49 protein-coding genes, 1 tRNA gene, 1 other RNA gene, 1 pseudogene and 1 riboswitch (2 of these 53 cut by a window edge) are annotated in these 57,671 nt (G+C 52.2%); of the genes and pseudogenes, 18 read left to right on the forward strand and 34 right to left on the reverse strand.

The genetic code is table 11. From position 1 onward, the window contains the following. The 3 genes and pseudogenes from dnaX to C812_RS20780 form a co-directional block, all read right to left on the reverse strand. Nucleotides 1-1,413 carry the 5' portion of a DNA polymerase III subunit gamma/tau gene (gene dnaX / locus C812_RS20775; RefSeq protein ID WP_016314605.1) on the reverse strand. It extends 357 nt beyond the left edge of the window, so 1,413 of the gene's 1,770 nt are visible here — the first part of the coding sequence; it begins with the start codon at nt 1,411-1,413; its stop codon lies beyond the left edge, outside the window. 126 nt (nt 1,414-1,539) lie between these two features. Further along, nucleotides 1,540-1,806: signal recognition particle sRNA large type (ffs, locus tag C812_RS22065), an RNA gene on the reverse strand. Nucleotides 1,807-1,989: 183 nt separating this feature from the next. Beyond that, nucleotides 1,990-3,334: pseudogene (locus C812_RS20780) on the reverse strand (ISLre2 family transposase). Nucleotides 3,335-3,590: 256 nt separating this feature from the next. Between C812_RS20780 and C812_RS20785 the strand changes: the two are divergent. Then, nucleotides 3,591-4,847, forward strand: a complete 1,257-nt coding sequence (locus C812_RS20785; RefSeq protein ID WP_016314608.1) for a stalk domain-containing protein — start codon at nt 3,591-3,593, stop codon at nt 4,845-4,847. 134 nt (nt 4,848-4,981) lie between these two features. On the opposite strand, the gene C812_RS20790 is transcribed toward C812_RS20785, so the two are convergent. The 8 genes from C812_RS20790 to C812_RS22445 form a co-directional block, all read right to left on the reverse strand. Further along, entirely contained in the window at nt 4,982-5,272 is a 291-nt protein-coding gene (locus C812_RS20790) for a hypothetical protein (RefSeq protein WP_157274763.1), read from the reverse strand. A 6-nt stretch (nt 5,273-5,278) separates the two neighbouring features. Continuing rightward, entirely contained in the window at nt 5,279-5,953 is a 675-nt protein-coding gene (locus C812_RS20795; RefSeq protein ID WP_016314609.1) for a PDDEXK family nuclease, read from the reverse strand. 115 nt (nt 5,954-6,068) lie between these two features. Continuing rightward, the gene (gene rpmE / locus C812_RS20800) at nt 6,069-6,266 is read right to left on the reverse strand and encodes a 50S ribosomal protein L31 (RefSeq protein ID WP_016314610.1); all 198 of its coding nucleotides are present in this window, start codon (nt 6,264-6,266) and stop codon (nt 6,069-6,071) included. A gap of 101 nt (nt 6,267-6,367) precedes the next feature. Continuing rightward, nucleotides 6,368-7,636, reverse strand: coding sequence for a radical SAM family protein (locus C812_RS20805; protein WP_036626306.1), 1,269 nt, complete (start codon nt 7,634-7,636; stop codon nt 6,368-6,370). Between the two features lie 59 nt (nt 7,637-7,695). Then, nucleotides 7,696-9,057: a transcription termination factor Rho gene (gene rho, locus C812_RS20810; RefSeq protein ID WP_016314612.1), complete on the reverse strand. Its 1,362-nt coding sequence runs from the start codon at nt 9,055-9,057 to the stop codon at nt 7,696-7,698. 112 nt (nt 9,058-9,169) lie between these two features. Beyond that, nucleotides 9,170-10,426: a UDP-N-acetylglucosamine 1-carboxyvinyltransferase gene (locus tag C812_RS20815; protein ID WP_028539102.1), complete on the reverse strand. Its 1,257-nt coding sequence runs from the start codon at nt 10,424-10,426 to the stop codon at nt 9,170-9,172. Nucleotides 10,427-10,625: 199 nt separating this feature from the next. After that, complete coding sequence (gene fba / locus C812_RS20820; protein ID WP_009226822.1) at nt 10,626-11,480, reverse strand: class II fructose-1,6-bisphosphate aldolase; 855 nt, start codon at nt 11,478-11,480, stop codon at nt 10,626-10,628. Nucleotides 11,481-11,717: 237 nt separating this feature from the next. Beyond that, a complete protein-coding gene (locus C812_RS22445) occupies nt 11,718-16,166 on the reverse strand; it encodes an RCC1 domain-containing protein (RefSeq protein WP_167669351.1) in 4,449 nt (1,482 codons plus the stop codon). Nucleotides 16,167-16,450: 284 nt separating this feature from the next. Here C812_RS22445 and C812_RS20830 point away from each other — a divergent pair, with 284 nt between their 5' ends. Next, nucleotides 16,451-17,077 (forward strand): TetR/AcrR family transcriptional regulator, encoded by a 627-nt coding sequence (locus tag C812_RS20830; protein WP_016314615.1) that lies wholly within the window; start codon nt 16,451-16,453, stop codon nt 17,075-17,077. 105 nt (nt 17,078-17,182) lie between these two features. On the opposite strand, the gene C812_RS20835 is transcribed toward C812_RS20830, so the two are convergent. The 3 genes from C812_RS20835 to rpoE all read right to left on the reverse strand — a co-directional run bounded on the left by C812_RS20835 (nt 17,183) and on the right by rpoE (nt 20,231). Continuing rightward, entirely contained in the window at nt 17,183-17,560 is a 378-nt protein-coding gene (locus tag C812_RS20835) for a response regulator (RefSeq protein WP_028539100.1), read from the reverse strand. Nucleotides 17,561-17,718: 158 nt separating this feature from the next. Beyond that, complete coding sequence (locus C812_RS20840) at nt 17,719-19,320, reverse strand: CTP synthase (RefSeq protein WP_016314616.1); 1,602 nt, start codon at nt 19,318-19,320, stop codon at nt 17,719-17,721. A gap of 341 nt (nt 19,321-19,661) precedes the next feature. Beyond that, nucleotides 19,662-20,231 (reverse strand): DNA-directed RNA polymerase subunit delta, encoded by a 570-nt coding sequence (gene rpoE, locus C812_RS20845; protein WP_016314617.1) that lies wholly within the window; start codon nt 20,229-20,231, stop codon nt 19,662-19,664. A gap of 426 nt (nt 20,232-20,657) precedes the next feature. Between rpoE and C812_RS20850 the strand changes: the two genes are divergently transcribed. Further along, nucleotides 20,658-21,809 (forward strand): S8 family peptidase, encoded by a 1,152-nt coding sequence (locus C812_RS20850; RefSeq protein ID WP_016314618.1) that lies wholly within the window; start codon nt 20,658-20,660, stop codon nt 21,807-21,809. Between the two features lie 400 nt (nt 21,810-22,209). On the opposite strand, the gene argS is transcribed toward C812_RS20850, so the two are convergent. From argS to speE, 4 genes are all read right to left on the reverse strand, one after another. Next, nucleotides 22,210-23,889, reverse strand: coding sequence for an arginine--tRNA ligase (gene argS / locus C812_RS20855; protein WP_016314619.1), 1,680 nt, complete (start codon nt 23,887-23,889; stop codon nt 22,210-22,212). Next, nucleotides 23,890-24,309, reverse strand: coding sequence for a YwiB family protein (locus tag C812_RS20860; protein WP_016314620.1), 420 nt, complete (start codon nt 24,307-24,309; stop codon nt 23,890-23,892). 154 nt (nt 24,310-24,463) lie between these two features. Further along, nucleotides 24,464-25,408 carry a hypothetical protein gene (locus tag C812_RS20865; RefSeq protein ID WP_244268380.1) on the reverse strand — a complete coding sequence of 315 codons (945 nt, stop codon included), beginning with the start codon at nt 25,406-25,408 and terminating at the stop codon, nt 24,464-24,466. A 134-nt stretch (nt 25,409-25,542) separates the two neighbouring features. After that, a complete protein-coding gene (gene speE, locus C812_RS20870; RefSeq protein WP_016314622.1) occupies nt 25,543-26,370 on the reverse strand; it encodes a polyamine aminopropyltransferase in 828 nt (275 codons plus the stop codon). Between the two features lie 216 nt (nt 26,371-26,586). On the opposite strand from speE, the gene C812_RS20875 reads away from it, so the two are divergent. The 4 genes from C812_RS20875 to C812_RS20890 all read left to right on the forward strand — a co-directional run bounded on the left by C812_RS20875 (nt 26,587) and on the right by C812_RS20890 (nt 32,655). Further along, nucleotides 26,587-28,662 carry a transglycosylase domain-containing protein gene (locus C812_RS20875; protein WP_016314623.1) on the forward strand — a complete coding sequence of 692 codons (2,076 nt, stop codon included), beginning with the start codon at nt 26,587-26,589 and terminating at the stop codon, nt 28,660-28,662. A gap of 117 nt (nt 28,663-28,779) precedes the next feature. After that, nucleotides 28,780-29,478, forward strand: coding sequence for a DNA-3-methyladenine glycosylase (locus tag C812_RS20880; protein ID WP_016314624.1), 699 nt, complete (start codon nt 28,780-28,782; stop codon nt 29,476-29,478). A gap of 472 nt (nt 29,479-29,950) precedes the next feature. Then, a complete protein-coding gene (locus C812_RS20885) occupies nt 29,951-30,325 on the forward strand; it encodes an ArsR/SmtB family transcription factor (RefSeq protein WP_016314625.1) in 375 nt (124 codons plus the stop codon). After that, complete coding sequence (locus tag C812_RS20890) at nt 30,322-32,655, forward strand: heavy metal translocating P-type ATPase (protein WP_016314626.1); 2,334 nt, start codon at nt 30,322-30,324, stop codon at nt 32,653-32,655. The genes C812_RS20885 and C812_RS20890 overlap by 4 nt, the downstream gene beginning before the upstream one ends. A gap of 78 nt (nt 32,656-32,733) precedes the next feature. Here C812_RS20890 and C812_RS20895 read toward each other — a convergent pair whose 3' ends face one another. After that, on the reverse strand, nt 32,734-33,246 hold the full coding sequence (locus C812_RS20895; RefSeq protein WP_036626285.1) for a YwhD family protein: 513 nt from the start codon (nt 33,244-33,246) through the stop codon (nt 32,734-32,736). A 187-nt stretch (nt 33,247-33,433) separates the two neighbouring features. Here C812_RS20895 and C812_RS20900 point away from each other — a divergent pair, with 187 nt between their 5' ends. From C812_RS20900 to C812_RS20925, 6 genes are all read left to right on the forward strand, one after another. Beyond that, the gene (locus tag C812_RS20900; RefSeq protein WP_016314628.1) at nt 33,434-35,434 is read left to right on the forward strand and encodes a M1 family metallopeptidase; all 2,001 of its coding nucleotides are present in this window, start codon (nt 33,434-33,436) and stop codon (nt 35,432-35,434) included. A gap of 34 nt (nt 35,435-35,468) precedes the next feature. Further along, nucleotides 35,469-36,299, forward strand: a complete 831-nt coding sequence (locus C812_RS20905; protein ID WP_016314629.1) for a hypothetical protein — start codon at nt 35,469-35,471, stop codon at nt 36,297-36,299. A 220-nt stretch (nt 36,300-36,519) separates the two neighbouring features. After that, a riboswitch (cyclic di-AMP (ydaO/yuaA leader) is annotated at nt 36,520-36,656 on the forward strand. Nucleotides 36,657-36,660: 4 nt separating this feature from the next. Then, entirely contained in the window at nt 36,661-37,152 is a 492-nt protein-coding gene (locus tag C812_RS20910) for a C40 family peptidase (RefSeq protein ID WP_016314630.1), read from the forward strand. 653 nt (nt 37,153-37,805) lie between these two features. Beyond that, nucleotides 37,806-38,297: a C40 family peptidase gene (locus tag C812_RS20915; protein WP_016314632.1), complete on the forward strand. Its 492-nt coding sequence runs from the start codon at nt 37,806-37,808 to the stop codon at nt 38,295-38,297. A gap of 279 nt (nt 38,298-38,576) precedes the next feature. Continuing rightward, a complete protein-coding gene (locus C812_RS20920; protein WP_016314633.1) occupies nt 38,577-39,074 on the forward strand; it encodes a GNAT family N-acetyltransferase in 498 nt (165 codons plus the stop codon). 164 nt (nt 39,075-39,238) lie between these two features. Beyond that, on the forward strand, nt 39,239-39,598 hold the full coding sequence (locus C812_RS20925; RefSeq protein WP_016314634.1) for a c-type cytochrome: 360 nt from the start codon (nt 39,239-39,241) through the stop codon (nt 39,596-39,598). An 86-nt stretch (nt 39,599-39,684) separates the two neighbouring features. Here C812_RS20925 and C812_RS20930 read toward each other — a convergent pair whose 3' ends face one another. Then, complete coding sequence (locus C812_RS20930) at nt 39,685-39,984, reverse strand: 4a-hydroxytetrahydrobiopterin dehydratase (protein WP_016314635.1); 300 nt, start codon at nt 39,982-39,984, stop codon at nt 39,685-39,687. 169 nt (nt 39,985-40,153) lie between these two features. Continuing rightward, complete coding sequence (locus C812_RS20935; RefSeq protein WP_016314636.1) at nt 40,154-40,447, reverse strand: hypothetical protein; 294 nt, start codon at nt 40,445-40,447, stop codon at nt 40,154-40,156. A 187-nt stretch (nt 40,448-40,634) separates the two neighbouring features. Between C812_RS20935 and motA the strand changes: the two genes are divergently transcribed. Together motA and motB are read left to right on the forward strand one after the other, a co-directional pair. Then, nucleotides 40,635-41,438: a flagellar motor stator protein MotA gene (gene motA, locus C812_RS20940; protein WP_016314637.1), complete on the forward strand. Its 804-nt coding sequence runs from the start codon at nt 40,635-40,637 to the stop codon at nt 41,436-41,438. Continuing rightward, nucleotides 41,419-42,231, forward strand: coding sequence for a flagellar motor protein MotB (gene motB, locus C812_RS20945; protein WP_016314638.1), 813 nt, complete (start codon nt 41,419-41,421; stop codon nt 42,229-42,231). Before motA ends, motB begins: the two co-directional genes overlap by 20 nt. A gap of 64 nt (nt 42,232-42,295) precedes the next feature. Here motB and rluF read toward each other — a convergent pair whose 3' ends face one another. Both rluF and C812_RS20955 read right to left on the reverse strand, forming a co-directional pair. After that, nucleotides 42,296-43,000, reverse strand: coding sequence for a 23S rRNA pseudouridine(2604) synthase RluF (rluF, locus tag C812_RS20950; RefSeq protein ID WP_016314639.1), 705 nt, complete (start codon nt 42,998-43,000; stop codon nt 42,296-42,298). 39 nt (nt 43,001-43,039) lie between these two features. Next, a complete protein-coding gene (locus tag C812_RS20955) occupies nt 43,040-44,938 on the reverse strand; it encodes an ATP-binding protein (RefSeq protein WP_016314640.1) in 1,899 nt (632 codons plus the stop codon). 350 nt (nt 44,939-45,288) lie between these two features. Between C812_RS20955 and tadA the strand changes: the two genes are divergently transcribed. Then, a complete protein-coding gene (gene tadA, locus C812_RS20960) occupies nt 45,289-45,786 on the forward strand; it encodes a tRNA adenosine(34) deaminase TadA (protein ID WP_016314641.1) in 498 nt (165 codons plus the stop codon). 97 nt (nt 45,787-45,883) lie between these two features. Here tadA and C812_RS20965 read toward each other — a convergent pair whose 3' ends face one another. From C812_RS20965 to C812_RS21710, 11 genes are all read right to left on the reverse strand, one after another. After that, nucleotides 45,884-46,960 carry a hypothetical protein gene (locus C812_RS20965; protein ID WP_016314642.1) on the reverse strand — a complete coding sequence of 359 codons (1,077 nt, stop codon included), beginning with the start codon at nt 46,958-46,960 and terminating at the stop codon, nt 45,884-45,886. Nucleotides 46,961-47,069: 109 nt separating this feature from the next. Continuing rightward, nucleotides 47,070-47,885 carry a YitT family protein gene (locus C812_RS20970; protein ID WP_232228338.1) on the reverse strand — a complete coding sequence of 272 codons (816 nt, stop codon included), beginning with the start codon at nt 47,883-47,885 and terminating at the stop codon, nt 47,070-47,072. Nucleotides 47,886-48,195: 310 nt separating this feature from the next. Then, nucleotides 48,196-48,351, reverse strand: coding sequence for a hypothetical protein (locus C812_RS22450; protein ID WP_016314644.1), 156 nt, complete (start codon nt 48,349-48,351; stop codon nt 48,196-48,198). 110 nt (nt 48,352-48,461) lie between these two features. Then, nucleotides 48,462-48,550, reverse strand: a tRNA-Ser gene (locus C812_RS20975). A 61-nt stretch (nt 48,551-48,611) separates the two neighbouring features. Then, complete coding sequence (gene serS, locus C812_RS20980; protein WP_016314645.1) at nt 48,612-49,898, reverse strand: serine--tRNA ligase; 1,287 nt, start codon at nt 49,896-49,898, stop codon at nt 48,612-48,614. 142 nt (nt 49,899-50,040) lie between these two features. Then, nucleotides 50,041-50,619 carry a pyridoxal 5'-phosphate synthase glutaminase subunit PdxT gene (pdxT, locus tag C812_RS20985; protein ID WP_016314646.1) on the reverse strand — a complete coding sequence of 193 codons (579 nt, stop codon included), beginning with the start codon at nt 50,617-50,619 and terminating at the stop codon, nt 50,041-50,043. Nucleotides 50,620-50,755: 136 nt separating this feature from the next. Beyond that, nucleotides 50,756-51,637, reverse strand: a complete 882-nt coding sequence (pdxS, locus tag C812_RS20990; RefSeq protein WP_009226788.1) for a pyridoxal 5'-phosphate synthase lyase subunit PdxS — start codon at nt 51,635-51,637, stop codon at nt 50,756-50,758. Between the two features lie 87 nt (nt 51,638-51,724). Continuing rightward, the gene (locus tag C812_RS20995) at nt 51,725-53,137 is read right to left on the reverse strand and encodes a D-alanyl-D-alanine carboxypeptidase family protein (protein WP_016314647.1); all 1,413 of its coding nucleotides are present in this window, start codon (nt 53,135-53,137) and stop codon (nt 51,725-51,727) included. Nucleotides 53,138-53,283: 146 nt separating this feature from the next. Then, nucleotides 53,284-54,744, reverse strand: coding sequence for an IMP dehydrogenase (guaB, locus tag C812_RS21000; protein WP_016314648.1), 1,461 nt, complete (start codon nt 54,742-54,744; stop codon nt 53,284-53,286). 488 nt (nt 54,745-55,232) lie between these two features. Beyond that, the gene (gene clpP / locus C812_RS21005; RefSeq protein ID WP_016314649.1) at nt 55,233-55,829 is read right to left on the reverse strand and encodes an ATP-dependent Clp endopeptidase proteolytic subunit ClpP; all 597 of its coding nucleotides are present in this window, start codon (nt 55,827-55,829) and stop codon (nt 55,233-55,235) included. A 19-nt stretch (nt 55,830-55,848) separates the two neighbouring features. Further along, nucleotides 55,849-56,589, reverse strand: a complete 741-nt coding sequence (locus tag C812_RS21710) for an RNA polymerase sigma factor (RefSeq protein WP_167669352.1) — start codon at nt 56,587-56,589, stop codon at nt 55,849-55,851. Between the two features lie 442 nt (nt 56,590-57,031). Here C812_RS21710 and C812_RS21015 point away from each other — a divergent pair, with 442 nt between their 5' ends. Beyond that, entirely contained in the window at nt 57,032-57,349 is a 318-nt protein-coding gene (locus tag C812_RS21015) for a transposase (protein WP_016310860.1), read from the forward strand. 50 nt (nt 57,350-57,399) lie between these two features. Continuing rightward, the coding region annotated (locus C812_RS22455) for a helix-turn-helix domain-containing protein (protein ID WP_208855775.1) crosses the window boundary (this coding region is incomplete at its 3' end): on the forward strand, nt 57,400-57,671 show 272 of its 311 nt. 39 nt of the annotated region lie beyond the right edge of the window.

The following is a 57,671-nucleotide window of genomic DNA, read 5'->3' on the forward strand; positions in this document are numbered from 1 at the left end:
CTTGACAGCCTGGAGTACTTGATTCCATTTTTGCTGGATGTCCAAGAACTCCGGACTATTGCGGTTGGCTAGATAATGATCCATCCCTGCGGGGATTTTGGCTTTCGAGGCGACGCGCGGCGCAGGGCTTCGCGATGGACGATGGCCTCCAGCCCCCGCTCCCGAGGCGGAACCACCGGCGGCAAGCCCGCCTTGCAACGCTCGCTCCAGCTTCGCCTCCAAGTCTGCAAGCTGGCGCCGCAGTTGTTGGACCTCAGCAGCATCAGCGGATGCTCCGCCTCCCGTTCCAGCACTGCGAGCCCCTGCTGGGTGCTCTTCGGCGCCGTCTTTGCCAAACGTACAGATCTTCAACAGAGCAACCTCAAACAAGGTTTGGGGCTGCACGGCATATTTCATTTCGGTCTGATAGTGGTTCAGCGTATCGATGATTCGGAACAACTGCGATTTGGAGAAGCCCTCGGCAATCTCCGCAAAATCCTGTGGATCCAGCACACGTTCCGTCAACTTGTCCGCTTGCGGCACCATTTTGACCATCAGCAAGTCACGGAAATAGTAAAGCAGGTTCTCCATGCACTTGTCTGCGCTTTTGCCTTCCTGCATGAAGCCGTCAATCATCTGCAGCATCCCGCCGATATCGCCGTCAAGCAGCGTTTTGGCCAGCTCTGCAAACTGCCGGGAGGCGATGCCGCCGGTCATGTCCAGCACCTGCTGATAAGAGACCTTTCGCCCCGAGAAGGAAGCAATTTGATCCAAGATGCTTAACGCATCCCGCATCCCGCCGTCAGACAATCGGGCGATATACTCGATGGCTTCCTTCTCCGCTTCGATGCCTTCTTGCTCACAGATCATCTGCAGCCGTTCGCTTTGCTCTTCCAACGATACCCGGCGGAAGTCAAAACGCTGACAACGCGATATCACCGTAGCCGGCAAACGATGCGGTTCAGTGGTTGCCAGAATAAACATGACGTGTGGAGGCGGCTCCTCCAAAGTCTTCAGCAACGCGTTAAACGCTTCCGTCGTTAACATATGGACTTCATCGATAATATAAACTTTCTGCCGCACTTCCGTAGGGGCATATTTCACTTTCTCGCGCAAATCGCGGATTTCTTCAACCCCCCGGTTGGAAGCGGCGTCAATCTCAAGTACATCCATGACAGCACCGGCCGTGATTCTCCGGCATGCATCACACTCGTTGCAGGGTTCTGCTGCGGGTCCTTTTTCACAGTTGACCGCCTTGGCCAAAATTTTGGCCGCACTGGTCTTCCCGGTTCCACGCGGACCGCTGAACAAATAAGCGTGCGACAGCCGCTGTTCACGGATCGCATTCTGCAATGTGCGAATGATATGCTGCTGCCCCACCATGTCTTGAAACGACTGCGGCCGCCAAGCCCGGTACAGCGCAATATGCTCCATTCTGCGGCACCTCTTTCTTTCCTTAAACGACGGTTGTCGTTCCCTTATTATACTATAGCCTTTTGGTCTATGTACAAAAAAAACACCCCTGTCCGCAGACAAAGATGTATTCTGATCCAATATGTACCGTGCACCTGTTATCGATCATTGCGATCCGAGCGGCACCTTTACGGCAAGACTCGGGACAGGCTGCCCTCCGGCACAGGAGTAGGACTGCTTATGGCTGCTTCCTTCCGGACCTGACCAGGTTCACAGGTACTCCTTGCGGAGGACCCGTCCGTCAACGTCTGCCGTAAAGACCGGCCTCACATCGGCAAGACCTCTAACAGGACTTCAACCTCGCTATAGCGGATTGCGAGTTACAGGGCACCGCTACCTCCCCATCTAGCACGGTGAAACTAAGTATAGCTCATGCCTGTCTAAAATGCAACCGGAGGGAAGAAGTTGTCAGTGTCAAGCTAGCGTGGGCAGTCATTTAAGATGCCTGGAACGCGAACCCCGAAGGAACCTCTTCCTTGTAAGCGCTTTGCTTTGTTCTTTCATCAAACACAAGTGATTTGTCAGAATTTTTTGCCGTTATCCGCGAAGTGCTTTGAGTGCCATACCCGTTGTGCTGCTTTGCTTCGGTCCTTGCAGCATGCGAATCATTCCAGCGATACAACCCTTGACCGGTTGCGTCACGTTCTTGAGCAATTGCCGCATGTTTATCGACTGCTGCGGCGTTGCCTGCTTACTCGCTTGTCCTTCAACCGTTCTTACCACCGTGCCCGCTTCTTGAATCCTCATCATCGTCCTCAGCATCGCCCTGACGCCTCGCTCACTCCAACTGTACCCGCCACGCTTCGTCCGCTTGGCGAATATACGCATCTGCGATTCCGCGCTTCCCATCGGGCGCATGCCGCTTGTGTCGATCCCCTTCGCCTGGAGTGTTTTTCGGTAGTCGTCCAAATGCTTCTCATGCCGCTTTAGAACTTTTATACGGCTTCCAATCCTTCCGGTTCTCTTCCGCTATCTCTTGCTCCGACACGCCTTCCAGGACCGCCATAAGCGCGGCTGCATCCTGTTTGGCCAAAGACCGTCTCACGGTCTCCCACACCTGCGGCAAATGACCAACAAAGCGTTTCAAATCACGCGCCACATGAAAGCGGTCCAGCATGTACAGACATTGGTGAAAGTAGGATGTACATTCCCCGATCCACGCCGCGCTGTCTCCGTTCACCACAAGCCACGTGTTCTCGTCGATTTCGTAACGCTCCACCAGAAAGTCCCCGAACCCTTCCCAGAAGTTGCCGCCGCTCGTATGCAGGTAATGCTGTTTGTTCTTCAGCTGTACCCGCTTGCCGTTCTTCTCCCAGCCTTCGTGTACGACTGCAATTGCGTTCTCCATCCCGCGCTTTTTGCTCCGCTGCAGCTTCGTGTACAGCCCATCCACTTCCACGAACAGCACGCGGGCAGCGCGCCGTTTCACCGCTGGCATCGGCTGTTGCGCACGCTCCATCAGTTTTTCCCTGATCGCTTGGTGGCTCAGCACATTGTAGCCCAAAAGCTGCTCCAGCCGCTTTGCGCTGTCCCGGTACGACGGTCCTTGGCTTGCGAATGCGATTGCTGTCTCTTCCAAATGCGGACTGACTTTCCCGCGCCCTTCGAATTGCAACAGCTGATCCAGCAGATACACGTGTTTGCCGCTTCTACGGTCACAGTACAATCTCCGCTTAAAGCGCACATTCCCGAACACTGTGTTGACGCTTGTTTCACGCTCGTCCTTTACTCGATAACGCTCTCGGTCCCGTTGCTCCAGGATCTGCTGATCCAGCGCCTCCAGTACCTGCTTCATCGCACGAGCGAATTCCTCCTGCATTTTCCGGAAAATCCATTGCTCAATCTCTTTCATCGTCGGCATTGTTGTGGTAAAGTGGCTCACAGGAGCTTCCTCCTTCTTGGTGTGTTGTGCGCAAACATCACTTTACCAAGGGAGAAGCTCTTTTTCTATATCCGCTTTTTCCAATTCCTACACCCACAGAGATTTTACACTATCGAAGAAGTTGGCGGATTTGCCTTGCTTATGCCTCGACTATCACTGAGTTGTGCGCGCTCTCTCATGCAACTCTAGTTATATTTTGCTATATTAATAGAATAAGGAAATGGGAAAATTGAAGTGAGTGAGAGAGGGGAAACAAATGAAAATAATTGGGAAGCTCTTGCTGAGCATCGCCCTGCTAGCTGGCGGCTTGGTCGGCTTGCAATCATCCCGGGTTGAAGCGGCATCCCCGGTTCGAATTTTGCTGGACGGATACCCGCTGGATTTTGCAGGTGAACCCATGATTGTAAACGGCACGACGCTGGTTCCATTCCGCTCCATATCCGAAGCGCTTGGCATCAACGTCACTTGGAACCAAGCTTCCAAAACGATCACTGCGATTAAAGGCACAGGCGCTGAAGTTATTCATGTTCAGTTAACGCTGAACAACAAAACGGCCAAAGTGAACAGCACCTCCGTGCCACTGGCAGTTGCGCCCCGGTCCGTTGGAGGCAATACCCTGATTCCGCTTAGCTTCTTCAGTCAGCAGTTTGGGGCCCAGGTCGGGTGGGACCAAGCTTCTCGGACCGTATCCATCGCCTCCCCGCAAAAACGGATGTATACGCTGGGGTTCTATGCTATTTCCTCCTTCTCAGATGTTGGAATGATTCCGAGTCTGGACGCTGTTGCTTTCGGCTGGAGCCGGATCAACGAGAAAGGAGAGTTTACGCAAACGGGGGATGTGTTTAGACTTCCGCAACCCGCGGGCAACGTGACAGCGGATAGCCTCGTAAATGAAGCGGCATCGGCACGTACCTTGCCTTATCTGATGGTCTTCGCCAGCGATGGGAAAGGTGAACTGACCCGGATCTTGGAGGATCCAGCCCTACAGCAGCAGGCGATTACCGATATGGTGAATGCTGCTACTGCGAAGTCATTTCAAGGGATTATGCTCGATTTCGAGGGGCTTGGCTTAACGACAGAGAAGACGGCAACGCGGCAAGCTTTTAACAACTTCGTCAAAGAATTGTCAAAACAAACCCGGGCGGCTGGCCTCAAGTTGTCCTTGGCGCTTCACCCGCTGAACTCATCCTATCAAGGTTATGACTACAAAACGCTGGGAGCGCTGACGGACGAAATCGTGATCATGGCTTACGATTATCTCCAAGGAAACAATAGCGGCCGGCCGCAACCCGCAGACAAAGTGGACGAAGCGATCCGCCTGGCTCTGAAAGAGACAAGCGCCAGCAAGCTGCTCCTGGGGTTAAATATGGACAGCGAGGACCAGAACACCGTCAAAACGCTGATCGGACTGGCGAAACGCCATGATCTGAAGGGCATCGCCCTATGGCGCCTCGGCATCATCAAGAGCGAAGAATGGAATGGTTTGAAAGAAACTGTGGAGTTTAAGAAGTAAGTTATTCCTCATAGGCAGGTTGGAGATGAAGAGCGGACCGTTGTCGGCAATCGTCTCCGACCTTTTTTTAGTTTGTACGCACGTCGCCACCCTCGGTCACAATCGCCAACCGGCTGATTATACGCCACCTTCCGTCATCCGATCTCTATCGCAACAGTGAACCAGCCGAAAGGTACACCGCGCCGCCCCTGACCTCCGCCCCCAGATCGCACATTGCCCCGCTTAAATGCAAAAGTACAGTTCATTTCGCCAATTTCACACCATGTTGCCGTTTTAACTGCAAAAGTGCAGTCCATTTCCGCCTTCTGCGGCCAAATCGCCGCTATGCCGCCTTTTTGAACTGCACTTTTACATTCCATCATGCCAATTCCCTCATTCTCGCGCTTGCTCAACTGCACTTTTGCATTTAGCAACAGCGGATCCACTCCCACTCACCAATCGAACGCATCCCAATCCCGCCGAATCACCTCGTACATCCGAACCCGACCTGATTCACCGCTGGAACGTGCCTGCAGCCAACCCAGCTCACACAACTGCTGTAAATATCTCACCGCCGTTCGATGATTTACACCAAGTTGCGCCTCAACATCCTTCGGACGAATGGGTCTGCCTAACTGAACGGCCTGCAATAATGTTGATTTCAGCGCCAGCTTGGGAAGATCCGCCTGTTGCCCAGACACCTCAAATCGGCTCAAAAGCATGCGAAGCAGCATGATGCAAATTTCCGGCTGCTGTTCCACATCGTCATAGGCCAGGGAAACCACCCGGTACCCCATAGCTTGCAGAAAAACCTCCCTGTTCAGCTCCCGGCTATACATTGTACGATCCATATCGCGAACATGCGGTCCAAAGCCTTTCACCTCGATAATGAGCTTCACAGCCTCTGTTAACCAAGCGAAATCCGCAAAATACGGGCGCCCCCGCCAATCCGCAATCTCATACTCCGGATGAAGATGATCCAAATTCCCCCGCAAAGGCCACCATACATTACGCAAAAACAACTGCTCGCCATGCCCATGCCCTCGTTCTAAGCGGTCTTTTCGCTCACCCGAACGGCGTTTACGATGCGTGTCCAACCACAAGTGATGCGCTTGATCAAAGTCCACTGCCGTCCCCTCCCACTCTTGAAAACTTAACTTTGAAAAAAATAAAAAACGCCTCCGCCCATCATCAGATCGGCAGAGACGTTCTTCGTCATTTCGCTTGTTGTGCAAGGGTATCTTAGATACCGTATTTCTTTTTGAATCTATCCACACGTCCACCAGCATCCAGGAATTTCTGCTTCCCGGTGAAGAATGGATGGCAGTTGGAGCAAATTTCAACGCGCAGGTCTTGTTTCACGGAACCCGTCTCAAACGTGTTACCGCAAGCGCAAGTTACAGTAGTCACGTAATATTTCGGTTGAACTGCTTCTTTCATCTTCTTTCACCTCTTTCCGCCCTGAGCCTCAGTCGTGCCCAGAGTTATATGACACACAAACGCATTATAGCACGGGGCAACCTTTCGCGCAATTGCCTGTTTTATCCTCGCACCTTGACGCGGGCCAATTCCGCCGGCGGCACATGTGTATACGATCCGATGACCACGTCCGGCAGCTCCTCCTGAAAAATCTCAATCGCCTGCTTCATTCCAAGAATCTCCCCTTTGGCCTTCGGAATCAATTCCAGATAGCTTTCCGGATCGATATTCAGGTTACGCAGTTGAATCAGCTTCAGATTGGTGCGGCGGGCGAATTCGATCATCGCTTCAATTTCTTCCTCCCGGTCCGTAACACCAGGGAAAATCAAATAGTTGATCGAGGTATATACCCCTTGGTCTGCCGCATACTTCAACGATTTCTCCACATTCGCGAGTGAATAACGACGCGGTCTGTAGTAGGCATTGTAGTGATCGTCCAGTGCGCTAATTGTGCTGACCCGCATTAGATCCAAGCCGGCATCAACGATCCCGCGGATATGATCAGTGAGCCCCGCGTTGGTGTTGATATTAATGTACCCCATATCCGTCTGGCGCCGCACTTCGCGAATCGCCTCAATGATCAGCTTGGCCTGCGTGGACGGTTCCCCTTCACAACCCTGGCCGAAGCTGATAATCGACTCTGGCGTCTTCAGATGCTCCAGCATCACTTCCACCAGTTCTTCGACACGCGGGCGGAAGTTCATCCGCGTCTGCGGGGAGACAAATCCGCTGTCATCCGGTTGTTCGGAAATGCAGCCGAAGCAGCCCGCATTACAAGAATAGGAAACGGGAACGGCCCCTTCCCAGCGATTCAGAAACGTATTGGATGCGGTCAGGCACTCATAACCTAACGCACAGTTCGATAAATGTTCGTACAGCCGATTCTCCGGATAACGGGAGGTGTAGGCTTTCACCTGATTTTTCAGTTCAAGAGGATCACAATTCAGCGGATTCCACTTCTCGGGATCATCCGACAGGCGTGCGGTCACGTAAAACTGACCGTCCTTCCAAACCACCGCAGAATACCCGAACAAAGGCAGCTTATAATCTTTGTCCGTCTTCACATACCCCGGCAAACAAAGACGGGTATAGCCTTGCGGGAGCAGAGCGCCGACCGCCTGAACATTCCCAGGGAGCGGCTTCATTTCGCCCGTTTCCGGGTCCATTCCGATTGGCCGGGTGGACGGCAAGCCCACCAACGTCGCCCCTTCAGGAAGCGGAATCAGCTCATCCTCCATAATCTCTACGATCATATCCGCACTGCGAGCTAAGCCGTACAGCGACGGATGATCATAGACCTGTCCTTGTTCATCTGCATACACTAAGTACATGTTGTTCTCCTCTTTGTATTCATCGCGGGAAGCCAAGCAAGCCCTCCCGAGAGATCTCTTTAAACCGTAGTATTTTGCGTACTGCCAGCGCCCGTAGAAGCCGAACTCGACCGCGAGGAAGTAGAGCCCGACCGCACCGGACGACGTGCCCCGCCATTACTGCTGCCCGAATTGTTCCCGGAAACATCAAAAGAAGCCAGGAATTCGGCATTCGTCTTGCATTCGCGCAGCTTTTTGAGGAAGCCTTCCACAAAGTCGTAAGAGTCGTTCATGTTCTTCCGGATCGACCAGATCGTATCCAGCTCTTCTTTGCTCAGGAGCACTTCCTCACGCCGTGTACCGGAGCGGCGAATATCGATTGCCGGGAAGATCCGGCGTTCCGCCAATTTCCGGTCCAGGTGCAGCTCCATGTTCCCCGTACCTTTAAATTCTTCATAAATAATATCGTCCATCCGCGAACCGGTATCCACCAAAGCCGTTGCCAAAATCGTTAAGCTGCCGCCCTCTTCCACATTCCGGGCCGAGCCAAAGAACCGCTTCGGACGATGGAACGCAGCCGGATCAATCCCCCCGCTGAGCGTACGCCCTGACGGCGGAACCACCAAGTTATAGGCACGTGCAAGACGCGTAATGCTATCAAGCAAAATCACAACGTCCTTCTTGTGCTCCACCAGCCGTAAAGCGCGCTGCAGCACAAGCTCCGCCACCTTGATATGGTTCTCCGGCAGCTCGTCAAACGTAGAAGCGATCACTTCGCCTTTGACCGAACGCTGCATATCGGTAACCTCTTCCGGACGTTCGTCGATCAACAGTACGAATAACTCAATGTCGGGATTGTTGGTGGAGATGCTGTTGGCAATTTCCTTCAGCAGTAAAGTCTTCCCTGCTTTAGGCGGTGCCACGATCAAACCGCGTTGGCCGAGTCCGACCGGGGCAAGCAAATCCATAATGCGGGTGGATAAATGATTTGGGGAAGTTTCAAGCACCAATTTGGTCTGCGGATAGAGTGGAGTCAGCGCTGGAAAATGCAGACGTTCCGCCGCAATGGCCGGGTTCTCACCGTTGACGGCGTTGACTTGCAGGAGGCCGAAATATCTCTCATTTTCCTTCGGTGTACGGCACTTCCCGGAGACCAGGTCCCCGGTGCGCAGATCAAACTTGCGGATTTGCGATGCAGAAATGTAAATATCCTCCGTGCTGGGCAGATAATTGATCGGTCTGAGGAAACCGTACCCTTCCGGCAAAATCTCGAGCACGCCTTCCATAAACATCAGACCGCTTTGTTCAGCCTGTGCCCTCAAAATAGCAAAAATCAATTCTTTCTTCTTTAATTGGCCGTAATAAGGGATCTGATATTGCTTCGCCAGCTTGTACAGCTCGGTAAGCTTCATCCCTTCCAAATCGGCGATTTGAAGATCCATATTAAAATAACCACCTATTCAATTTTATTGAAAACTATGAAGTATGGCGTAATGATAGACTTACTCGCCTATTATGCCCTATCCTTGGCAACTTATGCGCAAAAACGGAAAGTTATTCTTCCATCTCCCGCCATACATCTGCACCCAATGCCCGTAAGTTGGGCACCAGATGGTCATATCCTCGGTCAATTAACTCCACGCCAAAGACTTCTGTCGTACCTTCCGGCACCGTAAGTCCAGCTACAACCAGCGCGGCCCCGGCGCGCAAATCCGCCGCCTTCACTTTCGCCGCATTCAGCGGTCCGCCTTCGATGATAGCAGAACGGCCTTCGACGCGGATTTTGGCGCCCATCCGTACCAGCTCCGGCACGTGCTTAAATCGATTGCTGTAGACAAAATCGCTCAGCACGCTGACCCCTTTCGCCTGCGTCAACAAACTGGTCATCGGCGATTGAATATCCGTCGGAAACCCCGGGTAGACTAATGCCTTGACATCAACATGTTGGTATTCTGGTTGTCCAATCACTCGAATGCTTTCATCGAGCTCTTCCACATGAGCACCCATTTCCAGCAGCTTGGCCGTCAACGCCTCCAAATGTTTCGGAATCACGCCGTCGATCAAGACATCGCCCCGGGTTGCTGCGGCAGCAATCATGTAAGTTCCAGCTTGGATCCGGTCAGGAATGATAGAGTGACGGCAGCCTTTCAGCTCCGTAACGCCTTCGATTCGGATCGTCTCCGTACCGGCCCCTTTAATTACCGCTCCCATGGAGTTTAACAAAGTGGCCACATCTATAATTTCAGGCTCTTTCGCCGCATTTTCAATAATTGTAGCGCCTTTGGCTCTCGTAGCCGCCAGCATAATGTTAATCGTTGCTCCAACGCTGCTGACATCCAGGTATACCTTCGCCCCGCGCAGCTCTTTCGCATGCAAATGAATCGCGCCGTGTTCATTCGTCACGGTCGCCCCTAAAGCTTCAAATCCTTTGATATGTTGATCAATTGGACGAGGTTCAAAGTTGCACCCCCCCGGCAAACCGATGGTCGCTTCTTTGAAGCGTCCTAGCAAAGCCCCCATCATATAATAGGAAGCTCGCAGCTTCTTTACCGGCCCGTTGGGCATCGGAATGGAACGAATATGGGTGGGATCGATACGCATCTGATTGCCATCCCACAGGACGCGGGCACCCAGCTCCTCCAAAATCTCCGAGTATACCGCCACGTCACTTAATATCGGCAAGTTATCCAGAACCACCTCGGATTCTGCCAAGATCGCAGCTGGAATCAACGCTATCGCGCTGTTTTTGGCGCCGCTGATCGAAACGCTTCCGCGCAGCGGACGTCCGCCACGAATCATTAATTTCTCCATAAGTCCAGGATCCCCCTACGTTTTTGCGTCGGTACACAAGCCCATGATTTTTAGCGGCAGAAATGGAAAGACACCGTCTAGGCGGTGTGCTCTCCAAGTCACCTTATTCAGCTGAACGGTCCAATCCCTTGTCCGTCCTAAAGTTTGCGCCGCAACCCGCCTAAGACAGGAGTACGGCGCACACGCTTGATGTTAATCCTTAAGCTTTGTTGTTGGAGCCGAATTCACGGATTTTCCCAACAACCGTAGCTTTGATCGCGTCACGGCCAGGAACGATGTATTTACGAGGATCGTATACATCTGGTTTCGCAGCCAGTACTTCGCGAACAGCCTTCGTAAACGCGATTTGGTTCTCCGTGTTCACATTGATTTTGGAAGTACCGAGCGAGATCGCTTTAGCGATATCATGCGTTGGGATGCCTGTCCCACCGTGAAGAACGAGCGGGATTTTAACAGCATCGCGGATTTCTTCCATTTCTTTAAAGCCCAGGTTAGGTTCACCTTTGTAAGGACCATGAACGGAACCCAACGCAGGAGCCAGCGTATCGATGCCAGTTTCGTTAACGATACGGACGCACTCGTCCAGTTTAGCGTATTGAATACCGCCAACAACGTCATCTTCTTGACCGCCGACAGTACCTACTTCAGCTTCAACCGAAACGCCTTTGGCATGTGCGTATTCAACCACTTTCTTCGTCATGGCAATGTTCTCATCAATTGGATGATGGGAGCCGTCGATCATAACGGAAGTAAAGCCAGCGTCAATCGCCTCTTTACATTTATCAAAGCTCGAACCGTGGTCGAGGTGAATCGCAACAGGTACAGTGATTTTCATGTCATGCAGCAAGCCTTCCACCATTTTAACAACGGTGTAGAAACCGCCCATGTGACGGGCAGCACCTTCGGAAACGCCCAGAATGACTGGGGATTTCTCTTCTTCTGCTGCAGCAAGAATGGCTTGGGTCCATTCCAGGTTATTGATGTTGTACTGGCCTACGGCATATTTGCCGGCAAGGGCTTTGTTCAACATATCTGTCATCGATACTAATGGCATGGGTTTCAATCCTCCTAAGGATGTGGGATATTATCTTTTTAGCCGACATTCACACACTTTTTTATTATACCACAACCTTGCAAAAATACTATTCATGCTTTCCTTTCATTTGTGAACGCCTTGTGTTGTACTGACGAAAACCCCGTTTTTGCAAAATTCCCATATAAAGAAAAAAGAGCTTCTCCCCTGGCTAACCCAGTTGGAGAAGCTCCTGTAATCCTGAATCATCGTACGATCTTACGGATTGATGAATTGCATCGCCTGCAACATCCGCTTCAGCAGGGCAGCGCTTTGTGCGCGGGTCGCATGTTCCCGGGGACCAAACGTCGTCTCACTCAAACCGTGGATGATGGAGGCTCCCGTCAGTCCATCCACCGCTGCGTCCGCCCATGGCGCGATGTCTGCTGCGTCGTCGAACGTTTTCGACGTCCCGTTGGCAGTAGGCGCAGATCCCGCGTACTCCATCGCCCTGACGAGCATGACCGCCATCTGTTCACGGGTTATGAGTTGCGCCGGACGGAACGTCCCGTCCTCGAAGCCGTCAATCAGCTGCGCCTCATTTGCCGCCCGGACAGCTCCTTCATACCATGTACCCGGCGTCACGTCCCGGAAAGGCGTCGCTCCGTTCGGTTCATCGTCCAGCCCTAGGGCCCGCACGAGCATGGCGGCAAATTCAGCACGGCTGATGTTATCGTCCGGTACAAACCGGTCCCGACCTCTTCCTTCAACCAGCAGCTTGTTCGCCATCAGGACGATATCCTCTTTCGCCCAATGCCCATTCACATCCGCAAACGATTGATCCGATGCGATCACCGTATACGCACCGTCGTAAGGCGAACGGATCGTCACTAGACCGTCGTTGCTGAAAACGGAAGGGGCGAACCGAAGGTGCCTGTGATTGTCGATGCGTACAGCCGTCGCTTGATCCGGATTGGCAGGTTCGGGCAGAACGGCCGTCAAGGTTGCGTATGTTCGGCCCCAATCCACACTGCTGCCGTCATGGTCCTCCAGCGAATAAACGACCGGTTGAGGGAGCAGCTGCTCCCCACCGACACTAGCAATTGCTCCGTTCGCGGTATCACTGAGGGAACCGACTGCCGCAGCGATCCCAAAGGTTACGGTTGCCTCCTTTGGAACGCCCTGCAGGACGTGGAGCGGAAGGCGCAGCCTATTTCCATCGACGCTCCATTCCAACCAAGCGTCCTGTTGAAGCTCTACCGCATGCAGCAGCGGGGCGGCCGGAAGGTCCATTTTGACCGCCTCTCCAATGTCTTGTGCTTCGATCCGAATATAGTCCTGCTGAACTGTCAACGCTTCGGACAATTGCCCCGCCGTCGGGAAAATCCGAGTTATACGTTGCCCGTCGGACGATTCGTACGATGCGTCGACCCGTTTGACCTCGCCGTTGATTTTGATGATCACCTGATGGAACGCCGCAGACCCGCCTCCCGTTCCCGAGTACCCCGAATTTCCGGAACCCCCAGAGCCACTAGAGCCGCCGGATCCAGCAGGAGCGGAGACCGTCACCGTGCGTGTCACTTCCGAGGCGGCGTTGCCGGACGGATCCGCCACATTGTAACGGAGCGTATACTCGCCCGCCCTGTTTGTATCTACGGCTCCGCTTACGACAATAAGATGGGTGACGTCGCCGTAATAGGCATCGGTCGCTTGTGCTCCGGGATCGGTAAACGCTGCACCAAACGGTACGCTCATCACGGGATCGCCGACCAATGTGAGAACTGGAGGCTGCGTATCCTTCACATAAACCGTACGCGTCACAGTCACAGCCGCATTGCCTTCGGTATCGGAAACGTCATAGGCAAGCGTATAAGTGCCAAGGGTCGAGGTATCCACTGTTCCCGTTACCACGATCGATGCGGTGAGGTCACCGTCCTGCAGATCCTGCGCCGTTGCTCCGGGATCGATAAACAGGCTGTTCGCTTCCACCGTCATCGGATTCGGTCCGTTCAAATAAATCGTCGGCTCACCTCCGTCGTACACGTACACATCGCGAGTGACCGTCGCGGTATTCCCTGCATGGTCCGTGACCGTATATTGGACCGGATAATGACCGAGTTGCGACGTGTCCACGACGCCTGTAATCACGATTTCGGAAATCTCGCCATCGATCGCATCGGTTGCCACCGCCCCCGGTTCCACATACGACTCGCCTTGCGGGATGTTCATCGGATTGCTGCCGTTCAGCGTAAGTATCGGCGCCGTGTTGTCCAGTCGAAACACGTTCGATACGGCGTCAGCGACATTCCCAGCTAGATCTTGCGCGCGGACATGCAAGTACCAGTCGCCGTCTCCGCTTGTCTTCTGCAACATATCGCCGCTCGCAAAAGCAGTCCAGCCGCTCGCGGGAACAGCCGTGCTTTGCGTCCAGGCGTATTGCAGGGAGTCGGCGTCAACACCACTCCCCGAATCATTCACGGTCACGATGCTTTCCGCCGTTTTCGCAGGCTCCAGATTGCCGTTCTCGACGAACTGAACGTCGGGAGGCACAGCATCCCTCTGCACGGTGATCGTATATGTCCGAGGCGGTTTCAAATACGGTTCCACCCGAACAGGGATGACCGTTGTCGCTCCCGAGAGGCTTACGGTCGCCGTGCTGCCGCTCGCTATTGGCTGGTTGTCGACATATAGCTGGGCGTAAGTCGAGTCGGCGAGCGTTGCCTTGATATGCACGCTCGATACCAACAGGTCGTCGAAGGTATAATCAGTGACCGAAGGAGAGAACGCGGGGTCGATATCGCCTTCCTGCACCGTCAGGTCGCTCAGAAGGTCATTGCCCGGCACGTCCGTTTGACCATAATCTTTGTCATCTCCCGAGTCGATCCCCCAGGCGATGACGGTGCCGTCTGACTTCAGCGCCAACGAAACGGTTCCGCCCGCCGAGATTGCCACCACATCAGAGAGTCCGGCCGGCACGTTCGTTTGATTATAAATATCACTTCCCCAGGCAACGACAGTGCCGTCTGACTTCAACGCCAGCGAATGCATTGCGCCTGCGGAGATCGCCACCACATCAGAGAGCCCCGGCGGCACGTCCGATTGACCGAAAGAATTATCCCCCCAGGCTTTGACGGTACCGTCTGACTTCAGCGCCAGCGAATGCAAGGATCCCGCCGAGATCGCCACCACGGACCCCGGCGCCTTAAGATCGTCCGGCACCTCTCTTTGACCAGTTCCATTACTTCCCCAGGCAACGACAGTGCCGTCAGATTTCAGCGCCAGCGAATGCATTGCGCCTGCGGAGATCGCCACGACCCCGGTCAGCCCAGGCGGCACCTCCGTTTGATCATCACTTCCATCACTTAACCAATCTCCCCAGGTAACGACAGTGCCGTCTGACTTCAGCGCCAGCGAGTGAAGATCTCCCCCTGCGATCGCTACCACCTCGGTCAGTCCGGCAGGTACGGTCGATTGGCCGGTGTCTTTTCTTCCCCAGGCAACCACGGTGCCATCCGATTTCAGCGCCAGCGAATGATGCAATCCCGCGGCAATTGCCTTCACTCCGGTAAGCCCGTCAGGCGGGGTCAATTCACCAAGATCCGGGTCGTCGTCCTCAAAGAAATCTCCCGGGTTGCCTCCCCAGGCAACCACGGTGCCGTCTGACTTCAGCGCCAGCGAGTGAACCACCCCCGCCGCGATCTCGATTCCCTTGACAGGCATCGCAGTCCCTGCAGGCACGTTCGTCTGACCATAGTTATTATATCCCCAAGCGACGATGGATCCATCTGACTTTACAGCCAATGAATACCGATATCCCGCGGCGATTGCCGCCACCCCGTCAAGTCCGGCCGGCACGTTCGATTGACCATACTCATTCTCTCCCCAGGCAACGACGGTTCCGTCCGACTTCAAAGCCAGCGAATGATACCCGCCCGCCGCGATTGCCACTACCCCGTTAAGCCCGGCCGGCACGCTTGTTTTACCTTGACCATTATCTCCCCAGGCTTCGACAGTGCCATCCGATTTCAGCGCCAGCGAATGATTCATTCCGGCCGCGATTGCCACAACCCCATCAAGATCGCTCGGCACGTTCGTCTGACCAAAGTTATCGAGTCCCCAGGCTTCGACGGTGCCGTCCGACTTTAAAGCTAGCGAATGATACCCGCCCGCCGCGATTGCCACTACCCCGTCAAGCCCAGCCGGCACGTTCGTCTGACCTTTGCCATTCAGACCCCAGGCGACGACGGTGCCGTCCGCTCTAAGCGCCAGCGAATGATCTATCCCAGCCGAGATGGCTACAACCCCGTCAAGCCCAGCCGGCACGTTCGTCTGACCATAGTTATTGCGCCCCCAGGCGACGACGGTGCCGTCCGCTCTAAGCGCCAGCGAATGATCTATCCCAGCCGAGATGGCTACAACCCCGTCAAGCCCAGCCGGCACGTTCGTCTGACCATAGTTATTGCGCCCCCAAGCGACGATGGATCCATCCGACTTTAAAGCCAGTGAATGATATCCACCCGCCGCGATTGCCACAACCCTGTCAAGCCCGGCCGGCACATTCAATTGACCAAGGGCATTCGATCCCCAGACGACGACAGTGCCATTCGCTCTAAGCGCCAGCGAATGATCCACTCCTCCCGAGACTTTCACATACCGGCTTCCCTTGCCCGCTTGCGCCGCATGCGCCGACCCGGCACCGTATGGAACCGCCACAATCAGCAACAACACGAAAGTCAGAGTAATAGAAATGAGCTTTCGACTTTTAATAAATAACATAATAGATATACCCCGCATTCTGTATTCCGGTTAGCTTGTATCGTACTTCCGGATTTTTCTGGTCCATCGCCTGCTACAACAGAATTAAAAATCATACTGTACTGTACAGTTTGATAAAAATATAAAATGGCTCTCGACATCTGTCAAGGTGAAGCTTTTGCGCTCATTGACCCGTCTTGTACGATATGAAATAATTTGAACAAGTAATACAGAGCATGGAGGAGCGATCTGGACCTATGATAAACCTGTCGCCGCGGGAAGCGGCAAAGCGCAAGCAAATTTTGACGGCTGCCCGCAGCCTCTTCCTAACCCGGGGGTACGCTGGAACGAGCATGGATCTCGTCACCTCGGAAGCCGGCATATCCAAGCAGACGCTGTATCGCTATTACTCGACTAAGGAAGCGCTGTTCTCCGACCTGCTGTGCCAAGTGATCCACGAGCTTACGGAGGAGAAGCAGCCGTCACTAGCGAGCATGCCCCTGCCCGAAAACCGGGAACAGCTCTACGAAACTATGCTGATGATGGCCCGAGTCATCGCCGTAAAGCTAAGTGACCCGCTTTATCTATCCATTCTTCGCATCGTTTTTGCGGAATCAGTCCGCTTTCCTGAGCTCGGGGAGCTGCTTCTCGAATCCTTTCCTAAAAGCACCGAAGTATTGACGGATCTGCTGAAGAAGTGCAGGGAAACGGGGTTGGTGAAGCTGGAGGACGGCGATGAGGAAATGTCAATGAGAATGTTCATCGGGCCGCTGATTGGCCAAGCCTTTCTCGACGGTCTGATCTGTGGCGCTTCCACGCCGGAGCCCATGCCCGAGAAAGAACTGAAGCGACTGTGCCGGATTTATGTAGAATCGATTACTTAATGGTGCAGAATGCCAATAAAATAATAAAAAAAGGACCTCCCAAGGATCCGCGTGGAAAACACGCCATCATCCTCAGGAGGTTTATTATTTAGAACATCTCTTGCTTTAAAGTACATTTCCACTTTTAAGCTGTAAATTAACTGCTGCGCGCATTTCATCAATGTCAAAGGGTTTCGTAAAATGCATCAGCGCCCCAAGGTCCGTCGCTTCCTTGATCATGTCAAGCTCACCGTAAGCGGTCATCATGATTACCTTGATCTCTGGATTGACCTCCTTGATATGCTTAAGGATTTCCAAACCGTCCATGCCCGGGATTTTCATGTCGAGAAGCACTAAATCCGGCGAGTCGCTGCGGACGATTTCCAAAGCCATCTTACCGTTGGCTGCCTGAAACGTTTTATACCCTTCGCTGCTAAACACTTCCATCAATAAAATGCGGATACCGTTCTGATCATCGACAATTAATACTTTCTTCTCTTCCACCGAAAAGCCCTCCCACAAGTCCACCATGTAATCCTGGTCATAAGTAAATACTTCGCTCCCGATTTGCAAAACCCTTCTCCACTGGAAAAAAGAGCCTTAAAAAATCAGTTGCCCCAAAATTACAGGTGCTTTGAGATTGGAATTTTCGATAAATCCGTTTAGGACAGGTGAGCGATCGAAGCTTTCACGAACTCGCGGAACAACGGCTGCGGACGGTTCGGACGGGAGGTGAATTCCGGATGGAACTGCACCGCCAGGAACCAAGGATGATCCGGAAGCTCGACGATTTCCACCAATCGGCCGTCCGGCGAAGTCCCGGAAATGCGCAGGCCCACGCGCTCCAATGTCTCACGGTATGCATTGTTGAACTCATACCGGTGGCGATGGCGCTCGTAAATCAGTTCATCGTTATAACATTGCATCGCAAGCGATCCCGGTACCAGCTTACAAGGGTATAACCCAAGTCGCATCGTACCGCCCAGATCTTCGATATCCTTCTGCTCCGGCAACAGATCGATTACCGGATACTCCGTGGAAGGGTTGATCTCCGAGCTGTTCGCGCCTTGAAGTCCGGCCAGCGAACGAGCATATTCGATCACCGCAACCTGCATCCCCAAGCAAATGCCGAAGAACGGAATCCGCTTCTCGCGAGCATATTTGATCGTTGTAATTTTGCCTTCAATACCGCGATCGCCGAAGCCGCCTGGAACCAAAATCCCGCCAACGCCTTGCAGCAGCTCATCCACGTTCTCGTCTGTAACTTCCTCTGCGTTCACCCAGCGGATCTTCACATCGGCATTCGCATCAAAGCCGGCGTGGGATAACGATTCTACTACACTGAGGTAAGCGTCATGCAGCGCCACATATTTCCCGACGATGGCGATTTCCACCGTCTTCTCCAGCTTGTTAATGCGATCCACGAGGCCTTCCCATTCACGCATATCCGGAGCCGGCGTCGTCAGCTTCAGATGGTTGACAACGATCTCGTCCAGCCCTTCATCGCGCAGGTTCAGCGGCACTTCGTACAGCGTATTGGCATCCCGGCACTCCACAACCGCGCTTGGATCCACATCGCAGAACTGTGCAATTTTCGCTTTGATATCGTCCGACAGCTCATGCTCGGTACGGCAGACGATCACGTTCGGTTGAATCCCGATGCTGCGCAGTTCTTTGACGCTGTGCTGAGTCGGCTTGGTTTTCACTTCGCCAGCCGCTTTAATATATGGAATGAGCGTGACGTGAATATACATCACATTCTCCCGTCCGATGTCGCTCTTGATTTGACGAATCGCTTCCAGGAACGGCAAGCTCTCAATGTCACCGACGGTTCCCCCGATCTCGGTGATGACCACGTCAGACCCTGCTTCACGCCCAGCGCGGAAGACACGCTCTTTAATTTCGTTGGTAATATGCGGAATGACCTGAACCGTGCCGCCCAGATACTCGCCGCGACGTTCTTTGCCAATAACGGAGGAATAGATTTTCCCAGTCGTCACATTGCTGTTCTTAGAAAGATTGATATCGATAAAACGTTCATAATGGCCCAGATCCAAGTCAGTCTCAGCGCCATCGTCCGTGACGAACACTTCCCCGTGCTGATACGGGCTCATCGTACCCGGATCGACGTTAATATAAGGATCGAATTTCTGGATCGTTACCTTTAATCCCCTGTTCTTCAACAGCCTTCCCAGCGAAGCCGCCGTAATCCCTTTCCCCAGTGAGGATACGACCCCGCCTGTCACGAAAATGTATTTTGCCACAGCCAAAAACCTCCTAAAGTAGTACGTGTTCACAATCCCATCGGATCCCAGAAATTCAGGTAACTTAGATCATTAGCGTAACCTATTATCCGGTAAAACATAGCCAAAAAGGCATAAAAAAATAAAAAGTGACACCCGAAATGGTCGGGGCACTTTTTAATAAAATTCACATGTTATATAGGTTTGAATCATAAGCCCATGCAATAGTTTACCCGTTACCCTAGTTCGTGTCAAGTCAAGTCAGAGCGCATCTTATGAACAAAATAAGGAATGAAAAAGGACGGCCATCGCCGTCCTTCATAAGCCCTTCAGATATCGCGAGGCCCCTGCCTCAAAGCTAATTAATCCTCGTCGCTATCGTCGAAATCCTCATCGGTGTCCAGATCGTCGTCCTCTTCGCTAAGGTCTTCCTCGTCTTCAAGTTCCTCATCTGGAAGCAACTCTTCGTCATCCACATCTTCCACGTCGTCATCGTCATCATCTGGGAACAACTCGTCTTCGGAATCCTCGTCGAGTACATCGTAATCCTCTTCGTCATCGGATACGTATGTATCGTCCTCTTCCACAAAATCGTCATCTTCCAGATCGTCGTCGTCATCGTTAATGATGCGCGGACGCTTGGAGTTGCCAACCGGATCCTCCGACCGCTCGATCGGATACCAGCGTTTCAGGCCCCACAGGTTGGTGCCAACGCAGGCAAACCGGCCGTCGATGTTGATTTCGGTATAAAGCTGCGCAATCGCCTCGTTAATTTGCTCCTCGTTCATGCCGCGAAGCTTAGCGACCTCATTCATCAAGTCACGGTAGTAATATGGCGTGTTTGCCGCCTTCAAAATCATAAAGGCCAAATCGACCATGGGAATTTCTTGGACTTTCTCCGGGTCGATTTTCAAATTCAGCGGGGTACTCACGTTACGGACACTTCCTCTCACGCAAAAGTTCACTATAAAGCAATGATGAAACCTTATCGTTAGAGCCGGTTTCTTTCACTAACATATCCATATCACACAATAGTAAAACCTATTTGGCACCAAATTGCAAGTTTTAAAAACACACCAAAGCCCTGCCGCCAAAAGGGAAGGAGCGGAGAACCCCCTAGTCCCCCGCTCCTTGACTGTATCCTTCCCCAAAAGAAGGCCCTGCCCTCTCTTGGGTTGGCGAAAGCCGCAAGGCCTTCCCTTCATCCTATGTCCAGATTTGCACTTTGACACGCCGGATTCGCGCGAAATCCAGCAATCCGGGCCCATTTCCATTAAAACAGGGCCGCTTCCCCATTCAATGAAAAAAGGAACGTCATACTATACTGCAACACGCTTCGTAGGAGGGGCTACTCATACATGGACTACTCCGGATTCCTCAGGTTTTTGAACGATCATGTCGACGCCTCCGGAAAAAGCGGTCGAATCATTATCCGCTTTGCACACCCGGCAGAATTTGCCGAATGCGTCCGCCAATTGCTTAAGCACAAGCGCCAGCATCCCGCACTGCGGCACATCCGCACATCCTCGCTGCTGCAGGCGCTGATCTGTCCCCTCGGTTTACGTGGGGAAGTGGCCCGCTCCCGTTTCGGCCTGTGGGTCGAAGACGACAGCCTTGTCAGCGTCCATAGCCCGGCCCCGACAGGCAAGGGGCAAGCTCCATCCATCCCTTGGGGGGTGCGGCGAATCGGCGCCCCGGAAACCTGGTCCGTGTCCACAGGCTACAGGGTCCGTATCGGCGTGATTGATACGGGAGCCGATTTCAACCATCCGGATCTTCGCCATTCCTTGGCTCGCGGGATTAATCTCTTGAATCGACTCAGCTTACCATACGACGATAACGGACACGGCACGCATATCGCCGGAACCATCGCGGCCTCCGGCGGATCTCAAGGGATGATGGGCGTAGCCCCGCGTTCTTTGATATTTCCGGTGAAGGCGTTTGATCATAATGGCTCCGCCTTCGTTTCTGACATCATTTTGGGCATCGACTGGTGCGTACGCAACCGGATGCACATCGTAAATATGAGCTTTGGTATGAAGAGCAACAGCGCCTCTTTGCAAAATATTATTCGCAAAGCCTATAACGCAGGCATCGTTGTGGTCGCGTCCTCGGGGAACGACAAAAAGGGACGCGGCTGCGATTACCCGGCCCGTTACCCGCAAACGATCTCTGTAGGTGCAACCGGCAAGGACGGCAAAATCGCCTCCTTCAGCAACTACGGTCCGAATATCGATATTTACGCCCCCGGTGAAAAAATCAGCTCCGCCTGGCTGGGCGGAGGTTACCGCGAAATGAGCGGCACCTCCATGGCAACTTCCCATGTGAGCGGTGCCGTAGCCTTGCTGCTGGCCATGAAGCCGGACATGAAGCCAAGCGAGGTCAAGCGCCGGCTGCGTCGTACCGCTAAGCCGCTAGCCAGCACAGCGGCCAGAGCCAAAGGCGGAGGCGCTGGCGAGCTGAGTGCGGTGCGCCTGCTGCGCACCAAATTGGGGCGTAGCAGAAGCTAAAGCCCGCCGCCTGCTGCTTCCCTTTGCGGACTGATCTAATCGCAATGTGCCTGCTCCGTGCTTTGCTGGGATACAGCAGTTCAACACGAAGCAGGCACACTGAATCTTGTATAGGTAGTATAGATCTCTTTCCTGGCTCTTTTTGCACGATTATCCCTTTTGGTAAGTCGTCGTCTAAGGTGGATATTCAAATCAAGCCTTCATCTGATCCATCGAAATACCTCAGTAATCAAGCACAAGCACAACCTCCTCTGATCAAACGGGATACAGCCTGATCAAAGGCATAAGCGCTCTAATTTAACGGGATAGCCCCCAAATTGAACGCACAGCGTCTGATTAAGCGGGATAATCATGCAAAGAGACACTCAACTAAATTTACTCGCGTAACCGCTTCTGCGAATTACATTTTTTCTGGCGCAGATACGCCGATCAGACGAAGCACGTTGGCAAGTACCGTGCGCACCCCGCCGAGCAGCACCAGCCGTGCCGCCGTTTGTTCCGCGTCTTCAGTAATGACGCGCTCCGCCCGGTAATAGCTATGGAACAGCGCCGCCAGTTCATAGACATAGCGAACCAGTCGGTGCGGTGCGTAGTTCTCAGCAGCTACGTTAATTTCCTCCGGCAGCTCGCCGAGCTTCCGCAACAGATCGTATTCATGCTCAGCGGTCAGCTTGCTGAGATTCACATTCTCTGCCGCCGGAATCTTGATACCTTGTTCTTCCGCCTGTCGGAAGATGCTGCAAATCCGGGCATGGGCATATTGCACGTAGTACACCGGGTTTTCATTGGAGGTGGAAATTGCCAGATCCATATCGAAATCCAGATGCGAATCCATGCTGCGCATTGTAAAGAAGTAACGGATCGGGTCTACCCCAACCTCATCCATCAAATCCACCATAGTGACCGCTTTACCGGTCCGTTTGGACATTTTCACCTTCTCGCCGTCCTGGAACAGGCTGACCATTTGCGCAATCAATACGGTCAGTTTCTCCGGATCTTTCCCGATCGCCTGCATTGCGGCCTTCACCCGAGGAATATAACCGTGGTGGTCAGCGCCCCAGATATTGATGATCCGGTCAAAACCGCGATCATACTTATTGCGGTGATATGCGATGTCCGGCGTCAAATAGGTGTAGGTCCCGTCATTTTTCACCAATACGCGGTCCTTGTCATCCCCGTAAGCCGTCGTTTTCAACCAGGTCGCTCCGTCTTGTTCATACGTCTGCCCCTTGTCACGCAGCTCGGACAGCGATGCTTCAACTTGGCCATCCTGATACAGGGACGTTTCGCTAAACCAGACGTCAAAGCGAACCCGGAAGCGTTCCAGGTCGCGCTGGATTTTGGACAGCTCTTTCTCCAGTCCGAATTTACGCAGGAACGCTGTCCGTTCTTCTTCCGGCATTCCCAGCAGCTTGTCCCCCTGTTCGGCAACAAGCTCTTTGGCGAATCCCTTGATGTCTTCACCATGGTATCCGTCTTCCGGCATCTCAACGTCTTGTCCAAGCTCTTGGCGGTAGCGAGCTTCAATGGATTTGATCAGATTGACGATCTGGTTCCCGGCGTCATTAATGTAGTATTCACGCGTTACATCATAACCGGCGAAATCCAGCACGTTGCACAGCGCATCGCCCACAGCGGCGCCCCGGGCATGACCGAGGTGCAAGCTGCCAGTCGGGTTGGCGCTGACGAATTCGACCTGCACTTTCTTCCCATTGCCTAATGAAGTGCGGCCGTAGTTCTCACCTTCGCGGTATACCTGGAGCAGAATCGGATACAAATAACTCTTGCTTAACGTAAAATTGATAAACCCGGGACCAGCAACCTCTGCCTTCTCGATCCCAGCCTTTCCATAGTCGAGCTGCCCAAGAATTTCTTCCGCGATTTGGCGCGGGTTCTTCTTCGCGATCCGCGTCAGTTGCATCGCCGCATTGGTTGCGAAATCCCCGTGCGCCTTATCCTTCGGCACTTCTAAGACGATCGCAGGGATTTCTTCACGCTGCGCCAGACCAGCGGATACGATCGCATCCAGGATCGCTTCCTTCAGCGCCTGGTTCATTTGTTCCAATGGATTGTGTGGCATTTAAACGTCCTCCTGTATATGTAGACTGAGTTCAAAACGTCCTGATAGTTCTTCGAACACGTATAAATCGTATTCCCAGATCACCTGACCAACCGCCCCGTCCCATCGGGATTCCAGCTTCACCGTGTCGGTAGAAAGATTAAACCGAGTAAAGGGTGAGCGGTAAAACCCTGGTATTCGGCTGCCGCTGCGGAAGGTTTGCTCGGCCTCTACGCCTCCGTGGCGGATGATTTTCAGCTCGCTGCCCGATAGTTTAATCATTGTACGCGTCTTCGCACCATCCGGTCCCGGGTCTGGTTCTTCGTAGCGGATATATAAGGTGTCGCTCCGGCGGATGAGATCTCCCCGCAGGTGCTGCACCGTTTCTTCCGTTCCCTGTCGGCTTGTCAGTACAAGGCTTACCGGCTTGGTCTCCGGCATAGGTCAAAACTCCTTCCGACATCGATCCTTACTGTACTACTATAGCCAGTTCGCCCCGGCAATTCAATACATATACGGTACAACGCCCTCCATAGGCAAAAAAAGGAGCCGTTGCTTCAGCGGCTCCTTCCCTCCCTTCATGACCAGATACGGCCTACAAGGGTTGACTTAATGCGAGGTATTTCACTTTGTCATCCTGGAAATACAGATGAAACCGGAAATAATCCCCGACTTTATAACTCCAGCGGCTATCCAGCTTCAGTGCCTTTGTCCCTAATTTCTCCGTAACGTCAGCCGTGCTGATCCCCGTCTTTACGCCAGCTGCGCACTGGTGAACCGGCCGCGTAAAAACGATCATCCGATTCAACTCCAGCACCCCGTCTTTAAATAAACGGGCTTCCTTGACTTGACCGGTACCGTCGTCATAGAAAGGCTTGGCCCAAACGATCTCCTCAGGCGGATATTGGGTTAGCCGCTGCTCCCATCCATCGAAGTCCAGGCCATCCACCTGCGCGGCTTCCCCGTCCAGCGGAGCTGCAGGAGCCGTATCCAGGTTCACGGAGGCTTCCTTCTCTTGCTCCACCCTTGCTTGCTCCTGCAGGGCATCCAACGAAGCCAACTCCTCCCGCTCGTGGAACAGCCCTTGCATCAACAGCAGCACCCGATCGTCAGCATAGTAATATTTGCCGTGATACTCATAAGTGTTGCTGGTTAAGTCATAGGTCAGCTCATAGTGCGTATTTGACAGCTTAAACTGCAGAACCACCGGCTTCCGGGAAGCCGCCGGTACCGCACCCGCAAGCGCACTTTTCATATCCGTATAACGCAGCGATTCCAACAGGACAAATTGCCGCTGCGCTGGAATGCGGGTATTTTTGCCGTTTCCGCTAACCGTGATCGCAAGAACCTCCTCTTCCTTGAAAGGAAGATGGTCTAGCAAATACGGCGACTCGACAGCAAGATCGTTATTCGCAACGTCTGAAGCTTCTCCTGTAACCGTCGTCGGAGCTTGTACCGGCGTTTCAATGGAGTCGCCAGAAGGTGGTGCATCCGGACGGCCGTAAAAGATCCAGCCGACTACCATCACTACAACAATCATCGTAAGGCCCGCAAGCATGCTTCGGGCTGGGTTATTTCTTCTGATAAAAATCCCGCCTTGTCCCATGTGAAAGTGGTGATATAAATCATACTATCACACTTTAAACAGGCCATTTATAGTCCGAACGACGTATTTTACTTCACGAGGTCTTCCACGAACTTAGGCAGCACAAATGCGGCCTTATGAAGACGCGGCGTGTAGTACTTGGTGTCCAGTTCAGGAATGTTCGTCTCGTCCACCTGCAGTGGATCATAAACCTTGCTGCCCATCGTGAACGTCCACAACCCGCTTGGGTAAGTTGGGATGTTCGCACCGTAAACCCGAACGATGGGGAAGATCTCTTTCACGTCTTTGTTCACCTTTTGAATCAAATCCGCTTTGAACCAAGGGTTATCAGTCTGGGCAACGAAGATGCCATCGTCTTTTAACGCTTCATAAATGCCTTGATAAAATCCGCGCTCAAATAAAGGCGCCGCCGGCCCCACCGGTTCGGTAGAATCGACCATGATGACGTCGTATTGATTTTTGCTTTCAATAATATGCATATAACCGTCTGCGACCTGCACGTCCACCCGTGGATTGTCCAGCTCCCCGGCAATCTCCGGCAAGTATTTCTTCGAATACTCAATAACCTTGCCGTCAATCTCGACCAACACAGCCTGCTCCACTTCGGGATGCTTGATCACCTCGCGAATAACCCCGCCGTCCCCGCCGCCAACGACGAGCACCCGCTTCGGATTCGGATGGGTGAACAGTGCCGGATGCGCTACCATTTCGTGATAGACGAACTCATCCTTGATGGTGGTCATCACCATGCCGTCCAAGACGAGCATCCGGCCAAATTCCTCTGTATCTAACATCGCCAAATCTTGGTACTCCGTTTTTTCCGTAACCAGCGTTTCGCGTATTTTTGCCGTAATCCCAAACACGGGGGTTTGCTTCTCCGTAAACCATAATTCCATGCGATCAACCTTCTTTCCCTAGGATCATATTTCATGCAGGCCAGCCCAAAACATCATTTCCTATATTGTACCAAACGAAAAAATAATAACACATCTCCCAAATTAACGGTGCAAGCACGGCTTCTGACGTGAATGATCTCTCCCAAACTTTCCCATACTGAACTTTAGACGTTCGCAGCACGGATTTGCTATAGGATCGGAAAGGAGAGTCCTCTCGTGCAGAAACTCGTTCGCAGTGATCGACATCATCATAAACGTAAACCTCGCCGTCCGTGGCTTTTGCTGTTCAAGCTGATGGTCGGCACGGGGTTACTTGGCCTATGCGCTGTCGGCATCCTGCTCCTCTACTTGTCCCAAGCCGAGCTGCCCCTCGCCGGATCGGATCGGAATTCACAGCTGATCAACAGCCGGGGAGAGACGATCGCGGTGTTCTCAGATGGCGGGAAGAACCGGGAAAGTGTGGAACTGCAAGATATCTCGCCTTGGCTAATCAAAGCAACGCTGGCGACCGAAGACCGACAGTTTTACAACCATTTTGGTTTTGATTTGAAAGGGATGGCTCGGGCAGTCCTGGTGAATATCAAGGAAATGGGCACTGTCCAAGGAGCGAGCACCTTAACCCAGCAGCTGGCGCGGAATTTGTATCTGTCGCATGAACGGACCTGGTCTCGCAAAATTAAGGAAGCGATGTACACCGCCCAGCTGGAGATGAAATACTCCAAAGATGATATTTTGCGCATGTACCTTAACGAAATTTATTACGGGCACGGCGCGTACGGAATTGAAGCCGCCGCTCAGATGTATTTCGGAAAACCCGCAAAGGATTTAAGTCTGGCCGAAAGTGCGATGTTAGCCGGGGTTCCGAAAGGTCCCACCTATTATTCGCCGTTTAATCATATGAAGAACGCCAAAGACCGTCAGCGTACCGTGTTGTCGGCAATGGTTGCCACGGGCGAGATCACGCAGCTGGAAGCCGATCAGGCGTATGAGGCGATCCTGAATTTCCAATCGCCGAAGCAGCCAAGTCCCACCGATAAAGCTCCTTATTTCCGCGATTATATTCGCAATGTGGTGGTCGGCGAGCTTGGCTTTGACGAGACGCTGCTTGAGCACGGCGGGCTGAACATCTACACGACACTGGATCCGGATGCGCAGAAAGCAGCCGAAGAGGCGGTGGCTGCGGAGCTCGCAAACTCGCCGGATCTGGAAGCTGCTCTCATTTCCATCGATCCGCGCAACGGCTACATCAAAGCGATGGTTGGCGGTGTCAATTACAAGAAGAGTCAGTATAACCATGTCTTCGCCACAACGCGGCAGCCCGGCTCCAGCTTTAAGCCGATCATGTATCTCACCGCGCTGTCTTCGAGAAAATTAACCAGTGCCAGCAAGTTCAGCAGTCAACCAACGCTGTTCCATTACGACGACAACCGCAAAACCTATAGCCCGAAAAACTTCGGTGACAAATACTTAGGCGACATCGATATGCGACAAGCGATAGCGGCTTCGGACAATATCTATGCGGTCAATACGATTCTCACAGTAGGAGCCGAGCAGGTCATCGAAATGGGGCGAAAAATGGGCATTACCAGCCCGTTGCAAGCCGTTCCTTCGCTGGCGCTGGGGACGTCTCCGGTCAGCCCGTTCGAAATGGCTACGGCGTTTGCGGTGATCAGCAACCAGGGCCGCAGCGTGGAACCCGTGGCGGTGCTAAAAATTACCGATGCCAGCGGGCGCGTGTTATACGAGGCCAAACCGGCCAAAAGCGAACAAGTGGTAGAAGCTTCTGCCGCCTACGTACTGACGCATTTGATGGAGAGCGTATTTGAGACCGGAGGGACGGGCAACCGCGTCTCCAACGAAATCAAACGACCAGTCGCCGGGAAAACCGGAACGACTAGTACGGACGCCTGGCTTGTCGGCTTTACGCCGGAGCTGTCGACAGCCGTTTGGGTTGGCTATGACAAGGGCAAGACGCTTGGCACCACGGAGTCGCGAAAAGCCGCCCCGATCTTCGCCAAATACACGGAAAAGGCGTTGGAAAAAGTACCTCCGAAGATTTTTCCCATCCCGGACGGGGTGGTCAGCGTATACATCGATCCGGATACGGGGCTGCTCGCCACGAAGGATTGCCCAGACAAGAAACTGGAGGTGTTCATTGAGGGCACGGAGCCCACAGAGTACTGCACCACGCATGGAGAAGGCGAAGTCGAACCCGTACCGCCTCCAGCCGAGGTGGAGAAGAAGGAGAGCCACTCCTGGTGGGAAGATCTGAAACGCTGGTGGATGGATTAGAGGCTGGCTGTGGCTGGAGTTGGAGTTTGGGGTTGGGAGTTGGACAAGACATGAAAAAGTTCTTACGATAAAGGAAGCAATCGCTAGTAAAAAATGTTCAAGGAGACTTCCTTATCAATGGACCCGATCTTGAAGCAAATCAAACCGGGGGCGCCGTTGCCCCCGGCTTTTTATCGATTGACGGCCCTGGAGGCCGCCCCCCGTCTGCTCGGACAGACGCTGGTCCGACGTACGGAAGAAGGCGACATCCGCTGCCGCATCGTCGAAACGGAAAGCTACGGCGGCATAGAGGACAAAGGCAGCCACGCCTACGGAGGACGCCGTACCGCGCGGACGGATATTATGTTTGGACCCGGCGGAACGGCTTACATCTATCTGATTTATGGCATGTATAACTGCCTGAACGTCGTCACCGGTACGGAAGGCGACCCGCAAGCCGTGCTAATCCGAGCGGTCGAGCCTCTATCCTCGGCAGACGAAGCGGCGATGCGCCGCTATCGTGGGACGGCTGCCCGCAAGCCCGCGGATGTATCAGGCGGCCCCGGCAAGCTGTGCCGTGCACTGGACATCACGAAAGCGCTGAACGGTTTGCCGCTCGAACATCCCGGTGGTCCGCTTTGGATCGAAGGCGGATCGATGTCGGAGGGATCTGGAGCGGATGAAGTGATCGTCCAGGCACCGCGTATCGGCATTGCGTATGCGGAGGAATATGCGGCAAAGCCGTGGCGGTTTTATATTCGCGGCAACCCCTATGTGTCGGTCATTGACAAGCAAGCCGAGGTTTGGTCAGGAGACGCCGGCGTTGCCGATATCTAGGCTGCCATTCGATCCTTTTAGACCATTATCCCGTTGCATCAGGAAGAGACGAAGCGGTTTGGCTGCGGTTTGCGAGCCCAGTTGTTCGCTTCAATAGTTCGCTTCAGTTCGCTTCAATGCAGTCAGCGATGACGACAGTATATCCGCTTCTCTCTCGATGCAGCCCGCCTCACTTTAGAAGCATGGGATGAAAATCCGTGCTCCTGTCTATTTTGCCTAATGACTCCGTTCAAGCATGGGGTCTCCTTACAAGATCACTTTCTAGGGAGACCTTCTTAGCATTCCTTCCCCTACACCCATCTGAATGAAAGGGATAATCCCGCAAAAAGGCACGACAAGAGCCCGAAGGGGCAGCAGAGCCTCTAAATCGTTGCCATACACATTCAAAAGTACCTTTGAATATGCTATAAGATCGCTTATACTTGAACTATATCATTCAAACGTTGATTTGAATAAAGGAGGTCGACGTTCCATGGCCGACACGGTAGAGACCGCAGATGTGTGCGAGCAGTATTGCACCGAACCTGCACGTACGAACAGGCTTCGAGAAAGTCTGGAGGAACGGGACGTGAACGGGATGGTCCAGATCTTTAAGGCTTTGTCCGATCCGAATCGGGTGAAGATTGCTTATTATTTGCAACACCAAGAGCTATGCGTCTGCGATATCGCCGATTTACTCGATGTCTCCGTGGCGACGGCTTCCCATCATCTGCGCCAGCTGAAGGCACTGCATATCGCCAAATCGCGCAAGGAAGGCAAGAACGTCTACTATGCGTTAAGCGACCATCATATTCAGACGCTGGTAGCCATGACGCTGGAGCATCAGAAGGAGCAGATGAACGAATGAACTCAACAGTGGCAAAAAATCAAACGTCCGGCGAGAGCCATCGCATCGAGTATCGTGTGCTGGGATTGTCCTGTGCGAACTGTGCCCGGGAGATGCAGGAGGAAATTCAGCGCCTGGATTACGGGGAGGATGCCTCTCTTCTATATAATAGCGGGCGCCTGCTCCTCCATCCTGCAGTGGATTTGAAGCAGGTGGAGCGGATTTTGAAAAGAGACGGAGCCACCCTAATCTTACCGGGTTCCAGCTCCGCTGACGGTACGGCTGCTAAGGCTGCTTCGAAAGCCGTCTCCCAGAAGTCGGCAGAACTCGGAAACTCCAGTGAACCGCATGAACATGAAAGTCGCCTGGGGATCTGGCTACTGGTCATTTCCGCCGTGCTCTACGGGGGGACGTTTCTGCTCGACGTACCCAATGCCGTACAGATTGCAAGTTATCTGACAGCCATTGTCCTCAGTGGGTACACTACGTTCCTGCGCGGTTTGCGGAACTTGCTCCGATTGAAATTCAACATGGATACGTTGATGACCGTAGCCTTAACCGGTGCGGTGATGATCGGGGAATGGAAAGAGGCGACGTTGGTCGCGATATTGTTTGGTCTGAACGAGCTATTGGAGGGTTATGGCATGAACCGCGCCCGCCGCTCGCTATCGGCGCTATTGGATGCTGCTCCAAAGGAAGCGATTGTCATTCAAGACGGACGGGAAATGATCGTCCCGATCGCGCGGTTGAAGGCAAACGATATTGTGCTCGTCCGAGCCGGGGAGAAGATCCCTTCAGACGGCACGGTCCTGGAAGGGACGAGCGCCGTCAACGAAGCAGCCATTACCGGCGAATCGATTCCGGTCACGAAACAGCCCGGCATGCCGGTATTCGGCGGCAGCATCAATACGGAAGGCCTGCTTCAAGTCCGGATCGATAAACCGTACGAGGACTCGTCGCTGGCCAAAATCATGCATCTTGTCCAGGAGGCGCAGGATAAGAAAACGCCAACCGAACTGTTCATCGATCAGTTCGCTAAATGGTACACGCCGGCCATCATGATTCTGGCGGCGCTGGTGATGCTGGCTCCGCCGCTGCTGTTCGGGCAGCCGTGGATGAAATGGATCTACGAAGGTCTAGCCATTCTGATCGTTGGCTGCCCGTGCGCCCTTGTGCTGAGCTCGCCGATCGCGCTGGTCAGCGGAATGACCCGCTGCGCGCGGCTCGGCGTACTCGTCAAGGGCGGTGTACATCTGGAGCAGCTCGGGAAGCTGAACGCGATCGCGTTCGATAAGACCGGCACCCTGACGAAGGGGCAGCCGGAGGTGCAGCGCGAGATCGCGTATGTGCCGCAGCGGTTTTACACGGTAGCCGCCGCACTGGAGCGCGGCTCCCTGCACCCGCTGGCCGCTGCGGTGGTGCGTTACGTTGCCGCCCGCACCGGCGGCAACAGCGACGTGGCTTGCTGCTGCGAACCCGCCAGCAGCGGGCATGGCCGCGGCGCTCACGGAGCTCGCGCCGATGGCGCCCAGCGCGATGACGGCTGGGCGCATCCCGCCGGGCTCACGACCTTGCCCGGCGTGGGCGTGAGCGCCGAGGTCGACGGCGTTCGCTGCTATGTCGGCAGCGAAGCGCTGCTCGCGCAGCTCTCCCTCGGCGGCGAGGAGCGGGCGCGCGTTGCCGCAGACCTCGCGCGCCTGAAGGCGGAGGGCCTCACCGTGGTGCTCGCCGCGGAATCCGCGCGCGTGTTGGGCCTGTTCGGCCTCGCCGATGAACTCCGTCCGGAAGCTCCGGACGTCGTCCGCGCCTTGCACCGCGCCGGAGTCGCCCGCACCGTCATGCTGACGGGCGACCACGCCGCGGCGGCCCAAGCGATCGCTGACCGCAGCGGTGTCAGCGAATGGCATGCCGGCCTGCTGCCGGAACAGAAGGTCGCGCAGATTCAGGCGCTGGCCGGCCGCGGGAGCGTGGCGATGGTCGGCGACGGGATCAACGACGCTCCGGCCTTGGCTGCCGCCGACCTCGGGATCGCCATGGGCCAAGGCACGGACAGCGCCGTAGAGACCGCCGACATCGTGCTGATGCAGGATCATCTCGGCCATCTTCCCCGCGCCATCCGCATCGCCCGACAGGCCAAACGGATTGTTGCCTGGAATATCGGCCTCTCCCTAGCGCTGAAGCTGATCGCCCTGCTGCTGACGATCCCCGGCTGGCTCACCTTGTGGGTCGCCGTCATGTCCGATATGGGCGCGACCATTCTCGTCACGCTGCTCGGACTGACGATTTTACTCGGTAAGGACCCGCAAACGGCGGTGGGTTCGTCGAAGCTTCAAGTCAGCCCCCAGCGCTAACTTCCCTTGCCAAGCAAAACGCCCCTTCCGGGAGTTCAACCGGATAGGGGCGCTTCTTTTATGCCTCGTTTATTTAGTTCACGCGTCCAGGGCTGCCTTCAGCTCTTCCGGCGAGCGGTCCCACCATTCCTCATTGGTCTCGATCAGCAGCTGCTTCAGCCCGGCCTTCTGCTCTTTGCTCAATCCGTCCAAAATCACTCTGCGTTTTAACGCATAATCCATTTTGTTAACATGGTCGGCAAGTATTTTCCAGCCGCGGCGTGCTTCCGTGTCAATCAACATTTCGCAAGCCGTCATGCCGCCGTAAAATTGGCCTTCCGGCCCGCGGTCTACCGCAACCCATACGATCCAAACCTGCCGTCCATTGGGAACGTCCTCCCGATTGGTCGAGAATTTGATGCCTTTCTCCACCTTGCTTTTCGCATGCATGGCACCGACATCAATGTACACCTCATCTCCGTCGATGATGACCGGAGACATGCTGTTCAAATCGATGGAACCTGCACCAAAGCCTTTATGTTTGCTCTTCTCATCGTTGCTGATAATGTTGAGGGCAAAAATCTTTTTACCCGATTTCGGTGTCTGATCCATAATTCCCTCCATATTTCGCATACCTGCCGCCTCGTTCTCATAAGCAAGGCAGCTTCTATCGTTATCCTTACATCTCAATCCTAGTTCAAAAAATGGCTTTTTAACTACCTCTCAATTTTAACTAATAATCTTCCAAATGCAAACATATACATGCTGTAGATGCTTGTCAACGGGAGGTATCCATTGTATGACCCGACGTACTATTGTCTACGGCATTTCTATCCTTGCCTTGTGCCTCACCCTCGGAGCCGCCTGGGTGACCCTGCGGGAAGGTGGGGAATCGCTGGCTTCGTTCGTCCCGGCCAAGGCGGAGCCTAAAGCGGTCCAAAAAACCGGACAAACCCCAACGCCGCCGCAAACTGAAACCATTCAGCAACCGACCGCCGAAGTGCTCAGCAATCGGGTCGCCGAATATCACATCGACGTCACGCTGAACGAGCAAGAGGGGACGTTAACCGGCTCAGAGACGCTGACTTGGACCCATCCCGGCAAGAAGACGATCAACGAGGTGTACTTGCACTTATATCCGAACGCGTTTGCTTCCGAGGATACGACGTTTATGAAAGAATCGGGCGGAAAACTGCGGAACGACGTCATGCCTAAGGACGGCTGGGGATCCATGGAGATCACCGAACTGAAAACGACCGACGGCATCTCCTTGCTGCATCGGATCCAGTACGTTCAGCCTGACGATGGCAATACGAAAGATCAAACCTTAGCCAAAGTTCGGCTGCCCGTGCCGGTCCAGGGCGGTGAAAGCCTGACGCTGCGGATGAAATTCACCGTCAAGCTGCCGAAGATTTTTGCCCGTATGGGCATTGCCGACGATTTCGTCATGGCAGGGCAATGGTTTCCTAAGATGAGTGTGTACGAGCCGGTGGGGACTCGGGGGCGGACGTCCGAAGGCTGGAACCTCCATCAGTATCACGGGAACTCGGAATTTTACTCCGACTTCGGGATTTACAGTGTAAGGATCAATGTGCCCGAGACGTACACCGTGGCAGCCACTGGTTTTCAGACCAAAAAGGCAGTCTTGAAGAACGGACGGAAAACCTTGCAATTCTACGCCGACGATGTCCACGATTTCGCTTGGGCGGCTTCGCCGAACTTCATCTACATGGAAGAGCCCTTCTCCTCAGCAGAAGTTCCCGGCGTGCGCATTAAGCTGTATCTCGATCCCGCACATAAGGATCTGAAGGAACGCTACTTCTATGCCGCCAAGGTCGCTCTGGCAAACTACAGTAAGTGGTATGGCCGGTACCCGTATTCCACGCTGTCCGTGGTCGTTCCACCGGCGAACGCAAACGGGGCCGGCGGCATGGAATATCCGACTCTAGTTACCGCGTTTGGGGCCGTCAGCGATTCCCCTGGATACGATGATCTGGAGCGCACGGTCATCCACGAAATCGCCCATCAGTTCTTCTACGGGATGATCGCCAACAATGAACTCGAGGAAGCTTGGTTGGATGAAGCCTTTGCCTCCTATGCAGAGGATAAGCTCATGGAGCAGGAGTTCGGCATCACCCCGAATTTGCCGATCCAATCGGCCATGATTACTTCACCGGCTTCCTTGACCCAGAACGCCTGGAAATACGGTCCCGGGGATGGCTATGCCAAGAATGCGTACTACCGCGGCAAATTAATCCTGCTGGATATCGAGCGGCAGGTCGGCAGCAAGACGATGAGGCGGATTCTGAGCACATACAGCCAGAAATATCGGTTTAAGCACCCAACGACCGCTGATTTCCAACGGGTAGTTGAGCAAGTGACCGGCCGCAGTTGGAAAGCGTATTTTCAACAATACGTCTATGATGGGAAAATGGCGGATTTTGCAGTAGACAACATTCAAATCACTCCAATCAACCAGGAAAGCGGTCAGATATACGAGTCGAAAGTGGTCTTTACCCGCAAAGGGGCAACCCATCCGAAGGTTCCGCTGCTGTTCACCTTCACCGATGGGCACACCGTACGCAAGCAATGGAACGGGGAAGATTCTCGCCTCGAGATCAAGCTGCAATATAAAGCACCGCTGGCATGGGTTCAGATCGACCCGGACTACACCTTAACGGTGGAGAACCTTCACATCAACAACTATCTGAAAGCAGAAGTCCCTGAAACCACGTTGTCTCGCTCCAATATGAGCGTCACCAAGCTGCTTGAAGCGATCCTTGGAGGACTTCTGTGGTAACCCTAGGTCCATACTTCTATAAGGAGGGAAAGAAATGAGTTTCGTTCGTTTAGGGTGGACTGCCCTGAAAAGCCAATTTCCCTCGGTCATCATCTTGTTCCTGTACCAGCTGCTGTGGGGATTGTTCTTGTACCGGTTGGTCGATACTGCCGTAACGGCGCTGCTGCAAAGATATCCTGACCCGCCGCCCACGGCGCTATCGAAACTCCTGTTCTTGCTTGAGGGACAGATGAATTTATGGAGCAATCCCGAGGTTCGGTTGTATTGCTGGCTGCTGGCAGGGATGATCGTCCTGCGCATGATCTTGACTCCGTTGATCCAGGCGGGAATCTTCTACGGCTTCACACCGGCGGAAAATCGCAACCCCGGCTTCCCCCTGTTCCGAGGAATGAAGGAATTTGGTAAACCGGTAATTTTGTTCTACGCGATGGAGCTCGTGCTTACCTTGTTGCCCGCCTTCTGGATTGTGCCGAGACTACTGTCGCTTTGGCCGGGGTTGACCGGGATGGAACTTCCGATGGCAACCTGGCTCGCTGGGCTTGGGCTGATCCTGGGCTGGTTCATTTACGGTTGGTTTATCCGGCAATGCCTGTTGTTTGTCCAGTTCGGCTACCTGTTTAAAGCCGGAGTTTGGAATTCCCTGCTGGCTTGCTTCCGAACCTTGTTGCAGGGCGTCTCCATCTCGCTAATTCTCGGGGCTTTTGGCCTGATCCTCTTCCTTCTGTTCGGCACCGCATCTTGGATTTGGACGGGGATGCTGGCCCTCATCCTGCAGCAGGCTTATCCTCTCTTTCGCTGCACATTTAAAGTCTGGAAGATCGCCTCTCAATTTCATCTTTGGCAGTCCAAGGCACAAAAAAGTTAAAATTTTTTAACTCCTTAAAACCCCTGTAACATCAAGGCCTTCGCCGTTCGGCGAAGGCCTTTCCTCCTATTTCCCCTCTTAATCTTGTGAATTAGGCATTGCCAAAAGATACCTACCTTTGTTACAATAACAGCAACGCAATTTCAGTAACAGTTTTGTAATTATTTTTGTCATCTTTGGCAGGAGATTCGTGCCGGATGTCAAATTAGAAATGACAGGTGTGAAAAACAAGCCGAATTCCCTTCACCAGGGAAACGGGGGAACCACTTTGGGTGAATTGATCTCGTTTGTGAGGGATCATAGGGAACCTTCAACCGAATCCTTAAGCTAACCTCGTAGGCATTGGAAGGAGCATAACTTCTTGAAGAAGCGTTTGACGGTAGCAGCAGTAAGTTTTGCCATGCTTTTCACCATTGGAACTGGCAGCGTTTTCGCCGATTCCAAACTGGACAATGTCATCGACGGCGCGCTTGGAAGCAGCTACGTTGCAGGCGGAACCACAACCTCCGGATTCGACTGTTCTGGATTTACGATGTACGTCTTCTCGAAGATCGGCATCAAGCTGCCTCATCAATCCGCATCCCAATACAAAATGGGTACGGCGGTTGACAAGAGCGAACTGATCGAAGGCGATTTGGTCTTCTTTAATACTTCCGGCAAAGGCGTTTCTCATGTCGGCATCTACGTCGGCGACGGCAAATTTGCTCATGCCTCCTCCTCCAAAGGTGTAGTCATCAGCAAATTAAGCGAGAAGTACTACGTCGAGCGTTACGTTGGCGCAAAACGCATCATGAGCAACGACAAGTATGAAGATGTAACCGGTGAAATTGCTGATCACGATGATGTTCAATAAGAACTCGCTACGAAGCCCGTGGGGATGTTGATTACAACGTCTCTGCGGGTTTTTTCCTTGGATCCCCTTTCTTTCTCCTACTCTTTTCTTTAGCCCTAGTCTCTTAGGAACCATTACCCACGAATCCCTTCGCGAACACAGGCCAATAGAAGCGTTTTTTTCGACAAACTTGTCATCTCTGGACGGCTTTGGTAAAATGAAGAACGTAAATGGTAACAACTTTGTAATTATTGTTGTAACTATTTCTATGCAAGATCTTGGGTGCCATCTACAATGAAACTGCCGAATTCCCACGCACCCGGGAAGCGGGGGACCCACCAAAGGGTGAATTGATTTCGCTATAAAAGGTAACAGTCTCATCCTTCATGATCCGAAGATGACTTTTTAACTTGCCATTTCAATCAAGGTTAAAAAGTTAGGTTTGGAGCACCGAGAAGGTTGAATGAAGCTTAGGGACTGAGCAGCGCAGCGTAGCTGGAAGCTACGTGAGCAGCGGAAGGCCCGGCTGAGTTCAAGATTCGACGCCGAATCTCCATCCTGAGTTACTTCGTGATCCGAAGATGACTTTTTAACTTACCGCTATAGCAGATCATAGGGAACCTTCAACCGAATCCATAAGCTAACCTCGTAGGCCTTGGAAGGAGTAAGACATCTTGAGAAAGACTTTGACAGCAGCGGTAACGAGTTTAGCCCTCCTATTCACCTTGGGGGCAGGTAGCGCCTTTGCCGACTCCGCAAAAGCCGAGACAACGACGCTATCTAGTATCGTCGATTCCGTGTACGGGACGCCTTATAAATTTGGCGGCACCACGACAGCGGGATTTGATTGCTCTGGATTTACCCGGTACGTCTTCAGCAAGATGGGTATCAAGTTAGCACGTGTGTCTGCCGCTCAGTATAAGCAAGGCACACCGGTACCGAAGAGCGAGCTTCAAGCTGGGGATCTCATCTTCTTCAAGACGACGGGGACGGGCAAAGTATCCCATGTTGGTGTTTACGTCGGCGACGGTGAATTCGCCCATGCATCCTCATCCAAGGGCATCCGGATCGACAAGCTAAGTAACAGTTATTACCAGAACCGCTACGTTGGCGCGAAGCGTGTTCTCAGTAAGTACGGTTATTCCGTCTACGCTGCGGAATCGTAATCCATTGATCTATCGGTTTCATCCTGTTCATCATCACTAATTCGCCGCTGGGCCGGGTTCTCGTTGGAACCGCCTTGCGGTCTTTTTTTATCTGTACTCTTATCTATATAACGAAACAACTGGGAAAAAGGTTGCCGCAAAGCCAAAAATCCAGGAGAAATCCCACAATTTTAATTTCCCGAAGGGTAGGCAAAAACCTTTACAAGCTGCGTAATTCCGGCTATTGTGAGGATAATGGAACAATTACGACGGACTTTCCTTTAATTAAGGAGGGGCAATATGGACCAAACGATGTCTCCGTTTCGTATCGTGCCGATGGAAGAAGCCCATGGCGCGGAAATTTGCACCTGGCGTTACGATTCTCCTTATGACATCTACAGTTGGCTGCCATGGGAGCAAATGAAAGCGCTCGACGTGGAGTTTGGGAACCCGGCGATCCGCGCCGAACAGTATGTCTCCGTATTGGATGAGAAGGAGGAGCTTGCCGGCTTCGCTCAGTACTTCCCGATGGAAGGAGTCACCCGGCTTGGCATCGGTATGAAGCCCGAGCTATGCGGCCACGGGCTGGGCAAGCTGTTTGTGAGGACCATCGTGGAGGAAGCTCGGCGTCGTAAGCCGGATAACCAGATTGACCTAGAAGTGCTGACCTGGAACACCCGGGCGATCCGGGCTTACCAGAAGGCGGGGTTTGTCATTACCGATCTGTATGAGAAGATGACACCTGGCGGGGTGTCCAAACCGTTCTATTGTATGGTTCATAAAGGGCTGCCCGAATAAAGGCACGCTCTTTTTTATGTCTTGTTTTGATTAAGACTATGACTTATGGCACACAATTTAACGGAAACGGATAATTTTTGTTCCTAATTTGGACACAAAGACTATGATCAACCCGTGTGTTCCGTTATAATGGATAGGTAGCATACATAGGAGGGGCGATTGAAATGCAAAAGTGGATCATGAGCGGTTTGTTCGTCATCGCAGGCGCTTTAGCCCTTGTATTGATGTTCACCTTGCCAAGCCGGGAAGAGGCTGCGCAAGAAGCCAAGCCGCAAATGCCTGAAATCACCATGAACGCAGAACAAGCCGAAGCCATCGTCAAAGCAAATTGCATCTCCTGCCACGGTGATACATTGCAAGGCGGCGCGGGCCCAAATCTGCAGAAGATTGGATCGGAATTGACGGCAGACCAACTGTTCTCCATTATCACCAAAGGGAAGGGCGGCATGATGCCTTCTTTTAAGGATCGCTTAAAGGAAGAGGAAATTGCGAACGTCGCCTTATGGCTTGCGGAGAAAAAATAAACACGTGAAAAAAGCACAACCGCCGGGAATGTAAATTCCCGGCGGTTGTTTTGTTACCTCTATAAATCCGATCATGGCTGACTTGGCTAATCCCCTGACCGCATCTTTTCGTAGGCCTCGTTATATTGCTGCGCCTCCTTGATGTCAACGGCTGTAATGCCGCCTTCCTCCCAAGAGGTCAAACGGAGCGTTACCGTTTTATAGTCGATTGTGATAAAGGGATGGTGGTTAAATGCTTCCGAGATCGCAGCTACCTCATCCACAAATGCGATCCCCTTCATAAAGTTGGAAAACGTATATTTACGAAAAATCCATCGTCCTTCCTCTAGTTCCCATCCTTCCAGTTTTTCCAAATGCGCTTCAACTTCTTGCGGTGTAAACGGCATTATTCTTCCTCCCGTTCTCTTCAAGAACTCCTGTATATGTAAGTTTCCTCGTCACGCACCAGGATCTGAAGTTTGATTTGTCCTAGCCTCGTCTCCAACTATTGTATTCTCGAACCCCTGCCTTCATGCTTATCGCCATTGGACGGTACAGCGGCAGCAACAGATGCGGTTATATCAAGGATACGGAGGTTAATTCGGAATCCCCGATCAGGATATTGATACGATGTCCTTCGGGATCATAGATCACGATCGCACTGCCTACCTCAATCATCGGCTCCGAGCCCAACCCAAAGAATAAATCCTCCGCCAGAGCTTCAAGCACCTCGCCTCGATCCGTATCCGATAACCCTTCCCATTCCGAGGGCTCCATTTCGAAGAAAAGATAGCTATCTTGAATCCGGCCAACCGCGTTCGTCAAATCAGCCAAAATAAATTCATAATCCCTGCCGTATTTTACGCCCACTGCGATATCCTCCCTTTCGGCCTTCTCCATTCTGACCGTAATCTTATTATACCGGAAAAAACCACTTAAAAAAAAAGGGAAATCTGTCGATAAAATAGTTAATCGTTTCAGACTGGTGTGTCAGTCTCTTCCGCAAGGACGCGGAAGGGCAAGTTGGTATCAATTTCTCTCAAGGACGAGGTGTACAATGGAATTTTCAACAATTATTGGTTTGATTCTCGGATTGATTGCCCTGATTTTAGGTATGTTCCTAAAAGGCGCACCCGTAGAAAGCTTGGTTCAGAACCCTGCGGCCTTCGTCATCATCTTTGTCGGAACGGCGGCAACGCTGTTTATGGGCTTCCCGTTATCGGAGTTGAAGAAGTTTCCGACCTTGATCAAAATGACGATCGTCAAACCGAAAATGATCAGCAAAGCGGAGTTGATCACCCTGTTTACGGAATGGGCGACCATTACCCGCCGCGAAGGCTTGCTGGCGCTGGAAGCGAAGGTTGAAGAGATCAACGATGACTTCCTGCGCGGTGGGATGCGGATGATCATCGACGGCAACGATCAAGAATTCGTGCAGGATGTCCTGACTGAGGATATTGCGGCCACCGAGGAGCGCCACAAAGCAGGTGCTCTGATGTTCTCTCAGGCGGGGATGTACGCTCCGACACTCGGGGTGCTTGGTGCGGTTGTCGGTCTGATCGCCGCACTGTCCGACATGAGCGATATGGAGATTCTGGCTCATGCCATTTCAGGTGCATTTATTGCGACGGTATTCGGTATTTTCACCGGTTATGTGCTGTGGCACCCGATCGCCAATAAACTGAAACGTCTCTCGAAGAAAGAGATGGAGATCCGGTTGATGATGGTGGAAGGCCTGCTGTCCATTCAATCGGGTGTGTCTACGATTGCAATTCAACAGAAACTTGCCGTGTTCTTAACCCCTGCGGAACGTGCGGAAATCTTTGAAAAGGGGGCCGGTGATGGTGAGCAAAAAGAATAAGAAACACCAAGATCACGAGGAACATGCCGACGAGAGCTGGCTGCTCCCCTATTCTGACCTGATGACGCTGATGCTGGCGCTGTTTATCGTCCTCTATGGAATGAGCACGGTGGACGCTCTGAAATTCCAAGAGATGAGCGAAGCCTTTAAGAGCGTTCTGACCGGGGGCACCAGTGTCCTCGATCAGAACGCTATGATCAGCAACAACCGGACTTCGCTCAGCGAAATGGAGACGCCAAAGACGAACGAGAACGGTCTGATGACCAAGAAGAACGAGCTGAAGCGTCAAGAACAGCAGAATCTGGAATCTCTAAAGAAGCAACTGGACACCTATATCAAGGAAAACGGATTAACGGATGACCTGGAAACGAAATTGAATCAATCCCAGCTGATGATCACGATTAGCGACAAAGCGCTATTCGCTTCAGGGGAAGCCGTAGTAAAGCCAGAAGCTCGGCAGTTAGCGAAGGCGATCTCCAACATGCTGCAGCAATTCCCGGATTATGAGGTGATCGTATCCGGCCATACCGACAACGTGCCGATCTCAACCTATGAATTCCCGTCGAACTGGGATTTAAGCTCGGTACGGGCGCTCAATTTCATGAAAATTCTCCTGCTGAACACGAACTTGGATCCGAAGAAGTTCAGCGCCATCGGATACGGGGAATATCACCCCGTTGCCAGCAACGATACGGCTGTGGGCCGCGCACAGAACCGCCGGGTCGAAGTGTCAATCATCCGCAAGTACACGGATAGCACCGAGCAGCTTGGTGTAACAGCTGCCCATGAATAAAGAAGCAAAGGACAGGCGCCTTAGATGTAAGGCAACCTGTCCTTTATCTTTTGTCCATGTTACGTTAGGAAAGCTGGTAATTCAGGGCCAAGCCCAACTCCCGCTTCTCTTGTTCAGTTAAGTCGCGCCAGGTGCCTACCTTCTGCTGACCAAGATGGATGTTCATAATCCGGATGCGCTGCAATCTGCGTACTTCATAGCCGAGAGCGCTGCACATCCGGCGAATCTGCCGGTTCTTCCCCTCGGTCAGAATAATTCGGAACACCCGATCCGAAACCCGCGTCACCTTGCACGGCAACGTCATCTCCCCGAGAATTTTGACGCCTTCGCTCATCGCTTTCACAAAGCTAGGGGTAATCGGCCGATCCACGGTCACGATATATTCCTTCTCGTGCTTGCCTTCCGCCCGCAAAATTTTATTGACGATATCGCCATCGCTGGTGAGCAGGATCAATCCCTCGGAATCTTTATCCAAGCGCCCAATCGGAAAAATCCGCTCCGAATGCCCAACGAAATCCACAATATTGCCTTTCACATGCGTTTCCGTTGTGCAGGTGATCCCCACCGGCTTATTTAAAGCGATGTACACGTGTTTAGAACGTTTGGCCGCAATCGCCCTCCCGTTGACCCGGACATCGTCTCCTGGCTCCGCCTGGCTGCCTAGAACCGCCTTGACGCCGTTAATGGTCACTTGGCCCGACTCGACCAGCTTGTCCGCCTCTCGTCGGGAGCAAAATCCCGTTTCACTAATGAATTTATTAATTCTCATGGTGCTGTCTTTGGTCCCCCCGCATAGCCAGCAGTTCGCTTAATTTGCGAGATCCGCTTGCCCTTCGTTATGTTCTTCTTCCTCCTGTACAATCGGGAGGGTAATGGTTACAGCCGTTCCTTTGCCAAGCTCGCTTTCGATCTTCAGGGTCCCGCGGTGCCCCTCAATGATCCGCTGGCTGATCATGAGACCGAGACCGGTGCCTTTCTCCTTGTTCGTATAGAAAGGCTCACCCAACTTCTGAAGCCGATCTTTAGCGATCCCTTCGCCTTCGTCGATGACGCGCAGCACGGCAAAGCCGCTGTCGTCCTCTTCCACTTGGAGCAGGATCTTTCCTCCTTTGGGCATGGCCTCCATGGCATTTTTCAACAAGTTGATGAATACCTGCTTCAATTGGTTCTCTTCACAGTGTACCAGAACCGGGCTTGGCGAGAAATGCACTTCAAATTCAATATTATGTAAATGGGCTTCGCTATCCAACAAAGAGACGACGTCCCCCATCGTGAAGCGGACGTCCTTGATCTGAAACTGCACTGCCTGAGGCTTGGCTAAAATCAGAAATTCGCTGACGATCAGATTAATTCGGTCCAGCTCCGCCAGCATCACATCGGTATGCATCACGTTCACCGTCCGGGTGCGCTGCTGCATTTGCAGAAACCCGCGAAGCGTCGTCAACGGATTGCGGATTTCATGTGCAACCCCGGCGGCGAGCTGCCCTACCGTGGTGAGCTTCTCAGACCGACGCAACAGGTCTTCCATTTTATTGTGCTCCGTCATGTCGCGGGAAATGCTGATCAATGCGGTAATTTTGCCCGCTTGGTCGAAGATCGGTGATACGCTGATACTCACCTCAACTTGGCTGCCGTCCTTGCGCAATCGAACCGTCTCCGCCAATACCGATTCAGCGGTTTCAATCACTTCCGCCTCCGGACGCCAAATGGTCCGCCCATCTAACTCGAACTCCGGAAGATACTCGAGATACTTCCCGACAATTTCTTCGCTGCTCCAGCCGTACAGCCTTTCGAAGGCGGCATTGACTTGCAACACCCGCCCTTTGACATCCGTAATATGGATCGCATCCGCCGTCTGGCTTATGATCGATTCCAGATACTCCTTCATGGACCGGTTCTCTTCGCTTTTTTGCCTCAGCTCGGTCGTATACCGGCCCAAGTTGTCCGCCATGATGTTAATTTTGTGGGCAAGGAGTCCAAGCTCGTCAAAGCTGCTGACTTTTAAACGAGTATCCAGCCGGCCTGAAGCCAACACATTCACCTGGTCTAAAATATGGCGAATCGGTCGGATCAGCCCGCCAGCCATCCAATAGCTCCCCGTCACCATTAATGCCAACAGACTAACGGAAACGATAAGCTGACCGATCATCTGCTTGTTGATCGCATCGGCAATCGGGGAATAACTAGACACAACACGAATGACGTAAGGATTCTCCCTGTAATTCGAAATGGGAACATAGCACTCCAGCACACGTTCGCCGTTAATCCGAGTATCCACTACCAGGCTGCGATTTTGCGAAATGGCCTCTGCGACCGATTGTCTCAAGCCTTCATCATTTTTATAGTTATAGGTACCGAACAGCCGATGGTTCTCATCAAAATGATTCGGGTCAATTCCTGTAATCTCCAACAGACTGCGGTTCGTACTCATCGATTTTTGCGCAATACGATCCGGGCTGGTCATGATCAGGATCGCATCCGTCATGTCGCTGCTCATTTTTCCGCCCAACGTGAGCTTGACATAATTATACAACGAACGACTTTGTTCGACAGCAATAGCAATTTGATTCGCGGTCAGCATCATGTTCGCTTCGCTGTCCCTGCGCAGATTATCCCGTACCGTAAAATAACTTAAAACAATATTCAGAGAGAGGATAATCAGCGCAAAACAAGATATAATCAAAGCGAGCTTGGTTTTTATAGTCAAGCGTTTATCCCACCTCTGGAACTAATTTATGGATATTTATGGGATTCACAAATTCTACATACATCATACCTTTTACGACATGTTTTGCAAAGACGTTGAATTTCCCAGATCATATCCTTACAATATGTAGAAATGCCTACAAAGCTAGTTCTTAAGCCTTATCTATGTGATGTGAGCTTTCTTAGTTATCCACAAATTATCAACATACTCACAGTGTTCTGGATAATATGTGTATAAAAGTGGGGATATTCTCGGAGTTATGCACAATGTTATTCACAACATGTTAACAACGAATGCCTGTTCGTTGGACAAAACAGAGGGTTATGCCCATTAAGGAGTTGATTTGATCTATGCCTTCTTCATCCCCTTTAATACCCGAACCTCCAGCCTCCACTTATCCCCATGAATATTGGATGGCCGAAGCAATTCAGGAAGCTCGTAAAGCAGAAGCTATTGGCGAAGTCCCCATCGGTGCGGTGATCGTCCGAGGCGATGAAATCGTTGGGCGCGGCCACAACCTGCGGGAAAGCTCCCTCGATGGCACCGCCCATGCGGAGATGATCGCCATTCGCGAAGCAAGCGAGCGGCTGGGTGCCTGGCGGCTTCTCCACTGTCGACTCTATGTCACGCTGGAGCCTTGCCCCATGTGCGCCGGAGCGATCGTACAGTGTCGTGTCCCCCATGTGATCTACGGAGCACCGGACCCAAAGGCAGGATGTGCTGGCACGCTGATGAACCTGCTGCAGGAGCCGCGGTTTAACCACCGGACCGATATTACCTCCGGCATCCTTCAAGAGGAATGCGCCTCGCTGTTAACCGAGTTTTTCCGCCGACTTCGCAAGAAATAACTTCTCATAAAACATTAAAACCTCCAAGCCCTTAAGAAACATGGGATTGGAGGTTTTTTTCGAGTGAAATAGAAAGCTGCTGAATAAGGCCTAATTCTTAATAGCCATACTGGCCCATTTCCTCTTGCAGTTCTTCTAATGTCAACGTGTCAGTCGGAATACCAATTTCAAAGGCCGGCTTCTCATTGATTTGGGTAAAGTGGCTGGTCATTTGCACCGCGGCCTTCACGTTCGTCTGCGTATCCGGATCGTTGACCGCAACGTCCGCCTGAACGTTATAGTACGCTGGGTAATTGTTCTCGTCGATGGCGGTATCCACAGTGAACTTGTTGATTTGCAGATGATTCTTCATCTCATCCAGCGCCTCGCCCAATTCATCCTGGTTGCCTTCCTGCAGCTCCTGCTTCGCCTGCTCGATTTCCTCCGGCGTCAGCTGCAGCATCGAACGGTATTCTTCTTTCGCCAGGATATCCAGCATCTTCGGCAATGCCTGGTTTACCAAAATGGTCACCGCTTCTTTTACATTGTCATTCGTAATGGCAAACTGCACAACTTGCTTCGCCTTGAAGCCCGCCGGCAACGATGCCTCCTTAGGATCGATGTTGCTGAAGTAAGCCCCCGACTCATATTCGGCAAATAATGCCCCCATCAATTCCATACTCAGCTTCTGACTCTTCTCCGGGTTGAATAGATCCGGATTAAATTCCTCGCCCGCTTGCTCTGCCAGCTCTTTCAAGTCCAGTACCAGGAATTTCCCTGTCACTGACTCCGGCAATGGCAAGAACGGAATGCTTGGGATTTTCACATACAGCTTCTCGGCTGTCATCACCAACGGGATAGTAATGGTGGTTGTCATATCCCCTGTCAGTTTGACTTCCAGCGTTGCTTCCGTTTGCATCGGTTCCTTCTGGTAAATTTGCTTGATGTTGATCTCTGCGTTCTTGAGCATGGAAAACACCGCGCCTACTTCCGCAGACTCTGCCTCTTCTGTCCCTTCTACGGAGAAATCCAAGATCTTAATTTGATTCTCCACCACGTAGGAATCCATCTCCAGCGCCTTCATCGCTGCGCTGCTCAAGGCTTCCTTCGGTTCTTTCTTACTGCTGCATCCGGACAATACCAGTACTACAGACAGCATCACCAGCATCATCGACGTGAACCATTTCCTAGACATTACAGTCTCCTCTCTCCTGCCCTAACCTCATTCTAAAGCATTCCTTTTTCTGAACACTTCTCACATATCATAAACCATACGCCAATAGGACGGAATTCATTTCTCCAAATTAATGGATCGCCTTTTTCTTGAAACGTCCGCCTTTGACGTCATGAATGTTTCCGACTGCCAAAAATGCATTTTCATCGTAATGATTAACGATTTCCTTCAGCTTGGCTTCTTCCAAGCGGGTAATTACACAGAAGATGACTTTCTTCGGATCCCCGGAAAAACCGCCTTCTCCAGTTAAGTACGTAACGCCGCGGCCCAAACGGCTTAGAATAGCATCTCCGATCTCATCGATTTGATCGCTGATGATCCATACCGATTTCGACTCGTTTAAGCCATCTACCACGATATCAATCGATTTGTAGGCAATATAATAAGCTAACAGCGAAAATAAGGCGCGCTCCCAGCCAAACACAAAGCCTGCGCTAAGCAAAATAAAGAAGTTAAAAAACATAATGATCTCGCCAACCGAAAACGGAGTTCTGCGCGAAATCAGAATGGCTACAATTTCGGTACCATCCAAGGAGCCTCCAAAGCGGATGACTAAACCGGTACCTAACCCTAACAAAATACCGCCAAACACGAAAGCCAGCAAGGTATCCGTTACAAACGGTTCAGCATGGTGCAGCAGTGTTGTACCGGCCGACATAACAGTAATGCCCAAAAGGGTGGATATTGCAAAAGTCTTGCCGATTTGTTTATAACCGACAATTAGAAACGGGAGGTTGAAAAGGAAGAGGAATACCCCAAGCGGGAGTCCCGATAAATAAGAGGTCATTACGGAAATACCGGTTATCCCGCCGTCCGTAATTTTATTTGGTACCAAGAACAGCTCCAGTGCAACAGAGACGATCACCGCTCCAATGACAATAAACATCGATCTGAATAAAGTACTTTTCAGCGTCCGCTGTTTATGTTGACGTACTTGGGTTGCATTCGGTGGAATCAGATGGTTTGGATTAACTGCGTTCAAATGGCATCACGATCCTTTCAAGTTGGTTTGCTCAATTCTTCCCTCTCACCAGGCTTTCTCTAGTATTCATGCTCCCCTTTAAAGGACATACCCTTATCTTTATTATGACATTTTCTTGTCTTGTTGTCTTGTTCTAATTCATAAGTCCCTTCAATACAAAAGCCCCAGCAGAAGCTGGGGCTGCGGAACAGCGAATGTTTTCAATGGATTAGGCTTACCCTTCCGGATTGTAATGACCATCTTGTTTACGCATTTTCACCTTTTTGGACCCGGATAACGGTTCTGGGCCTCTTTTCCCCTTATCACGCCGATGATCCTGGTCTTGGATGTTGTCAGATCCAGAGGTTTGATAGGTCTGCGGTTTCGTCATAACAGATAAAGCCTCCCTTGATTTAATCAACAAGGTTAATTTGCGAAAAAACGGCTGGCCTTATACACGAAAAAAAAGAGCATCTCTGCTCTCTAAATGTGCAATATGTATGGCGGAGAGGGTGGGATTCGAACCCACGTGGGCTTGCACCCTAACGGTTTTCAAGACCGCCCCGTTATGACCGCTTCGGTACCTCTCCAAGGAAAAATCCGATTCGCGTAACAAATCAGATTCTACCATATCGTCCGCAAGCGTGCAAGTTAATTCCGCTTGGTAATCTTCTGTAAATTGCCCATATACGGACGCAGAACTTCTGGAATAACTACACTGCCGTCCTCTTGTTGGTAATTCTCAAGAATGGCCGCGACGGTCCGACCGACAGCCAGCCCTGAACCATTCAGCGTATGCACGAACTCCGGCTTCGCCTTCGGCTCCGGACGGAAGCGAATGTTGGCCCGGCGAGCTTGGAAGTCCTCCACGTTCGAGCAAGAGGAGATTTCGCGATAGACGCCGCTTTCCGGGAGCCATACCTCTAGGTCATAGGTTTTGGCCGCCGTAAAGCCCATATCCCCCGTACACAAGGCAAGTACACGGTAAGGCAGGCCCAACAGCTGCAGCACGCGTTCCGCGTTCTCCGTCATTTTCTCCAGTTCGTCATAGGAAGTGTCCGGATGCACAATCTTGATCATTTCCACCTTATTGAACTGGTGCTGACGAATCAAACCACGGGTATCGCGGCCCGCTGCACCGGCTTCCGAACGGAAGCAGGAGCTATATGCCACATAATAACGCGGCAAATCTTCCGCATTTAAAATTTCGTCACGATGATAGTTGGTCACCGGAACCTCAGCGGTTGGGATCAGATAGTAGTCGTTGCTGCCGGTGAGCTTGAACAAATCCTCTTCGAACTTCGGAAGTTGTCCTGTACCGTACAAGCTGTCTTGGTTCACGATGTATGGTGGAAGCATTTCCTCATAGCCGTGCTCGTTGCTGTGCAGATCCATCATAAAGTTGATGAGCGCACGCTCAAGACGGGCTCCCAGCCCTTTGTAAAACGTAAACCGCGAGCCGGTTACCTTAGCGGCAGCCTCGAAGTCAAGGATGCCGAGGTCAGCGGCAATATCCCAATGCGCCTTCGGTGTAAAATCAAATTTACGCGGTTCGCTCCAGCGGCGGACTTCAACGTTATCTTCTTCAGAAGCCCCCACCGGTACACTTTCGTGCGGAATGTTGGGAATCGAGAGCATCAGCTGGTCAATTTGGGCTTCCAGTGTCCGTACCTCTTCGTCCAGTTCCTTGATGCGATCCCCGACCTCGCGCATCTCCACGATCAGCTCGTCGGCGTCCTCTTTATTTTTCTTACGCTTGGCCACTTCTGCTGACACCGTGTTCCGACGGTTCTTAAGCGCTTCGCTCTCTTGAAGCAGCTCCCGGCGTTTCTCATCCAGCGGGGCAAAACCGGAGATCAGCTCCAACGATTTTCCCCGATTTTTCAGCGCTTCCTCAACACGCGCATAGTCATTACGTAAGATTTTCACATCTAACATGAGTAGTCCCTCCTAGAATGATCCCGCACAGACCTGCCGACCTTCATCTGGGGAGACCCGCGGACGGAAAGGCTGTATAACGGAATTTCAAAACGCCGGTAAAACAGACAAAACCTCAACCCGCAAAGGAGTCAAGGCCTGCTTACGGCTGCTTGGCTTGCTTGATCATCTCCACAAAATACGTATGTAGCGAGAAGTCGTCGGTCAGTTCCGGGTGAAACGACGATACGAGCAAGTGCCCTTGTCGTGCGGTCACGATCTCGTCCTTGTAGGTCGACAACACCTCGACTCCGTCTCCAACTGCCGTAATCAGCGGAGCACGAATAAATACGGCCCGCAACGGTGCCTCAAGTCCCTTCACGTCAAGGTCGGTCTCGAAGCTTTCACGCTGACGTCCAAACGCATTACGCGATACTTTAATATCCATCAGAGCGAGATGAGGCTCCTCGCCGCCCTCGATCTCCTTCGCCATGACGATCAATCCTGCACAGGTCCCAAAGATCGGTTTCCCTTGTCCAGAAAAATCGCGAATAGCTTCAATAAAGCCGTATTTCCGCATGAGCTTGCCGATCGTCGTGCTCTCGCCGCCAGGGATAATCAATCCATCCAAGTCAGCAAGCTGCTCGACATGCTTTACGGTTACGCCTTCAACTCCGGTCTTCTCCAGGCTGCGGATATGCTCCGCAACTGCGCCTTGCAGCGCCAACACCCCTACTCTCATGACAAACCTTCTTTCTCTAGAGGGCTTCGAACATTCAGGCAAAACCCCAGTTTACTAAGATGTACCCCGACCATCCCAAGGGACAGCCGGGGTGAAAGACTTGCCTTTGATTCCAGCGGTTATTCCGCGATCTGGATTACCAGCCGCGATCCGACATCCGCTCGGCAGCGGCCAATTTGGAAATTTCAATGCCTTTCATCGGTGTACCCAAGTTCTTGGATACTTCAGCAATCAGTTTGTAATCCGTGTAGTGCGTCGTCGCTTCAACGATCGCCCGGGCAAATTTCTCTGGATTATCCGATTTGAAAATACCGGATCCCACGAACACCCCGTCTGCACCCAAATGCATCATCAGGGCAGCATCCGCCGGCGTCGCTACCCCGCCTGCCGCGAAGTTAACGACTGGCAATTTACCCTTCTCATGAACTTCGAGCAGCAGATCGTAAGAAACGCCGAGGTTCTTCGCTTCTGCGTACAGTTCATCCTTCGACATGTTTTGTACTTTACGGATTTGGCTGTTGATCAGACGCATATGGCGGACCGCTTCAACGATGTTCCCCGTTCCTGGTTCGCCTTTCGTCCGAATCATCGATGCACCTTCGCTGATCCGGCGCAACGCTTCACCCAGATCCTTCGCGCCGCACACGAACGGCACCGTGAAATCCCGTTTATCGATATGGAACACTTCATCCGCCGGGGTCAGTACTTCACTCTCGTCCAAATAGTCTACCCCAAGCGATTCCAGAACTTTCGCTTCCACGTAATGACCAATACGTGCTTTGGCCATAACCGGGATGGAGACAACCTTCATGACTTCCTCAATAATCGTTGGATCCGCCATGCGGGCAACGCCGCCAGCCGCCCGGATATCGGAAGGCACACGCTCCAGCGCCATAACGGCGGTAGCCCCGGCCGCTTCGGCAATTTTGGCTTGTTCCGCATTCATGACGTCCATAATGACGCCACCTTTTTGCATCTCAGCCATACCTCTTTTAACACGCGATGTTCCTGTTTCCATGTCCAATCCTCCCGATAATAATCTAACTAAATATTTTACAAGATACGACTTAAATACACAACCCGTTTACTCGGATTTGAATGAACCTTAGAAAAGATTTTTGATCCCGTTAAACAGATCGCTGAAGAAATCGCCAATTGCACGCATCACCAAGGTAAACCAGCCGGCTTTCTCCGCATCCTCGGCTGTGATCAGATTGACCGTCTTCTCCAGCGTTTGGTCCATACCCGGCGCTTTAAATGTATAAGTTACCGTCCCAACCTTCGTTCCTTGCTTCAGCGGCGCTGTCAGAGTGCCTTCATCAGCCAGTGTCACTTTAGCTTGAACCGCGTTGGTATCTGCACCTTTCGGCACAACGAAGCTAACCGCTTGATCGGTTACCACCGGAACTTCCGTATGTTTCGCTTTCTTCACCGTCACGGTTTCGGTTCCAGTCACTGTCGTCTTCGGCGGTACAATTTGCTTCGTTTCAAAGTTGTTGAACCCGTAGTCTAAGACTTTCCGCGTTTCCACAAAGCGAGCTTTGTCCGAGGCGGTCCCCATAACGACGCTGATGAGACGCATGCCGTTACGCACCGCGGTACCTGTGAAGCAGTTTCCGGCATTGGAGGTGTGTCCCGTCTTCAAACCGTCCAGACCCTCGTAAGCAAATTGTTTAAAATTCGTGACGTTCTTATTCGCTTCCAGCATCCAGTTCAAGTTCACCATCGGCGCGGCATCGCGTTCACGGAACTTCTTGCTTTGAATTGTGGTAAAGCGAGCAAAGTCCGGATGATCCGTAACAATATATTTGGCCAAAATCGCAGCATCCAGCGCGGACATTACGGTCTCTTTCCCATCGGTTGGCCGGAATTCCGCTGGCATATCTGCAATATCCAAACCAGTTGAGTTGGCAAAGTGAGCGGTCTTCATCCCCATTCGCTTCGCTTCATCGTTCATCATTTTCACGAAAGCCTGTTCGGAGCCGGCTACGTATTCCGCCAGAGCCACCGTCGCATCATTGGCGGAGGCAATCGCCATCGCCGTATAGAGTTCTTCTACAGTATGTTGATCCCCTTCGGCCAGAAAAATCCGTGAACCGATTGTTTGGGCTGCATTTTTCTGTACTGTCACTACGTCATCCCAGCTAAACTTTCCTTGTTTCACAAGTTCCGCTACGATATATTCGGTCATCATCTTGGTCATGCTGGCCGGAGGCAGCGGTTGTTCCCCATTAACGTTCAATAAGATTTGGCCAGAGACAGGCTCGAGCAAGATCGCAGCGCTGACTTCCAAATCTAAAGACTCCACGGAAGGAATTGAGGTAGCCGTTGTTTGCACTGTCGTCGTTTCGGTTGATGTTGTTCCGGCATTAGTAGATTCCGTCTGTTCCCCTTCTGCCAGCGCCATCGCCGGCGCAAGAGAGAATACTAGCGCATTCACCAGCAGCACAGAAGCAACGCTTTTGCGCAAGACATGCCGTTTAGTTGTCGATTTGCGTTGTGGTTGTTTGAGTTTCAATGCCCTTAAAGCTCCCCTCATATTCTTTCATTTTGCTTTATCTATTCTATCACAGGGGTATCTGTAAAAAAAGACAAGCAGGGCGGAAAACGCCCTGCCAGTGATGGAATAAAATGGTCAGCCCATTTCTATCAAAATTTATAAGTTTATTGAATCGAGTAGTTAGGCGCTTCTTTGGTGATTTGCACGTCATGCGGATGGCTTTCGCGCAGGCCGGCGCCCGTAATGCGGACAAATTGCGTATCGTTGCGCAACTCGTCGAGCGTCTTCGTGCCGCAATATCCCATCCCGGAACGCAGACCACCAATAAGTTGGTGGATCGTATCCGAGAGCGGTCCCTTATACGCTACGCGACCTTCAATCCCTTCCGGCACGAGCTTCTTGTCATCGTCCTGGAAGTAGCGGTCCTTACTACCTTGCTTCATGGCCCCCATCGAGCCCATGCCTCTGTATACCTTATACCGACGCCCTTGATAGATTTCCGAGTCCCCAGGGCTTTCTTCCGTTCCGGCAAACAAGCTGCCCAACATGACCGCATGCGCACCAGCCGCGATTGCTTTGGTGATTTCGCCAGAATATTTGATACCGCCGTCCGCGATGATCGGAATCCCGTATTCACGGGCAACTGTCGCACAATCATAAACCGCTGTAATTTGCGGTACACCGATCCCGGCAACGACGCGGGTGGTACAGATCGAACCCGGTCCAATCCCTACTTTCACGACGGAAGCTCCCGCTTCAATCAAAGCTCTCGTTCCTTCACCTGTCGCTACGTTACCTGCGATAATCGTCAAATCCGGATACCGTCTGCGAAGCTCGGCCACTGCATCAATAATGTTAATGTGGTGTCCATGCGCCGAATCCACCGTAATGACGTCAACGCCGGCTTTCACCAAAGCCTCCGTCCGTTCAAACGTATCCTTGGAGATCCCCACCGCTGCGCCTACAAGCAAGCGCCCTTGGGCATCCTTGGCGGCGTTCGGGAATTGGATTGCTTTTTCAATATCTTTGATTGTGATAAGGCCTTTCAGGATATTATTCTCGTCAACGAGCGGAAGCTTCTCGATTTTATGCTTCTGCAAAATAATTTCAGCTTCTTGCAACGAGGTTCCTACCGGAGCGGTAATCAGGTTGTCTCTCGTCATGACGTCGCTGATTTTGATATTGTAATCATGAACAAAACGCAGGTCGCGGTTGGTCAAAATCCCCACCAGCTTCTGCTCCTCATTTACAATCGGTACGCCGGAAATACGGAACTTGGCCATAACCTGCTCTGCGTCGGATACGAGATGATCTGGAGTCAGCGAGAAAGGATTGGTGATTACGCCGCTCTCGGAGCGTTTCACCCGATCGACCTCTTCAGCTTGTTGTTCGACCGGCATATTTTTGTGGATGATCCCAATGCCGCCTTCCCGTGCGATGGCAATCGCCAACGCCGCTTCTGTGACTGTGTCCATGCCCGCACTGATCAATGGGATGTTCAGCTTCACCTTGTCGCTAAGCCGAGTGGACACATCCACCTCTTTAGGCAATACCTCCGATTTACGGGGAATCAGAAGCACATCGTCAAACGTTAAGCCTTCCTTGTCAAATTTACTTTCCCACACCGTGATGAATCCTCCTTCGAATTTGTTGATTTGTTGGGCTTCATTCCTGAAATCCGGGTATAAGAAAAACGTCTATCGACGTACATTCAAAGTAGACAGACCGCGTTTAGCGGATGTTTTTCTTGCGATATCAGGATGCCAATCCCCCGCAGTTTATACTTTCTGATATCTTAAAAAAAACGACTACCGCTGTCATTCCTATGAAGACACAACCCTATATATCAAGACCGTATAGCCGCTTACGAAAATATATTGTTCCCATCTTAGCAAAGCCCCTCTAGGCTGTCAAGGACAAGCTTAAGCAAAAAAACAGGCGGCTTCCCAGCGGATACGAGTGTCTTTATTACGCGTACATTGACTAAGAATTTGCAGGGATCCTGATGCTAATCCTGCCCCAATCCCCTTCGTTTGATTCTGCAAAAAGAAAGAGGACGGAGAGGGCTGTGCGCCTTCTGCCGTCCTTGGATTTTCCTTGGTATGCACTTCAATCAGCTAACGCGCTTATTGTGCGTAATCACCTGATCGATGATCCCGTACTCGCGCGCTTCGTCTGCACTCATGAAATAATCGCGGTCCATGTCTTTTTCAATCCGCTCCAAGGGTTGACCAGTGCAATCCGCAGCAATGGTATTCAGCACAGACCGGGTTCGCAATATCCGATTGGCACTGATCGCAATGTCGCTGGCCTGCCCTTGGGCACCACCATGCGGTTGGTGAATCATAATTTCGCTGTTCGGAAGTGCGAAGCGTTTGCCTTTGGCCCCGGCCATTAACAGAATCGCAGCAAAAGAGGCTGCCATCCCGGAGCAGATCGTCTGCACATCAGGTTTTACATACTGCATCGTATCGTAGATCGCGAAGCCCGCTGACGTCGAACCGCCCGGACTGTTGATGTAAAAGTAAATATCCTTCTCCGGATCTTCCGCTGCCAGAAACAGCATTTGCGCCATTATACTATTCGCCACCTGATCATCAATCGCCGAACCAAGAAACACAATCCGATCCTTCAGCAAACGTGAATAAATGTCATATGACCGCTCTCCCCGGCCAGTTTGCTCAATGACGTAAGGAATAACTGAACTCATGGCTTACCCTCCTTCAAAATCAGGCGGCAAGACCGTAAGACATCAACATCAGATGGTTGCGCACCGGATCGGCCGCAGGAGTGTCTACTGCGATGCTCCGTAAAGAGCTGCAACGGTACGATTGAAGCGTGACTACCGGAACCACATCCTGAGGCCGCGCGTCGTTATACAGCATCACCAGCGCAGCGGCGTCTTCTCGGCGAATCGCATCCATGTAGGCAAGAACCAGTACATCGTCGCTTAACGATCCTGGTAAGAAGTCCTCCTCCATGGACTGAACCTTATCCTGCCGGGGCGCTGTAACTGCTCGGTTGGAACCCTCCACTGCATTCCGCAGTCGGACCCGCGCTCTGTGCAAAGCGGCTTTGACGGCCCCTTCCGTCGACCCAATCAACTGCGCTGCTTCGCCAGCTGTATATTTTAAAATATCAATCATCAACAGCGTGGTACGCTGAAGAGGCGAAAGCTCGATGACCAACGTCTCCATCGCAGCCCACACTGCAGCGGGATCAGTTGGAACCGGCGCTTGCAGTTGTTCGTCCAGGGGGAGCGATTCGGCCGGAAGCTTCCTTTTTCGGTTGCGGTCAATCCAAGCATGTTGGGCTGCACGGTACAGATAGGTTCGTGTGAGTTGCACGTTGTCCCCTTTCCCTTGCGTCGCCGACCATATCTTGAGCCACGTGTCCTGCGCCAAATCGTCCCCTTCCCACACGGAACCGGTGATAGAACGGCAGTAGTTACGCAGTGCGCTACCATACAATTGTACCCATGTTTGAAAGTTGCCCTTTTCAGAACGGGACGGTGCAGACACAGGTCTCCGCGGATTTCGCTCTCTAGCTGCTATTGGCACCGGGACCCACCTCCATCTGTAATATAAGATCGCACTCTCTTCGAAGAGCCATCTTTTGTTATGTCCTACAAACCAGCCTTCGACCAACCCGGAATAAGCTGAATGCTTACTCAACGGTATAAACGTATTTTTCGGAAGGAACGATACGCGGGAGGATCAGAATTTTTATATATCATAGCATTTTCGGATCCAACACGTGTGCCCTTTGATGCGATTCCTGCAAAAATACAGTTATTTTGAGCTGGAATCGCTGTTTTTCCTGAAATAACTGCAAAAGCCCTAAGGCCCCCTAAATAAACTGGAGTCCTCCCCTACAAGGATTTACAATGGAAATAAGGGAGAGGATTCAGTTATGGGAAAAGCCAAAGATGAATTTCGTTTAAAGGTAGTAAGAGAAGCTCTGTCCGGGATTAAGGTGGGGGTGCTTGCCCGGTCGTATGACCTGCACCCAGAAACCATTCGAACCTGGATTCGAGCATACCGAGATCAGATTACAGATGTGGATACATCACTGCCAGACCAACACCTTCAAGAACTCAAACGACTTCAAGAGATTGAAGAAAAATACGAGAAAGCGATGAAAGTGCTTGGTGAGAAAGAACTCGAAAATGAGATCCTACGTGAACTCGTAAAAAAGAAAAACCCCGCTTATCTGAAAAACTTGAAGTAGCAGAACCATTCATTAAGCGGGGGGAACCAACAGCTGTAGTTCTGCGGATTTTGGAAATTGCTGAATCGACATACTACGATCGAAAAAAGCGAGCTGCTACCCCAAAGACGGAGCCGTTATCAACGGACAAACGCGGTCGCCCTACACCTGGGTACTCTCTAACTGTTACAGGGATCCCCATTAGCGATGAACAGATTAAAGAGTGGCTCCTTGAGCTGCTTGAAGGCGAAGAACATGTCTACGGATATAAACTGTTGGGCCAATGCATTCGGGATATTCACCAAGTCATAATTAACAAAAAGAAAACGTATCGTCTTTGCAA

The organism is Paenibacillus barengoltzii G22 (assembly GCF_000403375.2).
GTDB lineage: Bacteria > Bacillota > Bacilli > Paenibacillales > Paenibacillaceae > Fontibacillus > Fontibacillus barengoltzii.

Coding starts and splice junctions, on each gene's coding strand:
- C812_RS20815 (WP_028539102.1), bottom strand. CDS start 10,426: ATGGAGAAATTAATGATTCGTGGCGGACGTCCGCTGCGCGGAAGCGTT.
- C812_RS20805 (WP_036626306.1), bottom strand. CDS start 7,636: ATGTACTTAGTGTATGCAGATGAACAAGGACAGGTCTATGATCATCCG.
- C812_RS21015 (WP_016310860.1), top strand. CDS start 57,032: ATGGGAAAAGCCAAAGATGAATTTCGTTTAAAGGTAGTAAGAGAAGCT.
- C812_RS20890 (WP_016314626.1), top strand. CDS start 30,322: ATGAACTCAACAGTGGCAAAAAATCAAACGTCCGGCGAGAGCCATCGC.
- rluF (WP_016314639.1), bottom strand. CDS start 43,000: ATGAGAATTAATAAATTCATTAGTGAAACGGGATTTTGCTCCCGACGA.
- motA (WP_016314637.1), top strand. CDS start 40,635: ATGGAATTTTCAACAATTATTGGTTTGATTCTCGGATTGATTGCCCTG.
- speE (WP_016314622.1), bottom strand. CDS start 26,370: ATGGAATTATGGTTTACGGAGAAGCAAACCCCCGTGTTTGGGATTACG.
- C812_RS20930 (WP_016314635.1), bottom strand. CDS start 39,984: ATGCCGTTTACACCGCAAGAAGTTGAAGCGCATTTGGAAAAACTGGAA.
- C812_RS20925 (WP_016314634.1), top strand. CDS start 39,239: ATGCAAAAGTGGATCATGAGCGGTTTGTTCGTCATCGCAGGCGCTTTA.
- C812_RS20860 (WP_016314620.1), bottom strand. CDS start 24,309: ATGCCGGAGACCAAGCCGGTAAGCCTTGTACTGACAAGCCGACAGGGA.
- C812_RS20965 (WP_016314642.1), bottom strand. CDS start 46,960: ATGTCTAGGAAATGGTTCACGTCGATGATGCTGGTGATGCTGTCTGTA.
- motB (WP_016314638.1), top strand. CDS start 41,419: ATGGTGAGCAAAAAGAATAAGAAACACCAAGATCACGAGGAACATGCC.
- clpP (WP_016314649.1), bottom strand. CDS start 55,829: ATGAGTTCAGTTATTCCTTACGTCATTGAGCAAACTGGCCGGGGAGAG.
- pdxT (WP_016314646.1), bottom strand. CDS start 50,619: ATGAGAGTAGGGGTGTTGGCGCTGCAAGGCGCAGTTGCGGAGCATATC.
- rpmE (WP_016314610.1), bottom strand. CDS start 6,266: ATGAAAGAAGCAGTTCAACCGAAATATTACGTGACTACTGTAACTTGC.
- C812_RS20880 (WP_016314624.1), top strand. CDS start 28,780: ATGGACCCGATCTTGAAGCAAATCAAACCGGGGGCGCCGTTGCCCCCG.
- serS (WP_016314645.1), bottom strand. CDS start 49,898: ATGTTAGATGTGAAAATCTTACGTAATGACTATGCGCGTGTTGAGGAA.
- C812_RS20830 (WP_016314615.1), top strand. CDS start 16,451: ATGATAAACCTGTCGCCGCGGGAAGCGGCAAAGCGCAAGCAAATTTTG.
- C812_RS22450 (WP_016314644.1), bottom strand. CDS start 48,351: ATGACGAAACCGCAGACCTATCAAACCTCTGGATCTGACAACATCCAA.
- C812_RS20970 (WP_232228338.1), bottom strand. CDS start 47,885: ATGTTTATTGTCATTGGAGCGGTGATCGTCTCTGTTGCACTGGAGCTG.
- C812_RS20850 (WP_016314618.1), top strand. CDS start 20,658: ATGGACTACTCCGGATTCCTCAGGTTTTTGAACGATCATGTCGACGCC.
- argS (WP_016314619.1), bottom strand. CDS start 23,889: ATGCCACACAATCCATTGGAACAAATGAACCAGGCGCTGAAGGAAGCG.
- C812_RS20905 (WP_016314629.1), top strand. CDS start 35,469: ATGAGTTTCGTTCGTTTAGGGTGGACTGCCCTGAAAAGCCAATTTCCC.
- C812_RS20885 (WP_016314625.1), top strand. CDS start 29,951: ATGGCCGACACGGTAGAGACCGCAGATGTGTGCGAGCAGTATTGCACC.
- C812_RS20895 (WP_036626285.1), bottom strand. CDS start 33,246: ATGGATCAGACACCGAAATCGGGTAAAAAGATTTTTGCCCTCAACATT.
- C812_RS20785 (WP_016314608.1), top strand. CDS start 3,591: ATGAAAATAATTGGGAAGCTCTTGCTGAGCATCGCCCTGCTAGCTGGC.
- fba (WP_009226822.1), bottom strand. CDS start 11,480: ATGCCATTAGTATCGATGACAGATATGTTGAACAAAGCCCTTGCCGGC.
- tadA (WP_016314641.1), top strand. CDS start 45,289: ATGCCTTCTTCATCCCCTTTAATACCCGAACCTCCAGCCTCCACTTAT.
- C812_RS20920 (WP_016314633.1), top strand. CDS start 38,577: ATGGACCAAACGATGTCTCCGTTTCGTATCGTGCCGATGGAAGAAGCC.
- C812_RS20865 (WP_244268380.1), bottom strand. CDS start 25,408: ATGATTGTTGTAGTGATGGTAGTCGGCTGGATCTTTTACGGCCGTCCG.
- C812_RS20900 (WP_016314628.1), top strand. CDS start 33,434: ATGACCCGACGTACTATTGTCTACGGCATTTCTATCCTTGCCTTGTGC.
- rho (WP_016314612.1), bottom strand. CDS start 9,057: ATGGATCTTCAAATCGCCGATTTGGAAGGGATGAAGCTTACCGAGCTG.
- pdxS (WP_009226788.1), bottom strand. CDS start 51,637: ATGGAAACAGGAACATCGCGTGTTAAAAGAGGTATGGCTGAGATGCAA.